This window comes from Mycobacterium europaeum, assembly GCF_002102155.1.
GTDB lineage: Bacteria > Actinomycetota > Actinomycetes > Mycobacteriales > Mycobacteriaceae > Mycobacterium > Mycobacterium europaeum.
In genome coordinates this window covers 230687-286540 of sequence record NZ_LQOU01000010.1, presented here as the reverse complement: position 1 = coordinate 286540, position 55854 = coordinate 230687, and the positions used below count along the sequence as shown (strand labels likewise).

General features: G+C 68.3%; 57 protein-coding genes (2 of these 57 only partly in view). 27 read left to right on the top strand and 30 right to left on the bottom strand.

Features of this window, described 5'->3' with window-relative positions; all coding sequences use genetic code 11:
* From AWC03_RS05385 to AWC03_RS05375, 3 genes are all read right to left on the bottom strand, one after another.
* Positions 1-84: the 5' end (the start) of a class I SAM-dependent methyltransferase gene (locus AWC03_RS05385; protein ID WP_085239463.1), read on the bottom strand. The gene continues 858 nt to the left of window position 1, outside the view; only the first 84 of its 942 coding nucleotides appear in the window; the start codon lies at positions 82-84; its stop codon lies off the left edge, out of view.
* 73 nt (positions 85-157) lie between these two features.
* Positions 158-793 carry a TetR/AcrR family transcriptional regulator gene (locus tag AWC03_RS05380; RefSeq protein ID WP_085239462.1) on the bottom strand — a complete coding sequence of 212 codons (636 nt, stop codon included), beginning with the start codon at positions 791-793 and terminating at the stop codon, positions 158-160.
* A 2-nt stretch (positions 794-795) separates the two neighbouring features.
* A complete protein-coding gene (locus AWC03_RS05375) occupies positions 796-1779 on the bottom strand; it encodes a pirin family protein (RefSeq protein ID WP_085239461.1) in 984 nt (327 codons plus the stop codon).
* Between the two features lie 181 nt (positions 1780-1960).
* Here AWC03_RS05375 and AWC03_RS05370 point away from each other — a divergent pair, with 181 nt between their 5' ends.
* Positions 1961-3964, top strand: a complete 2004-nt coding sequence (locus AWC03_RS05370) for a chloride channel protein (protein WP_085239460.1) — start codon at positions 1961-1963, stop codon at positions 3962-3964.
* On the opposite strand, the gene dps is transcribed toward AWC03_RS05370, so the two are convergent.
* On the bottom strand, positions 3961-4509 hold the full coding sequence (gene dps / locus AWC03_RS05365; RefSeq protein WP_085239459.1) for a DNA starvation/stationary phase protection protein Dps: 549 nt from the start codon (positions 4507-4509) through the stop codon (positions 3961-3963). The two genes, AWC03_RS05370 and dps, sit on opposite strands and share 4 nt — an antisense overlap.
* A 94-nt stretch (positions 4510-4603) precedes the next feature.
* Entirely contained in the window at positions 4604-5515 is a 912-nt protein-coding gene (locus tag AWC03_RS05360) for a DNA-3-methyladenine glycosylase family protein (RefSeq protein WP_085239458.1), read from the bottom strand.
* A 54-nt stretch (positions 5516-5569) separates the two neighbouring features.
* On the opposite strand from AWC03_RS05360, the gene AWC03_RS05355 reads away from it, so the two are divergent.
* Positions 5570-5965: a nuclear transport factor 2 family protein gene (locus AWC03_RS05355; protein ID WP_244275140.1), complete on the top strand. Its 396-nt coding sequence runs from the start codon at positions 5570-5572 to the stop codon at positions 5963-5965.
* On the opposite strand, the gene AWC03_RS05350 is transcribed toward AWC03_RS05355, so the two are convergent.
* The 4 genes from AWC03_RS05350 to AWC03_RS05335 are packed head-to-tail and all read right to left on the bottom strand — an operon-like array spanning position 5962 to position 8826.
* Positions 5962-6342, bottom strand: a complete 381-nt coding sequence (locus AWC03_RS05350; protein WP_085239456.1) for a DUF427 domain-containing protein — start codon at positions 6340-6342, stop codon at positions 5962-5964. The genes AWC03_RS05355 and AWC03_RS05350 overlap by 4 nt on opposite strands.
* A gap of 59 nt (positions 6343-6401) precedes the next feature.
* Complete coding sequence (locus tag AWC03_RS05345; protein WP_085239534.1) at positions 6402-7217, bottom strand: class I SAM-dependent methyltransferase; 816 nt, start codon at positions 7215-7217, stop codon at positions 6402-6404.
* 20 nt (positions 7218-7237) lie between these two features.
* Positions 7238-8275 carry an NAD-dependent epimerase/dehydratase family protein gene (locus AWC03_RS05340; RefSeq protein WP_085239455.1) on the bottom strand — a complete coding sequence of 346 codons (1038 nt, stop codon included), beginning with the start codon at positions 8273-8275 and terminating at the stop codon, positions 7238-7240.
* Positions 8272-8826: a nuclear transport factor 2 family protein gene (locus AWC03_RS05335; protein ID WP_420845645.1), complete on the bottom strand. Its 555-nt coding sequence runs from the start codon at positions 8824-8826 to the stop codon at positions 8272-8274. Before AWC03_RS05335 ends, AWC03_RS05340 begins: the two co-directional genes overlap by 4 nt.
* Positions 8827-8850: 24 nt before the next feature.
* On the opposite strand from AWC03_RS05335, the gene msrA reads away from it, so the two are divergent.
* Together msrA and AWC03_RS05325 are read left to right on the top strand one after the other, a co-directional pair.
* On the top strand, positions 8851-9363 hold the full coding sequence (msrA, locus tag AWC03_RS05330) for a peptide-methionine (S)-S-oxide reductase MsrA (protein WP_085239453.1): 513 nt from the start codon (positions 8851-8853) through the stop codon (positions 9361-9363).
* Positions 9364-9547: 184 nt separating this feature from the next.
* On the top strand, positions 9548-9748 hold the full coding sequence (locus tag AWC03_RS05325) for a thiamine pyrophosphate-binding protein (protein WP_158089950.1): 201 nt from the start codon (positions 9548-9550) through the stop codon (positions 9746-9748).
* A gap of 13 nt (positions 9749-9761) precedes the next feature.
* On the opposite strand, the gene AWC03_RS05320 is transcribed toward AWC03_RS05325, so the two are convergent.
* On the bottom strand, positions 9762-11087 hold the full coding sequence (locus AWC03_RS05320; protein ID WP_085239452.1) for a cytochrome P450: 1326 nt from the start codon (positions 11085-11087) through the stop codon (positions 9762-9764).
* A gap of 134 nt (positions 11088-11221) precedes the next feature.
* On the opposite strand from AWC03_RS05320, the gene AWC03_RS05315 reads away from it, so the two are divergent.
* From AWC03_RS05315 to AWC03_RS05305, 3 genes are read left to right on the top strand one after another with little or no spacing between them, the layout of a single operon-like run.
* Positions 11222-11833: a TetR/AcrR family transcriptional regulator gene (locus tag AWC03_RS05315; RefSeq protein WP_085239451.1), complete on the top strand. Its 612-nt coding sequence runs from the start codon at positions 11222-11224 to the stop codon at positions 11831-11833.
* Between the two features lie 38 nt (positions 11834-11871).
* Positions 11872-12084 carry a TOBE domain-containing protein gene (locus AWC03_RS05310; RefSeq protein ID WP_066949331.1) on the top strand — a complete coding sequence of 71 codons (213 nt, stop codon included), beginning with the start codon at positions 11872-11874 and terminating at the stop codon, positions 12082-12084.
* 3 nt (positions 12085-12087) lie between these two features.
* Positions 12088-13131, top strand: coding sequence for a zinc-binding dehydrogenase (locus AWC03_RS05305; RefSeq protein WP_085239450.1), 1044 nt, complete (start codon positions 12088-12090; stop codon positions 13129-13131).
* Positions 13132-13194: 63 nt separating this feature from the next.
* On the opposite strand, the gene AWC03_RS05300 is transcribed toward AWC03_RS05305, so the two are convergent.
* The gene (locus AWC03_RS05300) at positions 13195-14085 is read right to left on the bottom strand and encodes an alpha/beta fold hydrolase (RefSeq protein ID WP_085239449.1); all 891 of its coding nucleotides are present in this window, start codon (positions 14083-14085) and stop codon (positions 13195-13197) included.
* A 29-nt stretch (positions 14086-14114) separates the two neighbouring features.
* Positions 14115-15350 (bottom strand): sulfotransferase family protein, encoded by a 1236-nt coding sequence (locus AWC03_RS05295; RefSeq protein ID WP_085239448.1) that lies wholly within the window; start codon positions 15348-15350, stop codon positions 14115-14117.
* Between the two features lie 28 nt (positions 15351-15378).
* Between AWC03_RS05295 and AWC03_RS05290 the strand changes: the two genes are divergently transcribed.
* On the top strand, positions 15379-15966 hold the full coding sequence (locus tag AWC03_RS05290) for a TetR/AcrR family transcriptional regulator (protein ID WP_085239447.1): 588 nt from the start codon (positions 15379-15381) through the stop codon (positions 15964-15966).
* Entirely contained in the window at positions 15963-17084 is a 1122-nt protein-coding gene (locus AWC03_RS05285; protein WP_085239446.1) for a DUF1214 domain-containing protein, read from the top strand. The genes AWC03_RS05290 and AWC03_RS05285 overlap by 4 nt, the downstream gene beginning before the upstream one ends.
* A gap of 69 nt (positions 17085-17153) precedes the next feature.
* Here AWC03_RS05285 and AWC03_RS05280 read toward each other — a convergent pair whose 3' ends face one another.
* From AWC03_RS05280 to AWC03_RS05265, 4 genes are read right to left on the bottom strand one after another with little or no spacing between them, the layout of a single operon-like run.
* The gene (locus tag AWC03_RS05280; protein ID WP_085239445.1) at positions 17154-18194 is read right to left on the bottom strand and encodes an LLM class flavin-dependent oxidoreductase; all 1041 of its coding nucleotides are present in this window, start codon (positions 18192-18194) and stop codon (positions 17154-17156) included.
* Complete coding sequence (locus tag AWC03_RS05275; protein WP_208859325.1) at positions 18194-18718, bottom strand: SRPBCC family protein; 525 nt, start codon at positions 18716-18718, stop codon at positions 18194-18196. The genes AWC03_RS05280 and AWC03_RS05275 overlap by 1 nt, the downstream gene beginning before the upstream one ends.
* A gap of 45 nt (positions 18719-18763) precedes the next feature.
* Positions 18764-19870 carry a fatty acid desaturase family protein gene (locus tag AWC03_RS05270; RefSeq protein ID WP_085239444.1) on the bottom strand — a complete coding sequence of 369 codons (1107 nt, stop codon included), beginning with the start codon at positions 19868-19870 and terminating at the stop codon, positions 18764-18766.
* 24 nt (positions 19871-19894) lie between these two features.
* Complete coding sequence (locus AWC03_RS05265) at positions 19895-20989, bottom strand: ferredoxin reductase (RefSeq protein ID WP_085239443.1); 1095 nt, start codon at positions 20987-20989, stop codon at positions 19895-19897.
* Between the two features lie 97 nt (positions 20990-21086).
* Between AWC03_RS05265 and AWC03_RS05260 the strand changes: the two genes are divergently transcribed.
* On the top strand, positions 21087-21734 hold the full coding sequence (locus tag AWC03_RS05260; RefSeq protein ID WP_211279209.1) for a TetR family transcriptional regulator: 648 nt from the start codon (positions 21087-21089) through the stop codon (positions 21732-21734).
* A gap of 49 nt (positions 21735-21783) precedes the next feature.
* Here AWC03_RS05260 and AWC03_RS05255 read toward each other — a convergent pair whose 3' ends face one another.
* Together AWC03_RS05255 and AWC03_RS05250 are read right to left on the bottom strand one after the other, a co-directional pair.
* Positions 21784-22179, bottom strand: coding sequence for a hypothetical protein (locus AWC03_RS05255; RefSeq protein ID WP_085239441.1), 396 nt, complete (start codon positions 22177-22179; stop codon positions 21784-21786).
* 47 nt (positions 22180-22226) lie between these two features.
* Positions 22227-22832 carry a GNAT family N-acetyltransferase gene (locus AWC03_RS05250; protein ID WP_085239440.1) on the bottom strand — a complete coding sequence of 202 codons (606 nt, stop codon included), beginning with the start codon at positions 22830-22832 and terminating at the stop codon, positions 22227-22229.
* A gap of 73 nt (positions 22833-22905) precedes the next feature.
* On the opposite strand from AWC03_RS05250, the gene AWC03_RS05245 reads away from it, so the two are divergent.
* Together AWC03_RS05245 and AWC03_RS05240 are read left to right on the top strand one after the other, a co-directional pair.
* Positions 22906-24003 carry a F420-dependent hydroxymycolic acid dehydrogenase gene (locus AWC03_RS05245; protein WP_085239439.1) on the top strand — a complete coding sequence of 366 codons (1098 nt, stop codon included), beginning with the start codon at positions 22906-22908 and terminating at the stop codon, positions 24001-24003.
* Positions 24004-24238: 235 nt separating this feature from the next.
* Positions 24239-24817: a hemerythrin domain-containing protein gene (locus AWC03_RS05240; protein ID WP_085239438.1), complete on the top strand. Its 579-nt coding sequence runs from the start codon at positions 24239-24241 to the stop codon at positions 24815-24817.
* Positions 24818-24868: 51 nt separating this feature from the next.
* Here AWC03_RS05240 and AWC03_RS05235 read toward each other — a convergent pair whose 3' ends face one another.
* Positions 24869-25765, bottom strand: a complete 897-nt coding sequence (locus AWC03_RS05235) for a manganese catalase family protein (protein WP_085239437.1) — start codon at positions 25763-25765, stop codon at positions 24869-24871.
* Between the two features lie 169 nt (positions 25766-25934).
* On the opposite strand from AWC03_RS05235, the gene AWC03_RS05230 reads away from it, so the two are divergent.
* Positions 25935-26633 carry a GAF and ANTAR domain-containing protein gene (locus AWC03_RS05230; protein WP_085239436.1) on the top strand — a complete coding sequence of 233 codons (699 nt, stop codon included), beginning with the start codon at positions 25935-25937 and terminating at the stop codon, positions 26631-26633.
* Positions 26634-26715: 82 nt separating this feature from the next.
* A complete protein-coding gene (locus AWC03_RS05225; protein ID WP_085239532.1) occupies positions 26716-28011 on the top strand; it encodes an acyl-CoA dehydrogenase family protein in 1296 nt (431 codons plus the stop codon).
* A gap of 94 nt (positions 28012-28105) precedes the next feature.
* Here AWC03_RS05225 and AWC03_RS05220 read toward each other — a convergent pair whose 3' ends face one another.
* Positions 28106-28561: a MaoC family dehydratase gene (locus tag AWC03_RS05220; RefSeq protein WP_085239435.1), complete on the bottom strand. Its 456-nt coding sequence runs from the start codon at positions 28559-28561 to the stop codon at positions 28106-28108.
* Positions 28562-28839: 278 nt separating this feature from the next.
* Between AWC03_RS05220 and AWC03_RS27405 the strand changes: the two genes are divergently transcribed.
* Positions 28840-29013: a hypothetical protein gene (locus tag AWC03_RS27405; protein WP_167542661.1), complete on the top strand. Its 174-nt coding sequence runs from the start codon at positions 28840-28842 to the stop codon at positions 29011-29013.
* A gap of 28 nt (positions 29014-29041) precedes the next feature.
* On the opposite strand, the gene AWC03_RS05215 is transcribed toward AWC03_RS27405, so the two are convergent.
* The 4 genes from AWC03_RS05215 to AWC03_RS05200 all read right to left on the bottom strand — a co-directional run bounded on the left by AWC03_RS05215 (position 29042) and on the right by AWC03_RS05200 (position 31257).
* Positions 29042-29710 carry a GAP family protein gene (locus AWC03_RS05215; RefSeq protein ID WP_158089949.1) on the bottom strand — a complete coding sequence of 223 codons (669 nt, stop codon included), beginning with the start codon at positions 29708-29710 and terminating at the stop codon, positions 29042-29044.
* A 119-nt stretch (positions 29711-29829) separates the two neighbouring features.
* The gene (locus tag AWC03_RS05210; RefSeq protein ID WP_085239433.1) at positions 29830-30249 is read right to left on the bottom strand and encodes a DUF302 domain-containing protein; all 420 of its coding nucleotides are present in this window, start codon (positions 30247-30249) and stop codon (positions 29830-29832) included.
* 42 nt (positions 30250-30291) lie between these two features.
* A complete protein-coding gene (locus tag AWC03_RS05205; protein WP_085239432.1) occupies positions 30292-30906 on the bottom strand; it encodes a mycothiol-dependent nitroreductase Rv2466c family protein in 615 nt (204 codons plus the stop codon).
* Positions 30907-30936: 30 nt separating this feature from the next.
* The gene (locus tag AWC03_RS05200) at positions 30937-31257 is read right to left on the bottom strand and encodes a metal-sensitive transcriptional regulator (RefSeq protein ID WP_085239431.1); all 321 of its coding nucleotides are present in this window, start codon (positions 31255-31257) and stop codon (positions 30937-30939) included.
* 235 nt (positions 31258-31492) lie between these two features.
* Here AWC03_RS05200 and AWC03_RS05195 point away from each other — a divergent pair, with 235 nt between their 5' ends.
* The 7 genes from AWC03_RS05195 (at position 31493) to ag85C (ending at position 38794) form a co-directional block, all read left to right on the top strand.
* Positions 31493-31924, top strand: coding sequence for an MmpS family transport accessory protein (locus AWC03_RS05195; RefSeq protein WP_085239430.1), 432 nt, complete (start codon positions 31493-31495; stop codon positions 31922-31924).
* Positions 31921-34839, top strand: a complete 2919-nt coding sequence (locus AWC03_RS05190; protein WP_085239429.1) for an MMPL/RND family transporter — start codon at positions 31921-31923, stop codon at positions 34837-34839. Before AWC03_RS05195 ends, AWC03_RS05190 begins: the two co-directional genes overlap by 4 nt.
* Positions 34840-34859: 20 nt before the next feature.
* Complete coding sequence (locus tag AWC03_RS05185) at positions 34860-35357, top strand: metallophosphoesterase family protein (RefSeq protein ID WP_085239428.1); 498 nt, start codon at positions 34860-34862, stop codon at positions 35355-35357.
* A gap of 57 nt (positions 35358-35414) precedes the next feature.
* The gene (locus tag AWC03_RS05180; RefSeq protein ID WP_085239427.1) at positions 35415-35876 is read left to right on the top strand and encodes a MarR family winged helix-turn-helix transcriptional regulator; all 462 of its coding nucleotides are present in this window, start codon (positions 35415-35417) and stop codon (positions 35874-35876) included.
* Entirely contained in the window at positions 35873-36703 is an 831-nt protein-coding gene (locus AWC03_RS05175) for an ATP-binding cassette domain-containing protein (RefSeq protein ID WP_085239426.1), read from the top strand. The genes AWC03_RS05180 and AWC03_RS05175 overlap by 4 nt, the downstream gene beginning before the upstream one ends.
* 7 nt (positions 36704-36710) lie before the next feature.
* Positions 36711-37511 carry an ABC transporter permease gene (locus tag AWC03_RS05170; RefSeq protein ID WP_142278330.1) on the top strand — a complete coding sequence of 267 codons (801 nt, stop codon included), beginning with the start codon at positions 36711-36713 and terminating at the stop codon, positions 37509-37511.
* A 233-nt stretch (positions 37512-37744) separates the two neighbouring features.
* On the top strand, positions 37745-38794 hold the full coding sequence (gene ag85C / locus AWC03_RS05165; RefSeq protein ID WP_085239424.1) for a diacylglycerol acyltransferase/mycolyltransferase Ag85C: 1050 nt from the start codon (positions 37745-37747) through the stop codon (positions 38792-38794).
* 34 nt (positions 38795-38828) lie between these two features.
* Here ag85C and AWC03_RS05160 read toward each other — a convergent pair whose 3' ends face one another.
* From AWC03_RS05160 to AWC03_RS05145, 4 genes are all read right to left on the bottom strand, one after another.
* Positions 38829-39545, bottom strand: coding sequence for a YoaK family protein (locus tag AWC03_RS05160; RefSeq protein ID WP_085239423.1), 717 nt, complete (start codon positions 39543-39545; stop codon positions 38829-38831).
* Positions 39546-39610: 65 nt separating this feature from the next.
* The gene (locus AWC03_RS05155) at positions 39611-40960 is read right to left on the bottom strand and encodes a maltokinase N-terminal cap-like domain-containing protein (RefSeq protein WP_085239422.1); all 1350 of its coding nucleotides are present in this window, start codon (positions 40958-40960) and stop codon (positions 39611-39613) included.
* A gap of 46 nt (positions 40961-41006) precedes the next feature.
* Positions 41007-42779, bottom strand: a complete 1773-nt coding sequence (gene treS / locus AWC03_RS05150) for a maltose alpha-D-glucosyltransferase (protein ID WP_085239531.1) — start codon at positions 42777-42779, stop codon at positions 41007-41009.
* Positions 42780-42900: 121 nt separating this feature from the next.
* The gene (locus tag AWC03_RS05145; protein WP_085239421.1) at positions 42901-43950 is read right to left on the bottom strand and encodes a S1C family serine protease; all 1050 of its coding nucleotides are present in this window, start codon (positions 43948-43950) and stop codon (positions 42901-42903) included.
* A 175-nt stretch (positions 43951-44125) separates the two neighbouring features.
* Here AWC03_RS05145 and AWC03_RS05140 point away from each other — a divergent pair, with 175 nt between their 5' ends.
* Positions 44126-44542: a TIGR03668 family PPOX class F420-dependent oxidoreductase gene (locus tag AWC03_RS05140; RefSeq protein ID WP_085239420.1), complete on the top strand. Its 417-nt coding sequence runs from the start codon at positions 44126-44128 to the stop codon at positions 44540-44542.
* Positions 44543-44707: 165 nt separating this feature from the next.
* The gene (locus tag AWC03_RS05135) at positions 44708-46873 is read left to right on the top strand and encodes an elongation factor G-like protein EF-G2 (RefSeq protein ID WP_085239419.1); all 2166 of its coding nucleotides are present in this window, start codon (positions 44708-44710) and stop codon (positions 46871-46873) included.
* A gap of 3 nt (positions 46874-46876) precedes the next feature.
* Here the strand turns inward: AWC03_RS05135 and AWC03_RS05130 are convergent, their stop codons facing one another.
* Entirely contained in the window at positions 46877-48466 is a 1590-nt protein-coding gene (locus AWC03_RS05130) for a FadD7 family fatty acid--CoA ligase (protein ID WP_085239418.1), read from the bottom strand.
* A gap of 255 nt (positions 48467-48721) precedes the next feature.
* Here AWC03_RS05130 and oxc point away from each other — a divergent pair, with 255 nt between their 5' ends.
* Positions 48722-50434: an oxalyl-CoA decarboxylase gene (gene oxc, locus AWC03_RS05125; protein ID WP_142278324.1), complete on the top strand. Its 1713-nt coding sequence runs from the start codon at positions 48722-48724 to the stop codon at positions 50432-50434.
* On the opposite strand, the gene AWC03_RS05120 is transcribed toward oxc, so the two are convergent.
* Positions 50418-51350: a LysR family transcriptional regulator gene (locus AWC03_RS05120; RefSeq protein WP_085239530.1), complete on the bottom strand. Its 933-nt coding sequence runs from the start codon at positions 51348-51350 to the stop codon at positions 50418-50420. The two genes, oxc and AWC03_RS05120, sit on opposite strands and share 17 nt — an antisense overlap.
* Positions 51351-51553: 203 nt before the next feature.
* On the opposite strand from AWC03_RS05120, the gene AWC03_RS05115 reads away from it, so the two are divergent.
* On the top strand, positions 51554-52309 hold the full coding sequence (locus AWC03_RS05115) for a L,D-transpeptidase (RefSeq protein ID WP_085239416.1): 756 nt from the start codon (positions 51554-51556) through the stop codon (positions 52307-52309).
* Positions 52310-52442: 133 nt separating this feature from the next.
* Positions 52443-55854 carry the 5' portion of a carboxylic acid reductase gene (gene car, locus AWC03_RS05110; RefSeq protein WP_085239415.1) on the top strand. It continues 170 nt past the right edge of the window, so 3412 of the gene's 3582 nt are visible here — the first part of the coding sequence; it begins with the start codon at positions 52443-52445; its stop codon lies beyond the right edge, outside the window.

Below are 55854 nucleotides of genomic sequence, written 5' to 3'. Positions count from 1 at the left end.
GGTGGCACCGACGAGTTCGGTGATGGTCCAGCTGTCGCCGGCTGATCTCAAAGAAGGCGGTAACGACGCGTCCAGGTCAGTCATGACCCGACCATGCTACCGGAATAAGTTAGTTAGCCTATACGCTTTGTGGGCAAGTTCACTGCGGGCGCAACGGCTAAGCGTCGGGCACGCGGAAAGCGCCTTCGAGCAGTCGGCGCATCATTCCGGTGATGGCCAACAGGGCGTCGGGGGTCTGGACGAAGCCGGCATACAGGCCCACCCCGCACATCAGCACGACCAGTGCCTCGACTAGCGCAGACGCCTCGAGGTCGGCGGGGATCTCGCCCCGCCCGATCGCAGCATCGACGGCCCGGACCAGAAATTCCCGGACGATCCGGACGGAATCGTTTTCGGTCGTGTTCCATTCGGGGTGCCGTTGCGACTCGAGCACTCCGGTGATTATCAGCGCCGATCCGGCGGGAGTGTCGGAATTGGCGCGCACCGCAACGGAAATGAACGCGGCGAGCTGCGCCGGCAGCGTGGTTTCGCGTTCGGCCTCTCTGATCCCGGCGCCGATGACGGCCTCGTTGGTTTGCTGGAGCACCTCTCCGTACAAGACCCGCTTGCTGGAGAAGTAGTGGTTGATGGCCGGGCGTGTCAGGTCGGCGCGGGCCGCGATCGCCTGGAATGTCGCGCCGTCGTAGCCGCGTTCGCTGAACACCAGGCGAGCGGCCCGCATGATCCGCTGTCGCGTCTCGTCGGCCTTTGCGGCAGGGGGACGCCCCGGCCGGCGTCCCACCCCTGAAGGCATCGTTAAAGTGTGCCACCGCCATGGTGCGGCATCAGGGCATTTGGCGGAATGCTGCCGAACTTCCCGGCCTGGTAGTCCTGCAACGCCTCGACCAATTCCGCCCGTGAATTCATCACGAAAGGCCCGTAGTGAAATACCGGCTCGCGAATGGGTTGGCCACCCAGCAGCAACACATCCATGGCCGTGAAGCGCGCCGATTCCGGTGCGCGGTCGGCGCCCACGGTGATCCGATCTCCGGGCCCGAGCACCGCCAATTGGCCCCCGCGAATCGGGCGAGCGAGGGGCCCCACGTGTCCGCTGCCCGAAAGCACGTAAATCAGCGCGTTGAAATCCCGCCGCCACGGCAGGTTCAGGCGGGCGCCGTTTTCGATCGTGGCGTGCGCGAGGGTGATCGGGGTGTGGGTGATGCCGGGCCCGCGGTGACCGTCGATGTCGCCGGCGATGATGCGGACCAGCGTCCCGCCGTCGTCGGAGGCGATCAGCGCCGTGTCGCCCCCTTCGATGGCCTGGTACCGGGGCGGCGTGAACTTGTCCTGCTTGGGCAGGTTCACCCACAACTGGATCCCGTGGAAGAGGCCCCCGCTGTCGACCAGTTCGGCGGGCGGCGTCTCGATGTGCAGGATGCCCGAACCGGCGGTCATCCACTGCGTCGCGCCGTCGGTGACCAGGCCGCCGCCGCCGTGCGAGTCCTGGTGGGCGAACTTGCCGTCGATCATGTAGGTGACGGTCTCGAACCCGCGGTGCGGGTGCCAGTCCGTACCCCTCGGCTCGCCCGGTTCGTAGTCCACCTCGCCCATCTGGTCCATGTGCACGAAGGGGTCGAGGGCGGCGGCGCTGACCCCGGCGAAGGCGCGGACGACCGGAAAGCCCTCCCCCTCGTAGCCACGGGGCCCGGTGGTGATCGACCGGACCGGCCGTTCGGTGTCGGCCGGCGCGGCGGCTCCGACGCGCGGCAACGTCAGCGTGTTTGCGGTAATGGCGGGCATCTGACCTCCGTAATGAGAACTGCCCGTATAACCGGACCGCGGTCCGATTATTCCCCGGACGCACCCACCGGCCGCCGGATAATTGCGTAGTGCAATATTTGCTCTGGTAGATGGTCGTCGCGTCCGGCCGTCTCGACTCGGTCAACGAGCAAAGTGAGGCCTTCGGGGGAAGGATGCGTGGATGGGGCAAAAACCGACGGCCACCGATCCTGTCCGCGCGGCGAGGCCCGTGGCCGATGCGGTCGGCCGACTCGCGGGGTGGCTGCGGGCGAACCGGCTCGGCCTGTTCTGCGTTGCGCTCGTGGTCGGGCTCGGCGCCGGGCTGGGCGCGGTGGCCTTCCGGTACCTGATCTACGGCTTCACCTGGCTGGCGACCGGGCACGACGAATTCGGCCAGGACGGCTGGGTGGGCAGCGACCATTTGCCCTGGGTCGGAATCGGTTTCTTCGTGATCATCCCGGTCGTCGGCGGTTTGCTGTACGGACCGCTCATCTCGCGGTTCGCCAAGGAGGCCCGCGGCCACGGCGTCCCGGAGGTCATGATCGCGGTCGCGGAGAACGGCGGTCGCATCCGTCCGCAGGTGACGGTGGTGAAGGCGCTGGCCTCCGCGCTGTGCATCGGTACGGGCGGGTCCGTCGGCCGTGAGGGGCCGATCGTACAGATCGGGGCGGCGCTGGCATCCGGCTTCGGCCAGTGGGTGCGCATGCCGGAGAACCGGCTGCGGGTGCTGGTGGCCTGCGGCGCCGCCGGCGGCATCTCGGCCACCTTCAACGCACCGATCACCGGGGTGTTCTTCGCCGTCGAGCTGATCCTGCGCGAACTGTCCGTGGAGGCGGTCTTCACGATCATGCTGTCCTCGATGGTCGCCGACGTGGTCGCCCGCGTCTTTTTCGGCTCGGCGCCCTTCCTGACCAAGCTGCCCGCCGGCATCGAGCTGAACCACATCGCCAACTACCTGCTGGTGGCGCTGCTCGCGGCCATCGCCGGGCTCATCGGGATCGTGTTCAAGAACGTCCTCTACAAGACCGAGGACCTTTGCGACCGGGCGTGGGGCAAGCGCCCCGATTGGGCGCGGCCTGCGGTCGGCGGGATCGTGCTGGGCCTGCTGCTGCTCGCGGTGCCGCAGCTCTACGGCGTCGGCTACCCGGTGATGTACGCCGCGTTCGCCGGCCATTACGCGCTGTGGTTCTTGGTGCTCCTCGCCGCCGGGAAGATGCTGGCGTGCGGCCTGACCATCGGCATCGGCGGATCGGGCGGCGTGTTCGCTCCCTCGCTGTTCGTCGGGGCCACCTCGGGCATGGCCTTCGGGCTGTTCGTCCAACACACGATCGGCACGGCCGTCGGGCACCCCGCCCTCTACGCCATCGTCGGGATGGGCGCCGTGTTCGCCTCGGCCGCGCGCGCCCCGCTCACGGCGCTGGCGAGCACCGTCGAAATGACCGGGGATTTCACCCTCACGCTGCCGGTCATGTTGGCCGTCGCCGTCGGCACGACGGTGTCGCGCGGGCTCTCCTACGGCACCATCTACACGACCAAGTTGTTGCGCCGGGGCATCGACATCGACCGCCCCACCCCCAGCAACGCGTTCGCCGACCTCACCGCGGCCGACGCCATGCACCGGTTCACCGTTCCGGTGGACCTGACCCGTCCGCTCGGCCACACCAACGGCGACCTGACGGGCCTGCTCGGTCCCGTCACGCGCATCCGAGAGCCGCAGGCGCTGTTCGCCAATGACAGCCTCGCTCAGGCCTTGCGCCAGCTCGTGCTCTACGGCCGCGACGGGCTTCCCGTCATCGACACCGAGGTCCGGTCCGTTCAGGGCTGGTTGACCAATCAGAACGTGCTGCGCGCGCTCAGCGCCTACTTCGCCGCCGCCCAGCCCGGTGTCGAGGCCGGCCGCCAGGCCGCCGAGTGGGCCGAACCGCAATCCACGCTCCCCGAACATGACCCGCACAGCCAGCTCGACGGCTACCGCATCGTCGAGCACACCCTGGCCAGCGACTCGGCCGCGGTCGGCCGAACCCTCGGCGACCTCGAGTGGCCGGACGGCCACTTCGCCGTCTCCGTGCTGCACAACCGGCGACTCGTCGATGCCGACGCCACCCTACGGCTCGCCGAGGGCGACCGGGTCAACGTTCTCACGCCCAAAGACGGCGCGCGGCAAGCGGATTCGGCGCCCAGCTAGGAAGCGCCGCGCGCGCTGCTGGCGGCGTCGCGCTCGGTGGTCGAGCCCTCGTGGGTCAGCTTTCCGCCCGCGCTCTCCAGGTGGGCGCGGACGAACCACTGGAACTTCTCCAGGTTTCCGGCCTGATCGATCAACAGGTCCTGGGTGACCGGGTCGAGCTCCTCGGTCTCCTCGATGTACTTGCGGATGTCCTCGATGACACCGGTGTAGACCAGGTCCAGCGCGGCCAGGTGGGCCTGGACGGTGTCGCGACCGACCGAATAGTCGTCCCAGGTGCGGTCTTTGATGATCGCACCCGGGGTGCCCTGCGGTGAACCGCCCAGAGCCGCGATGCGTTCGGCGACGTCATCGGCGAAGCCACGGACCGCCTCGACCTGCGGGTCGATCATTTCGTGCACACCAATGAAGTTCGGCCCCACCACATTCCAGTGGACGTGCTTGAGCGTCAGGTGAAGATCGTTGTAGGTGCTCAGTTGCTTTTGCAGCAGTTCGGTCAGCCGGGCTCCCTGTTTGTCGGTGAGGCCCGGGATGGTGAACTGTGTCATCGATTTCCTCCGTTTCGCACACGGTCACGTCTTCGCACAGGGTTACCCGATGGCCGGTGCCGAAAACGCCGCCGCGGCGAGGCCATGACCACGTTTAGAGCTCGCTGATGTGCTGCACCGGCAGTCGGGGCCCGCGCCGCGGCTCGTATGCCAGCCCGCTGGCCTCGAGCAAGCGGACCACGCGGTGGCGGTGCGGCCGCATCGGCTCGAGCAGTTCGACCATGCCCGCGTCATCGACCGGGCGGCCCACCAGCGTCCAGCCGATCATCTTGGGGATGTGGTAGTCGCCCACCGACAGCGCGTCGGCATCCCCGAACGCCCGCTGCGCCGTCTCCGCGGCGGTCCACTCCCCCACCCCCGGCAACGACATCAATGCCTCCCGGGCCCGCGCGGCCGGACGGGATGTCAGCCGCTCCAGCGAGTCGGCCCGCCGCGCGCACGTCACCAGCGTCTGCGCCCGCCTCGGGTCGACATTGGCGCGATGGAATTCCCAGGACGGGATGCGTCGCCACACTTCGGCGGGTGGCGGCACCCGCATCCGCGCCGGCGCCGGTCCGGGGGCCGGCGAGCCGTACTTGGACACCAGCAGGCGCCACGACCGGAACGCGTCGGCACCGGGCACCCGCTGCTCGATGATCGCCGGGATCATGGCCTCCAGCACCAGCCCGGTGCGGCCCAGCCGCAGGTGCGGGACCCGGCGGTGCGCCTCGGCGACGACCGGGTCACGCGGCACGAAATCCGAGGCGTCGTCGTGCAGGCCCAGCAGGGCCGGCAGCCGTTCGACGAACTCCGGGGCCCCGCCGCCCCACGCCACGCACCGGGCGGCATTGACGGCCGCCCGGCTGATCCGGGCGGTGACGGGGCCGGTCGGCAACAGGCTGGTCCGCCAGATGGCGCCGTCACCGGATGCCTGGAAACAGGGATCCCCGAAACCGCGCCGCAGCGGCGCCAACGTGTGCCCGAAGCTGACCGCCCCGGGAAACGTGACAGTGCGCGCGATCTCCACCGACCGACTTTCCGATTGACCGTTAACGATGTGCCAAGTCAATATTGCGATGTGATGACGCCGTTCGATGACCCGCAGGGCGAACTGGCCTGGATGTTCCTCCAAAGTACGAGCGACGGGGGCGACCTCGACGAAGGCTTCGCGCTGCTCAGTGACGACTTCACCTACTGGTCACTCGTTACGCGCACTTCCTGCGACAAGGAGACCTTCCGGCGAACCGTCGAGCGGCGCAAGGCCGAACTCGAGCTGACCATCGACCTGGTGCGCTGTGTCAACGAGGGAGAAACCGTGGTGGTCGAGGCCCAGGCGAACGGCACCACCACCGGCGGCGTCGAATACGACAGCCCGTTCGTCTGCATCTTCGACACCCGCGACGGGTTGATCGTCTCGATGCGCCTGTACAGCGACACCCGGGCGCACGAGGCCGCTTTCCCCGGATGGATCTGCTAGGACGCCGAGACGCTGATCTCCGCCTTGTTGGGGTAGAAGGCGACGTGCCCCGCGATCGCCGCGACCGCCGGATAGGGCCGCTCGTAGGTCCAGATCACGTCCTCGACGGTGTCGCCGGCCGAACTGGTCACGCTGTAATAGCTGGCCTCCCCCTTGAACGGGCAGTAGGTGCTGGTGTCCGTGCGGGTCAGCCGGTCCTGCACCACGTCGCTCATCGGAATGTATTGCGCCGCGGGCAAAGAGGCCTCGCGCAATTCGAGGGCGGCCGTCGTCTCGGCGACCAGCTCACCGTTGACCCGGACCTGTACCCGTCCCCGGGTCGGCTCGATGGTGATCGGGTGGCCGGCGTTGGGCTCTTTGATTTCGGGATGGCTCATGGTCTCCTCCTAGACGCCGATAGCGGGTGCAACACGTGCCGAGGGCCGACACTTCCCGATCAGGGCGGTCCGAACGCGTAGCGGTGATACTGGGCCATATTGGCCATGGCTGGAACCAGCGACATGGCCCTGCCCATCACGTGGTAGGCGCGCGGAAGTCGCTCGAAGGTGTCTGATTCAAACCACCGCACCCAGGAAAGCAGCCGAGTGCCGGGCACCGCCGCCAGTATCTCGCCGGGGCCGTCGATGCCCCAGCTCAACTTTGATCCTGACCGGCGCACCACCGCGTTCATCCACTGCGACTTGATACCCATCCGGTTGAACGCGTCGAATTGCAGCTCGCCGCGGTCGAAGCGATCAACGACCCGTCGCAGCAGCGCGATGCCGTCCTGTTCGCACAGATACATGGTCAGGCCTTCGGCGATCATCAGCGCGGGCCGGTCATTGGGTATCCGCGTCAGCCAGGCCGGATCGGTTACCGACGCCGCGACGACGTGGCAGTGCTCGGCGGCGGGATAGAGCCGGGTGCGCAGCTCGGCGACGTCGGGGTAGTCGATGTCGTACCACTCCACCAGCGGGCCCGGTTGGAGCCGGAAGTATCGGCCGTCCAGACCGCAACCCATATGCAGGACAACGGCGCTCGGATGTGCGTCAAGGAATTGGCGTGCCCAGATGTCCAAGTGCGCGGTGCGGGTCGTCACCGACGCTGATTTGCGCGCGGTGATGGTGGTCTTCGCCCAGTCGTAGTCGATACGTCCGACGGCCTCCTTGGCGTAACGGTCGCCCAGGATCGGGTTCGGCAAGTCGGCGTCCAGCGCCTTGGCGTACAGCGTCGCCAGCATCGTCTCGGGCGGCCCGTGCAGGTCGACGCGTATCCGGTCCATCGGCCGGGCGCCTAGTCGGGCTGCGCGGCCGGAGCGTTCTTCCGCGGGGTCCGCATCGCGGCCCAGAACCGGGCCGCCTCGCGGATCGATTCCTCGACCGGGCGTGGCTGCCAACCCAATTCGCGCTTGGCCTTGCTGCTGTCGACGTCGGATTCGGCGCGCATCATCCGCACCGAAGCCAGGCTGAGCTCGGAGTCCTTGCCGGTGAGCCGCGCCTTGAAGGTGCCCGCCGCGGCCAGGGCGTAGAGCATCGGGACCGAAATCGCGCGTTGCGGCGGCGGCACCCCGGCCTCGTCGGCCGCGATCCGTACGACGTCGTTCAGCGCGATCATCCGCTCGGAGACCAGGTATCGCTCACCGATGCGCCCGCGCTCGGCGGCCAGGATCATGGCCCGCGCAGCGTCGTCGACGCCGACGACTTCCAGCTGAATGCCGTTCATCAGAAAGGGCAGCTTGCCGAAGACCGCCCCGGCGATGAAGGCACCGTGCGGCGTGCCACCCCAGTCACCGCTGCCGTAGGTCGTCGACACGCACATCGCGACGGCGGGCAGGCCGGCGTCGGCCACGTACCGCATCACCAGGTTCTCGGCCTGCACCCTGGACTGCACATAGGGCGTCAACCCCCGCGGGCTGATCACGTCGTCTTCGGTGGCCACGTGCCCGTGCCGGCGGCCCACCGTCGCGTAGGTGCTGGTGAAGATGAACCGGCGCAGGTCCGGTTGGTTGACGGCGACATCGAGAACGTTGCGCAGGCCGTCGACGTTGGTGCGGAACAGCGGCGCCGGATCGCGCAGCCACGCGCGGGTGTCGACCACGCAGTAGTAGACGTCGTCGACGCCGTCCATCGCCTCGCGCAAGGTGGCGTCGTCGAACACGTCGCCATGAAACCGGGTCAGCTCGAGGTCGTCGATGGAGCGGGTGTTGGCGTTGGGCCGCACCATGGCGCGCACCGCGAAACCGTCGGCCACGAGCTGGCGGGTGACGTGCGAGCCCAGAAAGCCGTTGGCGCCTATAACCAGCTTGGGGCCGAGTTTGGGTTTGACGCTCACTGGAATCCTCCGTTTTCCTGCATCCACCGAGCGGCGTCGTCGTCGAGCGTGCCCAACGCCTGGGCCTTCCGGCACCACTTCATGCCGGCGCGCAGGAAACGCAGCGGGTTGTAGATGTCTTCTTCACGGCTCCACTGGCCGTCCCCGGCATAAGTGATGATCGTGATGTTGGTTGCGCTGATGACGCTGCCGTCGCCCGGGTCGCGCATCGGGTTGTCGAGTTCGAGGATGACCCGCGCGGTCGACTCGTCGACGACGGACCACAACGTGGGGAACGCGACCATGTGGCTGCCCGGAAAGGTCGTCATCGTTTGCTTGATCCACTCGCGCACCTCGTCGCGGCCCCGCATGGTGCCGGCAGCATGCTCGACGTACTCGACGTCCGGTGTGTACTGCTCGACCCAGGCGTCCCAGTCGCGCGTCTCGGCGGCCCGGGCGACCGTTTCCTCGAATTTCTCGAAGGCGGCGGCCAGTTCGCTACGGGAGAACGAACGGGTGGTCACTTTGCGGCACCGTTGCGGCTCATCGGCGGAGTGTAGCCTGGGCGGCATTGCGGCCGGTTAGGAGGACGAGCAATGGCAACCCAAAAAGCGATACTTGCCGGCGGGTGTTTCTGGGGCATGCAAGAACTCATCCGCAAGCAGCCGGGCGTGGTTTCGACCCGGGTCGGTTACACCGGCGGCGACGTCCCGAACGCCACCTACCGCAATCACGGCACGCACGCCGAGGCGATCGAGATCGTCTTCGACCCGGCCATCACCGACTACCGCACCATGCTGGAGTTCTTCTTCCAGATCCACGATCCGACAACGAAGGACCGCCAGGGCAACGACCGCGGCCCCAGTTACCGGTCGGCCATCTTCTACCTCGACGAGGAGCAGAAGCGCGTCGCGCTGGACACCATCGCCGACGTCGAGGCCTCCGGGCTGTGGCCCGGCAAGGTGGTGACCGAGGTCAGCCCCGCCGGCGACTTCTGGGAGGCCGAGCCCGAGCACCAGGACTACCTGCAGCGCTACCCGAACGGGTACACCTGCCACTACATTCGCCCGGGCTGGAAACTGCCGCGCCGGGCCACCGCGGACCAGTAGGCGGCTCCCACTCCCGGCGCCGGTGTGCGCGGCCACCGAGATGGACATGCGATGGTGTGGCCCGCAACATCGACAGACGGGCCCTTCGAGGACGAGAATTCAACGGACAGGACGCGAAGCGCCCCAACGGCGGTGTGTGCTCCGCGCGCGCGTGAAAATCCACCGCTGAAGGAGCTTCGTGCCCATGCCGTCTCAACCCACCGTCTGGGATGTCACGTACGACCTGCTGCGCACGTTGGGCATGACGACGGTGTTCGGCAATCCCGGCTCAACGGAACAGACATTCCTCAAAAACTTCCCCGACGACTTCACCTACGTCCTGGGCCTCCAGGAGGCGTCGGTGTGCATCGCCCTGGAAACCACCCGCCGCAACGCCGGCGACTGAACCACCCGGCCCGTCAGCGCCGGTGCACCACCACCCGGCCGCCGTCCTTCGGTGTGTAGGCGACGCCCCGGCCGTGCCACCGCTCCCCCGGAGCGGTGGTGGTCTCGATAGTGAAGTGGCGCAACACCGTTCGCAACACGACATCCATCTCCATGTTGGCGAACGCGGCCCCCACGCAGCGGCGGGTGCCACCGCCGAACGGAATCCACGCGAAGGCGGACGGCTTGCTCCCGACGTACCGCTGCGGATCGAAGCGCCCCGGATCCGGGAACACGTCGGGGTTTTCGTGGATTTGCGCGATGCTCACCAGCAGGGAATCGCCGCGTGGAATGACCCACTCCCCGAGCCGATAGCGCGCCGGGTAGACGCGCCGGGCGGCGAAGTCGATGACCGTGCGGGCGCGCTGCACTTCCAGGATGGTCGCCAAGCGCAGCTCCTGACCGTCGTCGTCGGCCTCCTCGACCAGTGCCGCCAGCACATCCGGGTGTCGCGTCAGCCGCTCGAACGCCCACGCCAGCGTGGAGGCCGTGGTTTCGTGCCCGGCGGCCAGCAGCGTGAGCAGTTCGTCGCCGATGTCCTTGCGCGACATGACCGAACCGTCGTCGTAAGTGCTGCGCAGCATCAGCGCCAGCACGTCGGTGCGTTCCTCGAAATTCGGATCGGCCCGCTCCGCTTCGATCAGCCTGTCGATGACGATGTCGTACTGGCGGCGCCACTCGTCCAGCCGCCCCCACGGGGTGTAGCGGCCGTAACTGCGTTTCGGCTTGGGCATGGTCGCCATCCGCGAGCCCAGCGTGACCCACGGCGGGATGAGGCGGCGCAGCTCGTCGAGTTCGGCGCCCTCGGCCCCGAACACGGCGCGCAGGATCGCGTTGAGCGTGATGCGCATCATCGACGGCAGCGTCGGGAAGGACTCGCCCTCAGGCCACCCTGCCGTCTCGCGCAGGGTCTCTTCCTCGATGATCGCCTCGTACTTCTTCATGCTCTTGCCGTGGAACGGGGGCGCCAGCAGCCGCCGGCGGCGGCGATGGTCCTCCCCGTCGAGCGCGAACACGGAGCCGGAGCCGAACAGCCGGCTCAGGTTGGGCTGGATGTTGCCGAGCTCGTCCGGGCTGGTGGTGAAGATCTGCTTGGCCAATTGCGGGTCTCCGACCACCACGACCGGGCCGTAGATCGGCAGGTTCAGCGTGAATACGTCGCCGTGCCTGCGCGCCAGCCACTGAATCATCGCCCGCCGCGACACCGCAAAACCCAGGCCCTGCAAGAACTTCGGCAGCCGGGTCGCCGGGGGCAACCTGACTGCGGCAGTGGCCGGCGGGGCGGTGACGACTTCGCTCATGGTGGGCTGCTCCCCATCTTCACCCCGGGGCACCGGGGGTGGTACCGCGGTGTACCAGAACCTTTCGGACATACGGTACTCTGTGGTACCACAGCCTGACAAGGGTGCCGTACCGATCGAAAGGGGCGCCGGCCGTGACATCACCGACGACGGCAGCGGTCGACGACGCGGTTGTCGGCGACCCGTTCCGGGTCCGGCTGCTCGACGGCCTGGCCACCTCGATCGCCGAGCGCGGGTACCGGGCCAGCACCGTTGCCGATGTCGTCCGTAACGCCCGCACCTCCAAGCGCACCTTCTACGACCAGTTCGCGAGCAAGGAGGAGTGCTTCCTGGAGCTGCTGGGCTCCGACATCGAAAGGCTGGGCGAGTGCATCGTGGCGGCGGTCGACCCCGAGGCCGACTGGCATCAGCAGATTCGTCAGGCGGTCGAGGCCTACGTCGGTTACATCGAGTCCCGCCCCGCCATCACGCTGAGCTGGATCCGGGAACTCCCGTCGCTCGGCGCCGCCGCCCGCCCGGTGCAGCGGCGCGGGCTGCAGTTGCTGTCCAGCCTGCTGATCGACCTCAGCGCCAGCCCGGGCTTCCAGCGGGCCGCGCTGCCGCCGCTGACCGCCCCCTTGTCGGTCATCCTGCTCGGCGGTTTGCGCGAACTCACCGCCCTCGCCGTCGAAGACGGAAAACCGGTGCGGGGAATCGTCGAGCCGGCCGTCGACGCCTCCATAGCCCTGCTCGGCCCGCGACACTAGTCTCATTGCAGACCCCTCAACCAAACGGAGGACTCACGATGCGGCTGTCGACCCGAAACCAGCTCAAAGGGACCATCACCGAGGTCGACCTCGGTACCGTGATGGCGATCGTGAAGGTCAAGCTCGACGGCGGCGATCAGGTCGTCACGTCGTCGGTGACCAAGGACGCCGCAACCGATCTCGGACTCAAGGTCGGCCAACCGGCGACCGTGTTCATCAAGTCCACGGAAGTCACCATCGGCGTCGACTAGCCCATGGCGACGACCATGCGCGCCGAGCGCTTCTACGCCGACACCAAACGGGTTGCGCTCGAAGATGTTCCAATACCGGAGCCCGGCCCGGGTGAGGTCCTGGTCAAGGTCGCCTTCTGCGGCATCTGCCACTCCGACCTGAGCCTGATCAACGGCACCTTCCCGGCTCAGCGGCCGGTGGTGACCCAGGGCCACGAAGCGTCGGGCACCATCGCCAAACTGGGCCCGGAGGTGACCGGCTGGGCCGAGGGCGACCGCGTCGTGGTCGCCGCCGGCCGGCCGTGCCAGACCTGCCCGAACTGCCGGCGCGGTGACGTCTTGAACTGCCTGCGGATCCAGCTGATGGCGTTCGCCTACGACGGTGCCTGGGCCGACTACACCGTGGCGCAGGCCGCGGGCCTGACGCGGGTGCCCGACAACGTGCCGCTCGAGCAGGCCGCGATCCTCGCCGACGCGGTGTCCACGCCATTCGGCGCCGTCGTCCGCACGGGGAAGGTGGTGGTCGGCGAGTCGGTCGGCGTCTGGGGCGTCGGCGGCCTCGGCACACACATCGTCCAGCTCGCGCGGTTGGTGGGCGCCGTCCCGATCGTCGCCGTCGACATCAACCCCGCCGTCCTGGAGCGGGCGCTGGCCGTCGGGGCGGACTACGCGTTCGACTCCCGCGACGACGGGCTGCGGGACAAGATCGCGGAGATCACCGGCGGGCGCCTGCTGGATGTGGCCTTCGACGCCGTCGGCCTCAAGGCGACGTTCGAGCAGGGGCTCGATTGCCTCACCCCGGGCGGCCGGCTGGTGGGCGTCGGGATGAGCGCCGAGGCGCCGACCGTGGGGCCCACTTCCTTGTTCGGCCTGACCCGCAAGCAGGTGCTGGGCCACCTGGGCTATCAGAACGTCGACATCGAAACCCTGGCGAAGCTGGTTTCGGCCGGGCGCCTTGACCTTTCACGGTCGATCAGCCAGATCGTCGCCCTGGAAGACGTGGCCCACGGCATCGAGATGCTCGAGCGGCAGGAAGGCGACCCCATTCGCATCCTGGTGCGGCCCTGAGGTCGCCCACGCTCCACGACACATAACCAGTTGCGACGACGCGCCGAAAAAGCGTGCAGCGGTTTATGTTTCGTCGCGCAGGAAGGCCCGAGCGCGATCCAGCACCAGCTCGGGGCGCTGGTCGACGATCCAGTGGCCGACGCCGTCGACCAGCTCCACCTTGAAATCGCTGATGTGGTCGGCATAGCCGTCGGTCAGGTCGGGCGTGATGACCGGGTCTTCGGTGCCGGTCAGCCAGCGGACGGGTACCTCGACGCGGGCGTCGTCGTACTCGCCGCGCATCCAGCGCAGCATCTCCCCGGTCTGGAAGCTGCGATACCACCGGGAACCGGCTTCGGCATGGCCGGGCTGACGCATGCACTCGAGGTACATGGCGACGTCGTCGTCGGGCAGCGTGAAGCCGCCGCCCACCCATGACCCCAACAGGCGGACGAACCGCGAGTTGGGTGCGCTGATCACCCGGGGGCCGATGACCGGCAGGGAGATCGGGATCTGGTACCAGAACCGCCAGACGTTGCGGACCGTCGACAGGCCCCGCTTCACCCAGGGCGCCACGGTGTTCACCCCGAAAAACCCGCTCACCTTTTCCGGGTGGCGCAGCATCATGATGAACGCGACCGGCCCGCCCCAGTCGTGGGCGACGAGCTTGACCGTCTGCACGTTCAACCGATCCAGGACGGCCGCCAGATCGTCGGCCATCTCGGCCTTGGTGTAGCTCGAGCGCGGCGCCGAGCTCCAGCCCGCGCCGCGCAGGTCGGGGCACAGCACGCGGTAGCCGTCGGCGGCCAGCGGGCCGATCAGGTTGTGCCATTCCCACCAGTTCTGGGGGAAGCCGTGCACCAGCATCACCGCCGGCCCGTCGGCCGGACCCGCGTCCGCGACGTGGATCGTCACACCGCTTCCCACATCCACGTACCTGTGTTCGACGCCGTCCAGCTCGGGCATGGTCACCATGCTTTGAGAAGGTAGCGGCCCGGCGTGGGTTAGGCCAGAAACCGTTCGACGTAGGGCGCGAAGCGGCGGCGCAGATCGGCCTCGTCCAACCCGAACATCTCGCAGGACGTCACGACGTTGCCCAGCCGGCCGCGGCGGTGGCCGGTCAGGTAGTCGTCGATCGCCGTTCGAACCTCATCGGTGAACGGCTCGTCGGCCAGGGCGTACACCCGCTGGGCCACCCCGAGCTCGTCGGCCATGAAGTCGTCGAAGCGGATGTCGATCGCGCGTTCCGGCCCGATGGTGTCGCGGTCGCGGACGAGGGCGGACAGCATGTCGTCCAGGCGGTCGATCCACGAGGCCGCAATGTCCTCCACCGGCACGGGCGTCCGGTGCATGCGGGCGGAGTAGGTGATCATTGCGATCATCGACAGCGCCACCGGCACCGGGTCGCGGTGGGTGAACACGACGATGCTGCCGGGGAAGACGCGATCCAGCACCGGCACCTGCTCGAGGTGTTGGGGCGACTTGAGCAGCCAGCGCCGCCCGCCCCGCAGGAACTGCATGGCCTTGAGTTGCCGGGCGAGGTACTGATAGTGCGGCGTCTGGTCGTGCGTCCGGTAGTACTCGCGCCAGCCCGGCACCTCGGCCAGCGTCTCGAACAGCATGGTCGAGAAGTCGTTGGCGAGCAGCTGGATCTCTTCGTGCACGTGGTCGGTGGTCATCTCGTGCATCAGCGGGAAGTGGGGCATCACCGTGTTGATCACCCCGACCGCGACGTCCATGCGCGCCCGCCGCGGGTCGGGCTCGACACCGGCCTCGGCCGGCACGGGGAACGGTTCGGCGCTTTCCCAATACGGCATGGTGCGGAAGGTGGGCGGCGCCGCCAGCAGGTTGTGCAGGTGGGTGGTGCCGGTGCGGGGCAAGCCGGCGATCACCACCGGCGGTTGCAGCTCGATGTCGTCGATCTCGGGGTGCCGCCGCAACAGGTCGGTCAGCAGGAGCCGGTTCTTGAGCAACTGCAGCAGCTGGCCGTAGAAGTTCACCACCCCGGCCCCGTGCAGCCCGTCGATGTCGCGCAGCGCGGCGAGGTAGACGTCGAGCCGCTCGCGGTAGTCCGACGGGCCGAAGTCGTCGAGGCCGGTGTCGGCGGTGGCCCGGGCGTGTAGCGCGTCGGCGTCGAGCGGGCAGTCGGGCGCCAGCGAGGCCATCATGTCGAGGATCTGCTGGGCCTCGGCGCCGAATCGGGGCCGGGCGAGGTCGTCGAGGAGAACGGCGTCGGTCACGGCGACTTATGTTACTTTCGGTTTCGTAATGGTAGTGGATTTTGGCCGACCCCGTGACCCGCGCATCGACGGAGCGGTGCTGAGTGCCACCGTCGAACTGCTCGCCGAGACCGGCTATGCCGGGCTGTTGGTCTCCGCGATCGCCGACCGCGCCGGCACCAGCAAGCCCGCGATCTACCGGCGCTGGCCGAGCAAGGCACACCTCGTCCACGAGGCGGTGTTCCCCATCGGTGCCGCGACCGAGCTGCCCGACACCGGGTCCCTGCCCGAGGATCTGCGCGAGATGGTCCGTCGCTCAATGGTTTTCCTGACTACACCGGCCGCCCGGGCGGCCTTGCCGGGCCTGGTGGCCGAGATGGCCGCCGACCCGTCCCTGCATGCGGCGCTGCTGGAGCGGTTCGCCGGCGTCATCGGCGGCGGCCTCGCCGAGTTGCTGGCGCGGGCCGCGGACCGCGGCGAGGTCCGGCCCGACGTGACCGCCACAGAACTGACCGAGGCCATCGCCGGCATCACGCTGATGGGCTTGCTCACCCGCGTCACCGAGCTCGACTCCGAGACCGGGCAGGCCTGGATCGACCGCACCACCACGTTGCTCCTGAAGGGAATCCGCGCATGACGCACGAAACGACCGCCGCGTGGCAGGACCTGCTGGGGACCCTCGGCGCCCTGGACCGGTCCTTCACGGAGGGCGACCGGGCGGTCACCGACGACCGGCACGTCGCCGACGGCTACCGCATGCTGGCCAGCACGCTCGGCGTGGCCTTCGACGCCTACCTGTTCACCGAACCCGGCCGGCCCCAGTTCGTCGCGGTGAACACGCCGTTCCGCCGCGACCGGCGCTGGGGCGGTGACAACACCGACGCCTACTACTTCGTCTGCCCGGTCGACCCGGAGCGCCGCTACCGCATCAGCGGCAACAAGGGTGACAGCGTGTATTTCTCGGTCACCGCCTACAACGAGCCGTCACCGGGCGCGTGGTCCGACCGGGTGGTCGCGATCGTCCGGGACAGCGATCTGGACGTCCTCGATATTGATGCCGACGGCAACTTCGCCTTCGAATTCGGCCCCACGCCCGACGCCGCCGTGCTGATGACCCGCGACTACCAGGCCGACCCGCTGACCGGGCGCCCCGTCACCTGGCGGATCGAGGCGCTCGACGCGCCGGACCCCATCCGGCACGGCGACGCCGAGACAGCGGCACGCCTGCGCGCCGTCGCGACCTGGTTGCGCACCATGTTCGCGATCGTGCCGCTCGCGGTCGGCACCCGGGTCGACGACGATCACTCCCTCGGGCACGAAACGGCGCACGCGGCAAACGAATTCGCCGACCCCTATCAGGTCCCCGACGCGAACTTCGGCTGGTCGGCGCGCGACGCCTGCTACGCGTACGGCAGCTTCGTGCTCGACGACGACGAAGCGCTGGTGATCACGCACCGCCCGCCCGCCTGCCGGTTCTGGAACCTGGTGGTGTGGAACCAGTTCATGGCCACGTTCGGCGCCGCCGAGGGCCCCGACGTCCGCTGCTCGATCAACGGGCACAGCGCCGCGCTCAACGCCGACGGCTCGGTGACGATCGTGTTGTCCCGCGCGATGACCGGCCATCCGAATTCGCTGACCACGCTGGGTTATCCGCGCGGGAACCTCGCCTTCCGGTGGTTTTTGGCCGACGGGGTGCCGGCGCGGCCGGAGGTGAAGCTGGTGAAGGCTTCGCTGGCGCCGACCGCCACCACCTGACCCGGCGAGCGTGGGCCCCGGGTAGGCGAATCGCCCCGAATTCGTCCATCGCCCCCCCACGCTCGAGAGTCAGGTTTCGCGGACCAACTCGATGGCCCGGCCGAGCGTGCGCAGCTTCGCCTCCAGCGTGTCGCCGGCCGGATACATCCGCACGGTGTTCACGCCCGCGTCCCGCCACACCGCAAGCCGGGCGCGCACCAGTTCCTCGGTGCCGATCAGGGTGGTGGCCAGCACCATGTCGTCGGTGACCAACGCGGCCGCGCCGTCGCGGTCACCGCGCTGCCAGCGCTCGCGGACCTCGGCGGCGACGTCGGCCCAGCCCTGCCGGCTGTAGGCCCGGTTGTAAAAGTTGGTGCTCGCGGACCCCATCCCGCCAAGGCTGAAGGCGAGCTCTTTCCTGCGGCCGGCGACCATGCCACGCAGTTCCTCCTCGTCGGCGGCGAAGGCGACCTCGGCCCCCTGGCAGACGTCGATGTCGGCGCGCCTGCGGCCGGCGGCGGCCAGGCCGTCGTCCAGGTGCGAGAAGTAGGCGTCGCCCGCGCCCTCCGGGACGAAGCTGGTACCCAGCCAGCCGTCGGCGACCCGCCCGGTCAACCGCAGCATCGCCGGGGACAGCGCGGCCAGGTAGACGGGGATGGGATGCTCGGGCCGGGTCGACAATCGCATCGGCACGCCCTCACCCCCGGGCAGCGGGATGTGAAAATGCCTGCCGGAGTAGGAGACTTTCCCCCCGGTGCACACCTGCCGCACGATGTCGACGGTTTCGGCGATGCGGCCCAGGGGCCGGCCGAACGATACGCCGTGCAGCCCCTCGATCACCTGGGGGCCGGACGCGCCCAGGCCGAGCAGGAACCGCCCGCCCGACAGGTTGGACAGGGTGATCGCCGTCTGGGCGACCATGACGGGCGAGCGGACGCCGACCTGCAGCACGCCCGAGCCGAGCAGGATCCGCTCGGTGCGCGCCGCGAGGTAGCCCAGCGCCGACGGCGCGTCGGAGCCCCAGGCCTCGGCGACCCAGCACACGTCGAGGCCCAGCTTCTCCGCCTCGACGACGAACGTCGCGGTGTCACGACCGGCGCTGGAGAATTCGACCGTCGTGGCGGTGCGCATCAGCGCACCCCGTGCTCGGCCAGCCTCTTGATCGCCGCGAGGGTCTTGCCCATCGCGCCCTCGAACTCGCGCATCCGCACGAAGACGATCTTCTGTTCCTTGTCGGGCATCGACTCGATGGCCACCGACAGCCCCGAGCGCCCCGGCCCCATCTGCATCCAGTAGCTCAGCGCCGTGCCGCCGTCGCGGGGTGTCAGGCGGAACCGCCACATCGCCGCGGGATTGGCGGGATCGCCCACGGCCCAGGCGAATTCGCGGGGCTCGTCGCACGCGACGATCTGCGAGGTGGCGCTCCATTGCCCGAACGCGTCGTGTCGGTTGTGTCCGATGAACCGGGCGCCCACGCACGGGGCGTCGGCGCCCTCGGCCCACTCCACGGCTTGCAGCTCATTGCTCAGCGTCGGCATCAGTTTGATGTCGGAAACCAGGCTCCACACCCGGGCGGGTTCCGCGTCGATCCACGTCGATGCCTCCACCGTCGGTTTGTCTGCGTAGCGCGCGCCGGTCCATTCCACGACGCCCATTGTCCCCCGCGCGCAAGACCCGGGCGCGGGGGACGTGGGCCGCCGTCAGGCGGCGGCGGGCACCGGACCGGGCGCCCGGTCGTTCGTCACCCTGCGCAGGACCGAGTCCGGGAAGGTGAGCCGGACGATCTTGCGGACGACGGTGCCGAACTGGCGCAGCAGGGGGCCGCGGTTGTAGGGGATGCCGTAGCGCTGGCAGATCTCTTGGACCTCCGGCGCGATCTCGGCGTAGCGACGGGCCGGCATGTCCGGGAACAGGTGGTGCTCGATCTGGTGCGACAGGTTGCCGGAGAGCAGGTGGAAGAGCTTGCCGCCGGTGAGGTTCGCCGAACCGAGAACCTGGCGGAAATACCACATGCCGCGCGACTCGTCCCTGGTCTCCTCGACGGTGAATTCCTGGGTACCGTCGGGGAAGTGGCCGCAGAAGATGATCATGTACGACCACACGTTGCGCATCAGGTTGGCGGTGAGGTTGCCGGTGAAGACGAACGGCGCGAACGGCCCGGCCAGCAGCGGGAAGGCGACGTAGTCCTTGAGCGTCTGCCGGCGCGTCTTGCGCCAGATCTCGCGCAGCACCTCGCGTTTGTCGGCGAGCTCGATCTCGCCGGAGCGGATGCGCTCGGTTTCCAGCTCGTGCAGCGCGACGCCGTACTGGAACAGCACCATCAGCAGGAAGGCGTAGACCGGGTTGCCGAGGAAGTAGAGCGTCCAGCGCTGGTCCTCGCTCATCCGCAGGATGCCGTAGCCGATGTCGCGGTCCATGCCCACGATGTTGGTGTGGGTGTGGTGCATGTAGTTGTGCGAGTGGCGCCACTGATCGGCCGGGCATGCGGTGTCCCACTCGAAGGAGCGGCCGGAGATGTTCGGGTCGCGCATCCAGTCGTACTGACCGTGCATGATGTTGTGGCCGATCTCCATGTTGTCAAGGATTTTCGACAACCCGAGCATCGTGGTTCCCAGCAGCCAGGCGGGCGGCAGGTACAGCAGCGCCCGGCCGCCGACCTCCAGCGCGCGCTGGGTTTTGATGACGCGGCGGATGTAGTCGGCATCCTCCGCGCCCAGGTCGGCCATCACGCGTTCCCTGATGGCGTCCAGCTCGCGGCCGAATGCGTCGGCCTGTTCGGGGGTGAGGTGAATCGTGTTCTGTGTCATGGCTTTCCTTCAAGAAACTTGTCGCTAGAGGGATAACTCGACGTCGCCGACCGGCACGGAGACGCAGATCTGCACGTCCTCGTCGGGACCGGTCGAGACCGCCCCGGTGATCAGGTTGCGCACCGTCCCGGCGGTTTTCCGCCGGGTACAGGTGTGGCAGATGCCCATCCGGCAGCCGTTCTCCGGTGTCAGGCCCGCCGACTCCGCCTGTTCCAGCAGCGAGCGCCCGTCGTCGACGACATCGACCCCGCTGTCGGAGAAGGTGACCCGCCCGCCCGAGGGATTGGCCGGCGCCTCGAACGACGGCGGCACGAAGCTCTCGGTGCAGACGTTGTCGCAGTGATTTCGCACGGCGTCGACCAAGGGCGTTGGCCCGCAGACGAACACCGCGTCCGGGGATGGCATCGCGGCGGCCAGGTGTGCGGCGCCGAATCGACCGGCGAGGTCGCCGCCGTCGGATCGGGTGTAGCCGTGCAGCACGCGGACGCCGGGCAGCGCGGCGAGCTCGTCGCGGTAGCACGCCTCGGCCGCCGTGCGGGCGTAATGGATGAACGCGATCTCGCCCGGGTGGCCCTCGGCGACCAGGGTGCGCAGCATCGCCATCACCGGCGTGATGCCGCTTCCACCGGAAACGAAGAGGATTCGGCGCGGCCTGTGCTGCGGCAGCGTGAAGTCGCCGCCGACCCCGGCCAAGCCGACCACCATGCCGCGGTGGGCGTGCTCGTACAGGTAGGTCGAGACCAGCCCGCCGTCGTGCCTGCCGATCGTGAGCTCGAGCCGGGCCGCGCCCTCGGCGTTGGCCGGCGAATAGCAGCGGGTGTGCCGGCGGCCGTCGATCTCGACGGTGAGGTTGACGTATTGGCCGGCCCTGACGGTCCAGGCGGACGTGAAGCGCTCGTTCGGGGCGAGGACGAGGGTGACGCTGCGGGCGGTGGTCCGGCGGACGTCGATCACCTTGGCGCGGGCCTCGCCCAGCGTCCAGGTCGGCGCCACCAGCTCGGTGTACCGGTCGACGCCGTGTGGACCGGTGAGCAGGTCGAGAAGGTCTGAACCCAAGACGCGCTTCCGAAACGTGCGAGCGAGGGCCCGACCAGAACTCTGAGCGGTTTGAGTGAACATATGTACACCGTGCGGCCGCACCACCCGGTCAGTCAAGGGTTTACTGCAGCTCTGTGGTAGGGTTCACATAGTGAACAGCCGTACTCCTAGCTCACGGGTGCGCGGTTCTGGTCGCGAGCACGTGCGCGAAAGCCGGTCGCGCGAGGAGCGCAAAGAGGCGACCCGTCGCGCCATCATCGCCGCGGCGCTCAAGCTGCTGCAGGACCGCAGCTTTTCCAGCCTGAGCCTGCGCGAGGTGACCCGTGAGGTCGGGATCGTCCCGGCGGCGTTCTACCGTCACTTCGAGTCGATGGAGGCCCTCGGGCTGGTCCTGATCGACGAGTCGTTCCGGAGCCTGCGCGACACCCTCCGCGAGGCCCGCGCCGACAAGCTCGACCCGAATCGGGTGATCGAATCGTCCGTCGAGATCCTGGTCGCCAGTGTCGCGCAGCGGCGGGAACATTGGCGATTCATCGCACGCGAACGCAACAGCGGGCTGAGCGTGCTGCGCTATGCCATCCGCACCGAGATCCGGCTGATCACGTCCGAGTTGGCGACCGACCTGGCGCGCTTTCCGCGGCTACACGAATGGAGCACCGAGGACCTCAACGTGCTGGCGACCCTGTTCGTCAACGCGATGATCGTCATCGCGGAGGCCATAGAGGACGCGCAGAGCACCGAGGCTCTGGAAGACATCCGGCGGATCGCCGTCAAGCAACTGCGGATGATCGCGATCGGCATCGCCGGCTGGAAGAGCAGCCCCTAGCGCCCGTTCGCGTGTCCGGCCGGCAGTGAACAGTCGAACACTGGTTGCCTCACTCCGTCGTCTGCGTGAAGTCCGGCGCCCCGTTCTCGTCGACGACCTCGTAGAGCGACCGGCCGTCTTCGGGCGCGCCGTCGATCTGACCGCGATGCGCGCGCCCGGGAGGGCCGTCGGGGGTCGCGCCCGCCGCGTCGTCGCCAGAGACGTCAGGCTCCTCTTCGGCCAGCCGGGCATCCAGGGATTCACCCTCGCGCGCTTCCCGTGCGGTCATGCCGAACCGGTTCGCTTCGCTCCAGCCCTCGGGCGGGTCGACGACGATGTCACCGTCGTCGTTGTGGACCTCGTCGGAATCGGTGCCTTCACTCGCGTTCAGGGTGTCACCGGGTCCGCCTTCCTCGGGAAAGTCAGCGGGGTCCACCACCTCGTCGGCTTGCGGGTTTTCGCTCATGCGGGAACGGTTGCCCGCCGGGTAGGGGGGCTAAACGCCGGTGACCGCTAGCGCGGCGTCCGCCACATCGCCCACATCGTCGGGCCACCGTCGGGCACGACGATCTCGCGGGTCACCGTGAAGCCGAAACGTTCGTAGTACGGCACGTTTTCCGGCTTGCTCGACTCGAGATAGGCGGGACAGTACTCGGCGTCGCAGCGGTCCAGCCGCGACCGCATCAGCGCCTGACCGAAGCCCCGCCCGCGGACCGAGGGGTCGCTGCCGATCACGGCGAGATACCAGTGCGGCTCTTCGGGATGCGTGCGCTTCATCAACTCCTGCAGCCCACGCGCCCTGCCCGAACGCAGGCCGAACACCCGCAGGAAAGTGGGGATCATCGCGAGTTCACCCAGGAGCGTCTCCCGCCACTGATCGGGTGGATCCCACAGCGCCGCCGCGCCGATGCCGCCGCCGTCACAGGCCACCTCGACACCGCCGCACCCCAGGTGGTGGTGGCGCGTCATGGTCGCGAACAACCGGTGCAGGTGCGCGGCCCGCGCCCTCGGGTCGGGCAGCAGCCAGGTGGTCACCGGGTCGTCGTGGAAGGCCCGGCCCAGCGTGCGTGACAACTCGCGGAGATCGGCCTTGCGCGCCGAGCGTGTCTGGGGGCTCACCCGAGTCAGGCTAGCGGGTGGCCCACCGTCGCATCAGGGGTGTGATCGCCGCGGCGACGGGTACGTTAGACCCGTGACCGGCGTCTCGCGTCGCGCATTCGGGCGGATGGCCGCCGGTGCGGGCGCGCTCGGCACCGCCGGACTTTCCGCCGGCTGCGGGCGCCCCGGCACCGACCACGCCACGCCCGCGGCCCCACCGCCGACCGCGGCCAAGGCGGTGGGTGTGGTGCTCTCCCACGAGCAGTTCCGCACCGACCAACTGGTGGCCCAAGCCCGGGCCGCCGAACAGGCCGGCTTTCAGCATGTCTGGGCCAGCGACCACATCCAGCCGTGGCAGGACAACGAGGGTCATTCGATGTTCCCGTGGCTGACCCTGGCACTGGTGGGCAACGCCACCAGCAGCATCGCCTTCGGCACGGGCGTGACCTGCCCCACGTACCGGTACCACCCGACGGTGGTGGCACAGGCCTTCGCCTCGCTGGCGGTCCTGTATCCCGGACGCGTCTTCCTCGGGGTCGGGACGGGGGAACGGCTCAACGAACAGGCGGCCACCAACGCGTTCGGCAAGTACACCGAGCGCCACGACCGGCTGGTCGAGGCGATCATCCTGATCCGCCAGTTGTGGAGCGGATCACGAACCTCGTTCGCCGGGCGCTACTTTCAGACCAACGCGTTGAAGCTCTACGACACGCCGCCGACACCGCCGCCCATCTTCGTCGCGGCCAGCGGACCGAAGAGCGCGACAATGGCCGGCCAATACGGCGACGGATGGATCGGTCAGGCCCGAGATGTCACGAACTCCACGCTGCTGGCCGCATTCGACGCCGGCGCCCGCGCGGCCGGCCGCGATCCCGGCAGCATGGGCAAGCGCGCCGAGATGTTCGCAGTAGTCGGCGACAGCGCGGAGGCGACCGCCGCCGCCGACCTGTGGCGCTTCACCGCCGGCGCGGTCGACCAGCCCAACCCGGTCGAAATCCAGCGCGCCGCACAGGTCAACCCCATCGACAAGGTGCTGGCCAACTGGACCGTCGGCACCGACCCCGCGCCGCACATCAAGGCGGTGCAAGCGATCCTGGATGCCGGCGCGGTGCCGTTCATGCATTTCCCCCAGGCAAACCCGCTCACGGCCATCGAGTTCTACCGCACCAACGTGCTGCCCAAATTGCACTGATCGCCGGCGGAAATCGCCGCTTTCTCGATACGCGCACCGCGGCAAGGCATCTGGCGGGCATGGGTGGACATCACCGCCCGAAGCGTCATGACGCTACCCGCAAAGAGGCTGACGGAAACAACTGATGTTTTGCCACAACCCGATGCGCGCCGCCGGCACGGGGAGCCGTTTCAGCATCGCGGGTCCGGGTATCCGCAGGCCACTTCGAGTGACAAGCCCGACCGGAAGGCAAGGCATGGACGCAATCACTTTTCTTCGCCACGATCACAAGAGCGTGCTCGGTCTGTTCGAGACGCTCGACGGGGCGCCGTCGGGTTCGGGCGCCGAGGCCAGCGGCCTGGAAACCGTGGTGAACAACCTCATCATCGCCGAATCACAGCACGAAGCCATTGAGGAGCAGTTCTTTTGGCCGGCGGTGCGTGACGCGATCGGTGACGGCATCGTCGACAAAGCGCTCGAACAGGAGCAGGCCGGTAAGCGACTGTTGCAACGGCTCGAGGACGGCAAGCCGGGCGAGCCGGACTACCACGAAGCGTTGCAGGAGTTCGTCAAGGCCGGTCGCGAACACATCGCCTACGAGCAGGACGTGGTGTGGCCGCAGGTCGAGCTCGCGATCAGCCGGGACGACTTGGAGAAGATCGGCGAAAAGCTGGAACAGGCAAAGAAAATCGCTCCGACCCGGCCCCACCCGGCCACCCCGCCCAACCCGGCGGTGCTCAAGACGATGGGGATGGGAGCGGCGGTCGTCGACCACGTGCGCGACGCACTCACCGGCCGCGAGAAGGACAACCCACCGGATCCGCAGGTCAAGTGAAAACCGCGAAGGCCGGGCGCTGGGACCACAGCGCCCGGCCCTCGTCGTGAATCAGCTTGTGGGAACGCGCTGTTCGTGGGTGAACGGCTTCTCGGCCTTGATGGCCGGCGAGCCCTGCGGGTTGTCCTGTGCGCCCTTGTTCTGCCGAGTGTCACCGCCCAGCCACTGCTGTTCGGGCTTCTCGACGTACTCCCACTCCATACCCTCCGGCCACGGGCCCTGGCCCTGGTTCCACGGGCCGCGGATCGATTCGCCGCCGCCGTTGGACATGTTGAACGCGACGTTCTGGAAGCGCGGGTCGGCGGCCAGCTGCCCCGGAGGGAAGTTCACCGGAAGCTCGTTGAGCGCCGCGGTGAACTGCTGGTAGTGCGCCACCTCGCGGGTCATCAAGAAGTTCAGGGTGTCTTGCACGCCCGGGTCGTCGGTGAACTGCTTGAGGTATTCGTAGACGATCTTCGCCCGCGACTCGGCGGCGAGGTTGCTCCGCAGATCCACCGTGGGGTCGCCGTTGGCGTTGACGTAGGAACCCATCCATGGCACCCCTTGCGAGTTGCTCACATCGGGGCTGCCGCCGTTCAGCGCCATATACAGCGGATTGACCGCGACTTGATGGACGATCTGGTCACGACCGTCGGCGCTGGCCACCGCGGGCATCCAGTCGCACTTCTCGTTGGCCATCTTCAGGTTGTCGTTGAGGCCGTCCAGCAACATCGTGATCATCGAGCCGACCATCTCGAGGTGGCTGAGTTCCTCGGTGGCGATGTCCATGAACAGGTCGTACATCTTCGGGTTCTTGTCGCGTAGGACGAAGGCCTGGGTGAAGTACTGCATGGCGGCCTTGAGTTCACCGTTGGCGCCACCGAACTGCTCTTGTAGCAGCGTCGCAAACCGTGGATCGGGCTCGCTGACGCGGACCTCGAATTGAAGATCTTTGTTATGGATGAACACTGGGCCTCCCCGGGGGGTTGAGATAGATCTGGTCGACGGCGGGTACCCGTGGTCGATGCGAACAAACGTTGCCGGCGGCGACCTGCCACCGGCATTCGCAACACCAGCAACCGATCCTCGGCACCGGGCGGACACACCCATGCCGGGCGGTCATGGAGAATCCGGTCCTATGGAGTCCGCAGACCCGACCTCGACCCACCAACTGGCCCTGCGCATGGCCGAACTGGCCCGGGACATCGCCACGCCGCGCTCCCTCGGTCAGGTGCTCGCCGACGTGACCACCGCCGCAGTGGAGCTGATCCCGGCGGCGGACATCGCCGGGGTGCTGTTGATCAAGGGCGGCGGTGAGTTCGAATCGGTCGCGGACACCGACAGCCTGGCTGCGCAGCTCGACAGGTTGCAGCACGAGTTCGGCGAGGGCCCCTGCCACGACGCCGCGCTGAAACAGACGATCGTGCGGACCGACGACCTCCGCAACGAGCCACGCTGGCCGCAATACGCCCCCGCGGCGGTGGAACACGGTGTGCTGAGCAGTCTTTCGTTCAAGCTGTACACCGCTGAACGCACCGCCGGCGCGCTGAACCTGTTCAGCTTCCGGGCCGACCCGTGGGACACCGAAGCCGAGACCATCGGCGCGGTCTTCGCCGCGCATGCCGCATCGGCAATCATGGCCGGACGGCACGGGCAGCAGATGCAGTCCGCCCTGTCGACGCGGGACCGCATCGGCCAGGCCAAGGGCATCATCATGGAGCGCTACGGCGTCGACGAACTGCGCGCGTTCGACCTGCTGCGCCGGCTCTCCCAGGAGAGCCAGCTCAAGGTCGTCGACATCGCCCAGCGCGTCATCGACACCCGCGGCGACGGCTGATCCGCCGCCGCCGCCATCTACGATGGGATGGCCTTCATCGACGAAGCCGGCGCGACGCGGTGCCGGGGAACGGGTGGCCACCGTGTGGGATTTCGAAACGGATCCGGAATATCAGGCGAAGCTCGACTGGGTGGAAAAGTTCATGGTCGACGAACTCGAGCCGCTCGATCTGGTCGCGCTAGACCCGTATGACAAGAAGAACGCCGAGATGATGGCGATCCTGCGGCCCTTGCAGCAGCAGGTGAAGGACCAGGGGCTGTGGGCGGCGCACCTGCGCCCCGAGCTCGGCGGACAGGGCTTCGGTCAGGTCAAGCTCGCGCTGCTGAACGAGATCCTCGGCCGGTCCCGCTGGGCGCCGTCGGTGTTCGGCTGCCAGGCGCCGGATTCCGGCAACGCCGAGATCCTGGCGATGTTCGGCACCGACGAGCAGAAGGCCCGCTACCTGCAACCGCTGCTGGACGGCGAGATCACCTCGTGCTATTCGATGACCGAACCGCAGGGCGGTTCCGACCCCGGGCAATTCGTCACCGCCGCCACCCGCGACGGCGACGACTGGGTGATCAACGGCGAGAAGTGGTTCTCCACCAACGCCAAGCACGCCTCGTTCTTCATCGTGATGGCCGTGACCAACCCCGAGTCGCGCACCTACGACAAGATGTCCCTGTTCATCGTTCCGGCCGAGACACCCGGCATCGAGATCGTCCGCAACGTCGGCGTGGGCGCAGAGTCCAGCAAACGCGCCAGCCACGGCTATGTCCGCTACACCGACGTCCGCGTCCCGGCCGACCACGTGCTGGGCGGCGAGGGCCAGGCGTTCATGATCGCGCAGACCCGGCTCGGCGGTGGCCGCATCCACCACGCGATGCGCACAATCGCCTTGGCGCGCAGCGCGTTCGACATGATGTGCGAGCGCGCCGTGTCACGTCAGACGCGGCACGGGCGGCTGTCGGACTTCCAGATGACCCAGGAGAAGATCGCCGACAGCTGGATCCAGATCGAACAGTTCCGGCTACTGGTGTTGCGCACCGCGTGGCTGATCGACAAGCACCACGACTACCAGAAGGTGCGCCGCGACATCGCGGCGGTCAAGGTCGCCATGCCCCAGGTGCTGCACGACGTCGTCCAGCGGGCCATGCACCTGCACGGCGCGCTCGGCGTCTCCGACGAGATGCCGTTCGTCAAGATGATGGTGGCCGCCGAGTCGCTGGGGATCGCCGACGGCGCCACCGAATTGCACAAGATGACGGTGGCCCGCCGCACCTTGCGCGAATACCAGCCCGTGACAACACCTTTCCCCTCCGCACACATCCCCACCCGGCGCGCGGAGGCGCAGGCCCGGCTCGCCGAGCGGCTCGAGCATTCCGTCGCGGAGTTCTGACCCCGGGAGCCCGGGCTGCCGTAAAGCGTCACCGCGGTTTATGTCTGGCGGTGGCGCCGGCGGTGCGGTGCCGCCGGCCGAACGGGCGGCCAGGTCAGGTGATGTAGCGGACGATGCTCTCGGCCACACAGGCCGGCTTGGGTGAGCCTTCGATTTCGACGGTGGTCGACATGGTCGCCTGCACGGCGCCGTTCCCGACATCGTCGACGCCGACCAGGGAAGTCTGCGCGCGCACCCTGGAGCCGACCGGCACGGGCGCGGGAAAGCGAACCTTGTTGAGGCCGTAGTTGATTGCCAGCTTGATGCCGTTGACGGTGTAGATCTGGTGCTGCAGGCGGGGCAGCAGCGCCAGGGTCATGAAACCGTGGGCGATCGTCCCACCGAACGGACCGGCGGCCGCGCGTTCGGGGTCGACGTGGATCCACTGGTGATCGCCGGTCGCGTCGGCGAACAGGTTGACGTCTTGCTGGGTGATCGTCACCCAGTCGCTGTGCCCGATCGTCTCGCCGGCGGCGGCCGCGAGGTCGGCTACAGATTCGAAGGTGCGCATCGACGTTCCTCCTTGACTCCGGGTGGTAACCATAGCGCTGCAGCCATGCCGGCCCGCCAGCCGGCCCACCCCGTTTGCCCGGGCACCGCGCGGGTAGTCGCGGCCGGGAAAGCAGCGCCGCCTCCGGGGAAAGGGCCCGGCGATCAATAGAGCGACCGGTCGCATGACGCCCGGTCCGCGCGGCATCCAGCGCGCCGCCGACACCCGGGGGCGGGTTTGGCGTTGCACGCCTGGGGAACCCGTCACAGGGTCAGGAGCCGCACCGAAGGGAAGCACACATGGCAGATCCGAAGGGCCACAAGACAGAGTCCGACGTCGAACCGGAGGCTCACGAGTCTCGCTCACGCACCGCGGCCGGAGAGGCCGACGGCTCATACGTCGGGGCGGCCGGCGCGGACGATTCCTTCGATGCCGGGGAAACGGGCGCCGAAGCGCGCAGTCAACGCGGCTGACTGACGCCGCGGCTCCCGCCGGCCAGTCTCAGGAGAGCCCGTACAGCAGCACGGCGAAGCCGACCAGCACGGCGGCCGCGGCCGCGAGTGCGCGGCGCTGGTGCTGCATCCAGTGCCTGATCCGCTCCAGCTGAGGGTCGATTCGTGAACCGACGACGAGGTAGGCCAGGACTGGGGCGGCGACAGTCGAACTCGCCAGCGCCGCATAGTAAGCCACCGCCAGCACCGAGCTGACCGGGGTCATGCGGACGGTGGCGATCTCCGTCCCGACGGCCGCGCTGGCGGCCAGCACCTTCGGGTTCGCCAGCATGGGTAACATCCCGATCGCGGCCGCGGCCGACGGAGTGATCGTGCCCACGCTGTTTTCCCACCCGGGCCCGGCCTCTCCGTGGGCGCGTCGCCACCACAGCCAGGCACCGAACGACATCAGCACCACGCCGGCACCCATGACCACCCAGTCGGCCCACGCCGGTGCGGGCCCCAGCAGATCGTCGAACACGCGCGGGAACTGCATGAACCCCGCCGCGAGGACGGTCAGCGACACCAGCCTGCCCGTCAAGTACGCGACACTCGACGAGTACGGCCGGTCGTTGTGAACGAGCAGTACCAACGCCACCACGATGGGTATGGGCGAAAGTGCCACCACGAGGGCCGGTGCGGTCAGCTTCGCCAACACCAGGCCCGAAACTACCGACACACCAATACCTTTCAGACGTCCACCAGCGTCACGTCGGAACGTCGGCAGACCTCGGTGATCACGACACGCTGCCGGGCCCGCGGTAGTCACGGGCCCGGCTCAACCCCGATGGGCCGGCGTCAGGGCGTCGGAGACGGTTGCTTCAGCGCGCCGATCGCGGCTTCCAGCTTGGCGGTGGCCTGGTCCGCAACGTCCTGCAGGGCGCCTTGCTCACCGGTCACCTTGACCATCAATTGGGGATCCATCGCCTCGACGAGAACCGCGTCACCCGAGCTCTCGGGGTCGGTCCGCACCACGACGTTGCATGGCAGCAACTGGCCGATCTGGCGGTGAATCCCGAGGGCGCGATGCGCCAACGTCGGATTGCAGGCACCCAGGATGACGTAGTCCTCCATGTCCTCACCGAGCTTCTTCTTCAGCGTGGCCTTCACGTCGATGGTGGTCAGCACACCGAAACCCTGCTCGGCCAGAGCTTCCGTCGTCCGATTCACCGCGTCCTCGAACGAGGTGTGCAGCGTGGCGGTCAACCCTGATGTCATTTCTTCCTCCTCTTTCCAGGTTTTCTCGATGGCGCGTGCGCCTCAGGCCGCGGCGCGCGGCCGTTGCAGCTGGGCGAACTGGGGAACCGCGGCCAACGTCGCGATCGCGTCGAACAATGCGACCGAGTCCTTCTCGTCGGGTACCGCGGTGAGGACCGGCCCGAAGAACGCATGCCCGTCGATCTGCAGAATCGGGCTGCCGCCGGTTTCGCCGAGAGCATCCTGTGCCGCCTGGTGCCCTCGGCGGACGGACTCGTCCAGGGACTCGTCGGACACCGCCTCGGCGGTGGTGTCGCGCACCCCCACCGTGGTCAACAGGTGGGCGACGAGGCCGTCGTCGAGGGGCTCCGAGCGGTCGATGTATCGCTCACCGAAGGCGAAGTAGGCGGCAACCCACCCGTCGTCACCCTTCTCCCGCGCTATAGCGGCCATCAACCGGCCGACTTTGCGGGAGTCGCGCATCCGCGCCTGCTGCGGGGGCGGGAGTTCCCGTCCCTCGTTGAGCACCGCCAGGCTCATCAGCTGCCAATCCACCGACATGCCGGTCTTCTCGGCGACGGCGCGGATCCAGCGTGCGGTGTTCCAGGAGAACGGACACACCGGGTCGAGCCACAGCGTGACCGTCGATCCAGCTCGACCACTGTCGGCAGGCTCCATTGCTCATCCCCTTGTCGTAGCGGCCGGTCGTCAGGCCAGGCTGAGGAACAGCTTTTCCAACTCGTCGATCGACAGGCCGGCCCCGTCAGAGGGACTACCCTCCGGCCGGGTGATGCAGTCGCGCAGACCCGAGGCAATGATCTTGAATCCGGCGCGATCCAGCGCCCGCGACACCGCGGCCAACTGGGTGACGACATCTTTACAACTGCGGCCCTGCTCGATCATCGCGATGACGCCGCCGAGTTGGCCGTGGGCCCGGCGCAACCGGGCGAGGACCGCATCCATGTCGGCGGGGTCGTGGTCGGCGAGGTCGGCCTTGACCGGCCAACCGCCCTGAAATACTTCTTCCATGACTCCTTCATACCATACCCCGGGGGGCATCTGAGCCGAAATGGCAATACCCCTGGGGGTATGGTACTACTAGAACCGCGGGTGAAGCAGGAACTCGCGGGTATCCCGTCGCGCGTTGACGCGGGGCGTGTGCCTGCTGACCCTAAACTGCGGGCCGAATGGCCCTATTGGCTTCGATGATGCGGGCTGAGACTCCGTACCAGGAGAACCAGGTCACGAGGGAAAGGAAACGTCAGTGTCCACGTTTCTCAGACGGGCGTGGGTACCGCTCGTGGTCGTGGTGGCGGTTGCCCTTGGCGGCGTGGCCGTTGATCGGCTTCGCGGCGTTTTCGGCTCGGAAGAGATCTTCACCGCCACCGGCAGCAGCGCCGCGCCTCTGGAGCCCTCGCATATCAAGCAGGTCATATACGAGATCTACGGGCCCAGCGACACGACAGGAAGCGTGAGTTACTTGGACAAGAACGCACAGCCGGCGAAGGCCGACTTCACCAGCCTGCCCTGGACCTTCACGATCACCACGACCGTGCCTGCCGTGATCGCCAACGTGGTGGCGCAGGGTGATAGCAACCGACTCGGCTGCCGCATCACCGTCAACGGTGTGGTCAAGGACGAGCAGTCCTCGACCGGGCGTCACGCCCAGACTTCCTGCCTGGTGAAGGCCGCATGAACACCGACACCGAGACCCGTCCGAGGTTCATGCGGTTCGTCCGCACCTTCGCGTGGCCGATCATCATCGGCTGGCTGCTGCTCACCGTTGCGCTGAACGTGCTCGTGCCGCCGATCGAATCGGTCGCACGCAAGCACGCGGTGACCATGTCCCCGCAGGATGCGCCGGCGATGATCGCCGCCAAACGGATGGGCGCGACGTTCCACGAGTCGGACTCCGACAGCATCGCGATGGTCGTCCTGGAAAGCGACAAGCAACTCGGCGACGAGGCGCACCGCTATTACGACGGCCTGGTGAAAAAGCTGGAGAACGACCCCAAACACGTGCAGCACGTCCAGAACGTGTGGGGGGACCCGCTCACCGCCGCCGGCGTTCAGAGCAAGGACGGCAAAGCCGCCTACGTCCAACTCAACCTGGCCGGCAACCAGGGCAGCACCCTGGGCAACGAATCCGTCGACGCGGTGCGCAAGATCGTCGACAAATCAGACCCCCCCAAGGGGCTCAAGGTTTATGTCACCGGCCCGGCACCGCTGACGACGGACATGAACGAGGCCGCCGATAAGAGCATGTTCAAGATGATGGGCGTCACGGGCGTGGTCATCATGATCATGCTGTTCATCGCCTATCGGTCCGTCAGCACGGTGCTGCTCGTTCTGGTGATGGTCGGCTTCGAAATGGGGACGGCCAGAGGACTTGTCGCGCTCCTCGGGAATTACGAGCTGTTGGGCTTCTCGACCTTCGTCGTTGCCATGTTGTCCTCGTTGGCGATCGCGGCCGGGACCGACTACGCGATCTTCCTGATCGGGCGCTACCAGGAGGCGCGTCAGGCGGGGCAGGACCGGGAAACGGCCTACTACACCATGTTCCGCGGAACCTCGCACATCATCCTGGGCTCGGGGTTGACGATCGCGGGGGCCACCTTCTGCCTGCACCTGGCGCGGCTGTCGTATTTCAAGGCGCTCGGCATTCCGTCCGCGCTGGGCTTGCTCGTCGTCGTCGCCGGAGCGATGACCGCGGCGCCGGCCGTTGTCGCTGTGGCAACCCGGTTCGGGCTGCTCGACCCCCGCCGGATGATCAAGACCCGTGGGTGGCGGCGCATCGGCACCGCGACGGTGCGCTGGCCCGGCCCGGTGTTCGCGGCCTCCTTGGTCATCGCCATCGTCGGCATCCTCATCATGCCGAGCATGAAGATCAGCTACAACGACCGCTACTACATTCCGCCGGGCGTGCCGTCGAACATCGGATACGCCGCCGCCGAACGCCATTTCAGCGCCGCCACGATGAATCCCGACATCCTCATGATCGAGAGCGATCACGACATGCGGAACAGCGGCGACATGATCATCCTGGACCGGCTCGCCAAGGACATCTTCCGGTCACCGGGAATCGCGATGGTGCAAAGCATCACCCGGCCACTCGGCGGGCCGATCGAGCACACCTCGATACCATTCCAGATCAGTGCCCAATCGATTCCGATCCAAGAGAACCTCCAGTTCATGAGGGACCGCACGGCCGACATGCTCAAGATGAGCGACGACCTCGGCGCCATGATCGGCTCGATGCAGCGGATGCAGGGCCTGCTCGGGCAGATGAGCAGCGCGACGCACCGCATGGTCGGCGACATGCACGACATGCAGGCCACGCTGGACGAAATGCGGGACCATCTAGCCGATTTCGACGACTTCGCGCGACCGCTCCGCAGCTATCTGTACTGGGAACAGCACTGCTACAACATCCCCATCTGCTGGGCGACGAGGTCGGTGTTCGAGGCGATCGACGGTGTGGACAAGTTCAGCGAGAACATGAGCACCCTGATCAAGGACGTGGACAACATCGACGCGATCATCCCGCAGATGGCCGCGCAGTTCCCGCCGATGATCGCCGTCGCCCAATCCATGCAGGGCACTCTGCTCACCATGCACAGCAGCTTCTCCGGGCTGGTCACGCAGATGGCTCAGATGACCGACACGGCCAGCGCGATGGGGCAGGCCTTTGATGCCTCCCGCAGTGGCGACTACTTCTATCTGCCGCCGGAAGCCTTCCAGAATGCCGACTTCCAGCGCGGTCTGAAGCTCTTCCTGTCTCCGGACGGCAAGGCCGCGCGCTTCATCATCACCCATGATGCGGACCCGGCCACCCCGGCGGGCATTTCAGCCGTCATGCCCGAACTGGCCGCCGCGCATCAAGCGGTCAAGGGAACGACCCTGACCGGGGCCAAGTTCTACCTCGCCGGGACGGCGGCGATCTACCGCGACATCCAGTCGGGGTCCCATTACGACCTGCTGATCGTGGGGCTCGCGGCGCTGACGCTGATCTTCGTCGTCATGGTGATCATCACGCGGGCACTGGTGGCGTCCCTGGTGATCGTGGGGACGGTGCTGCTCTCCCTGGGCGCCGCCTTCGGGCTCTCGGTGCTGGTGTGGCAACACCTCTTCGGCCTGGAGTTGAACTGGATCGCCCCGGTGTTCGGGTTGATCATCCTGCTGGCCGTCGGCTCGGACTACAACCTGTTGCTGGTGTCGCGGTTCCAGGAGGAGATCGGAGCCGGCCTCAAGACCGGCATCATCCGGTCGATGGGTGAGACCGGTGGGGTCGTCACCACGGCGGGCCTCGTCTTCGCCTTCACCATGATGTCGATGGTCGCCAGCGATCTGCGCTCGATCGGCCAGGCCGGCAGCACCATCGGTCTGGGCCTGCTGTTCGACACGTTGATCGTGCGGTCGTTGATGACGCCGTCGATCGCCGCGCTGCTCGGGCGGTGGTTCTGGTGGCCGATACGAGTGCGCCCGCGACCCGCCAGCTCCATGCTGCGGCCCTTCGGTCCGCGCCGCCTGGTTCGCTCCCTCCTGCTCGGGGAGGAGACGGACGCGCACGCCCCCAGGCGCGAACAGACCGTGGCCTCGACGCCGGGCTGACGACCGCCGGCGGAGGGCCTGTGCGGCTACTGCTGATTTCCGACACCCACGTCCCCAACCGCGCCCGCGACCTGCCCGCAGGGGTGTGGGATGAGGTGGACGCGGCCGACGTCGTCGTGCACGCCGGCGATTGGGTGACGACCGAGCTGCTCGACGAGCTCGACAGCAGGTCGGCTCGGCTGGTGGCCTGCTGGGGAAACAACGACGGTCCCGCATTGCGCTCGCGCCTGCCGGAACGCGCGGAGGTCACCCTGGCGGGCGTGCGCATCACGGTCGTGCACGAGACCGGCGCCGCGGCCGGGCGCGAGGCGCGGATGTCGCGGCTGTACCCCGACACCCGCGTCCTGGTGTTCGGGCACAGCCACATCCCGTGGGACACCACCACCGAAACCGGCCTGCGCCTGCTCAATCCGGGCTCACCGACCGATCGCCGCCGACAGCCGTTCTGCACCTACATGACCGCCTCCGTCGACGCGGGAGCCGTCACCGACGTCGTCCTGCATCGACTTCCGAAGTAGCCGATACATAACCGGCGCACAGCTTGGCCACATAAATAGCTCGGTTACAGAGATATCCTGGGAAGGGTGCAATCGAGTACCGATGTGGTCACCGAGGTATTTCGCGTCGTCGGCCGGTTTCGCCGGCAACTGCGGCGGTCCGCCGGCCGCGGCTTCGACTCGTCGCGCCTGACCGAGTCGCAGTCCGAGCTGTTGTGGCTGGTGGGCCGGCAGCCCGGCATCTCGGTGAACGCCGCCGCCACCGAGCTCGGACTGGCTCCCAACACCGCCTCGACCCTGGTCTCCAAGCTGGTGTCCGGGGGGTTGCTCATTCGGACCGTCGGCGACACCGACCGCAGGGTCGGCCGGTTACACCTCGCCGAGCCCGCCCAGCAGATGATCGACGCGTCCCGGGCCGCGCGGCGGGAGGCGTTGGACAAAGCACTCGCCGAGCTCGACGACGATCAAATCGATTCTTTGACAAGAGGATTGGAGGTCATAGAGATGATGACCAAGACACTGCAGGCGCGACAGCCATGAGCGGATCACTGCCGATGGCGATCGACAGCAGGCACCTGAGCTATCGCTATGGCCGGTTCACCGCCGTCAACGACGTCACGTTGCAGGTCCGCCCCGGCGAAACGATGGGTCTGTTGGGCCCCAACGGCGCCGGGAAGACGACCATGGTCCGGATGCTCACCACGCTTGCGCCGGTGCAGCAGGGCGAATTGCGCATCTTCGGGCTGGACGCGCGCCGCCACACCACCGACATTCGCAGCAACATCGGCTATGTCCCGCAACAACTCTCGATCGAGCCCGCATTGACCGGCCGCCAGAACGTCGAGTGGTTCGCGCGGCTCTACGGCGTGCCCCGGGCCGAGCGGTCAGATCGGGTCCGGCAGGCGCTGACCGCCATGGACCTGCTCGAGGTGGCCGATCGGCTGGCCGCGGCCTATTCCGGTGGCATGGTCCGCCGCCTCGAGGTGGCACAGGCGCTGGTGAACCGCCCGTCGCTGCTGGTGCTCGATGAACCGACGGTCGGGCTGGACCCGATTGCGCGGGACGGGGTCTGGACACAGGTGCGAAAGATGCAGGCGCAGTTCGGGATGACCGTGCTGCTGACCACCCACTACATGGAGGAGGCCGACGCGCTGTGCGATCGCGTCGCGCTCATGCACCACGGCGAGTTGCGCGCGGTGGGCACACCGGCCGAGCTGAAATCCACCGTGTCGACGCGGGCGACCCTCGAGGACGTGTTCCGCCACTATGCCGCCTCCGGCCTGCAGGACGAACCGGCCGGGTCCGAGTCGGCGGGCTCGTTTCACGAAATCCGTTCCGCCAGAAAGGTTGCCCGCCGTGTCGGTTGACAACGTCATGCCGGGAAACCTGGTGCGCGCGCCGCGCGGATGGCAGCGGGTCGGCGCCGTGTTCAGCCGGATCGGCGCGTTCGCGATCGTCGAGATGCAGAAGCTGCAACACGACCGGACCGAGCTGGTCACCCGGATGGTGCAGCCGGCGCTGTGGCTGCTGATCTTCGGGACGACCTTCAGCCACTTGCAAGTCATCCACACCGGGTCGGTGTCATACCTGGCCTTCCTGGCGCCGGGGATCATCGCCCAGTCGGCGCTGTTCATCTCGATTTTCTATGGGATACAGATCATTTGGGACCGAGACGCCGGCGTATTGGCCAAGCTGATGGTGACACCGGCGCCGGCATCGGCGCTGATCACCGGCAAGGCGTTCGCGGCCGGTGTGCGCTCGGTCGCCCAGGTCGTCGGCGTCATGGCGTTGGCATACCTGATGAATGTCGGGCTGACGGTCAACCCGCTGCGGATCGTGGCGGCGATGGCCGTCGTCATGCTCGGCGCCGGGTTCTTCGCGTGCCTGTCGATGACGCTGGCCGGGCTGGTCCGCAGCCGCGATCGCCTGATGGGGATCGGCCAGGCGATCACGATGCCGCTGTTCTTCGCCTCCAACGCGCTGTACCCGGTGGACGTGATGCCCGCCTGGCTGCACGTGCTGAGCAGGGTCAACCCGCTCAGTTACCAGGTCGACGCCCTGCGCGGACTGCTCATCGGCACGCCCTTCAACCCGATGGACATCGTCGTGCTGGCGGTGGCCGCCGTGCTCGGAATCGCGGCCGCCTCAACGCTATTGCGCCGGCTCGTCACCTAGGCGCAGCGCGCCGATAGCCGTCGCGCGGGCGATTGGGAAGCCCGTCGCGCGGTTTCGGTAGCCGATCGTGACCCGAGCGTGACGATTGCTCGCCGACTCCGAATCGTTAGCCAACCGCGATCTGAACCTGCGGCCGCGACAGGCGATTTCCGTCGTCTCCGCGTGTTTCACTGCCCAGCGAACGGATTCGACCGCCGCACGCGGCAGATGAAAGTTGGGATGGGTAGAGAGCTATGAAGTTCTTCGGACAGTTGCGGAAGTTGCGTGGCGCCGCGGCGACTATGCCGCGCCAACTGGCGGTCGCGGCCATGGGGGCTGCCCTGATGTCCGGCCTCGTCACCGCGGCCGGCGTCTCGGCCACCGCGGGGGCGTTCTCGAAGCCGGGGCTCCCGGTGGAGTACCTGGAGGTGCCGTCACCGTCGATGGGCCGCAACATCAAGGTGCAGTTCGAGGGCGGCGGACCGCACGCGGTGTACCTGCTCGACGGGTTGCGCGCCCAGGATGACTACAACGGCTGGGACATCAACACCCCCGCCTTCGAGGAGTTCTACCAGTCCGGCCTGTCGGTCGTGATGCCGGTCGGCGGCCAGTCCAGCTTCTACAGCAACTGGTACCAGCCGTCGTCGGGCAACGGTCAGAACTACACCTACAAGTGGGAGACCTTCCTGACCCAGGAAATGCCGCTGTGGTTGCAGGCCAACAAGCAGGTTTCACCGACCGGCAACGCCGCGGTGGGCCTGTCGATGTCCGGCGGCTCGGCGCTGATCCTGGCCGCCTACTACCCGCAGCAGTTCCCCTACGCCGCCTCGCTGTCGGGCTTCCTGAACCCGTCCGAGGGCTGGTGGCCGACGCTGATTGGGCTCGCGATGAACGACTCGGGCGGCTACAACGCCAACAGCATGTGGGGCCCGTCGACCGACCCGGCGTGGAAGCGCAACGACCCGATGGTCCAGATTCCGCGATTGGTCGCCAACAACACCCGGATCTGGGTCTACTGCGGCAACGGCACGCCGAGCGACCTCGGCGGCGACAACATGCCGGCCAAGTTCCTGGAGGGCCTCACGCTGCGCACCAACCAGCAGTTCCAGAACAGCTACGTCGCCGCGGGGGGTCGTAACGGGACGTTCAACTTCCCGGCGAACGGCACGCACTCGTGGCCCTACTGGAACCAGCAGTTGGTCGCGATGAAGCCCGACATCCAGCAGGTGCTGCTGGCCAGCAACACCACCGCCCAGCCGGCCCAGCCGGCATCACCGGCCGCACCGGCGCAGCCGGCTGCCTGAACCCGCCGAACCAGCATCGGCAGCAGCGCACCGGTCAGCGCTGCTGCCGATGCTTTCTGTCGTTCCGTTCCATCAACAGGGCGCGCCGGTCCTGGTGGAAGTAGGTGTACCCGGTCGTCACCGCACATACGGACGTGGCCATCACCAGCATCCAGGTCCCGTTGACGACCACGCTGATGAAGCCGCCCACCGCCGCGCCCACCATAAAGCTGGCCAACAGCAGAAAGTAACCGAGCCAGTCCGAGACGTTTCCGCCACCAGCGATGTGGCGCTCGATGCCCTGGCCCATCTTGACGGTCGTGCCGGTCACATAGCTCAACGGCACCGAAACCTCGCCGTTCTTGACAAAAGAGGTGTTCAACGCCCCGGTACCAAACGCCAGCAGCATCATCGGCGCGAAATCGACGAGATTCTGCGCCCATCCCACGTCGAAGACGTCGATCACGGTGGCGGCCGCCAAACTGAAGGTGGTCAGCACCGTCGGGCCGTGCGGATGGTCCACCCAGAAAAAGCGCCGGCACAGTGACGCAACGACCACCCCGGCGACGAACGCCGCAATGAGCAGCCCGGCACTTAAGGCCAGCCACCCTTCCCCGGTGAAATACCCGAGCACGGCGCGTTGGGCGTTACCGGTGATGAAAACCACGAAGTAGCCCGCGGAGTGGGTGAAGGAGATCGCGCCCACCACACCGGCCAGCGCCGCCAGCACCCACGACAACCGCGCTTCGCTATTGAAGGTTTCGCTTGCCACGCTGACATGCTGTCAGACGCCCGCCGCCCTCGCAGGGCGACGCATAGCGATTTCCTACCCGGCGACTACGAGGCGGTGAGCCGGGCGATGGACCGCAACGGAATCGCCAACCAGTGCGGCCGGTGCCGCGCCTCATAGCCGGCCTCGTACACGGCCTTGTCCAGTTCGTAAGCGGCCAGCACGTCAGCCGAATCGCGCGGGTCGACCCCCGACGCGGCGGCGTACCCCTCGCAGAACGCGGTCCGGTTGCGCTCGACCCACTCGCGGGCGCGCGCGGCCAGTTGCTTGTCGTCCGCCTGGTCCACCAGTGGTCCGTACGCGGCGTATTCGAACGAGCGCAGCACGCCGGCCACGTCGCGCAGCGGTGAATCCGGTGCCCGGCGCTCATCGAGCGGCTGGCCCGGCTCGCCCTCGAAGTCGATCAGCAGCCAGCTTTCGGGGGTGCGCAGCACCTGGCCGAGGTGCAGGTCGCCGTGCACCCGCTGGACGGTGATCGCCTGATCGGCCAGCTTGGAGAACCGCTCCTCGATGGTCGCCGCGTACTCCCGCAGCTCGGGCACCTTCGCCACGGTCGACGACAGCCGCGCGAGCACGGTGTCGACCGGGAAGGCCGACTCCGCGGTGCCGAGCGACTCGGCCAGGGTGGCGTGCACGGAGGCCACGGCCTCGCCCAGCCGGCAGGACTCGCCGGCGAAGTCGCCGCCGACCTCGTGGGCGTACAAGTCGCCCTCCGCGAACAGGTCCCGCACGCTGGCGGTGGCCATCGCCCACCCTTCGGCGGCGTTGGACGCGAACTCGGTCACCATGCCGAGCGGCCACGCCGCGTCGGCCGTGCCGTCGGGGGCAGCCATCTCGTAGGTGCCCAGCAGCCGGGCCACGTGCGGGTTGCCGGCGCGGCCCAGCACCCGGTTCAGTTCGACGTCGGGGTTGATGCCGCTGCTGACGCGGCGAAACGCCTTGAATATCGCGGCCCGGTCGAAGATGACGCTGGTATTGCTCTGCTCGGCGTCGGACACGTGCGGCAACGCCTGAAGGGGCAGCTCGACGCCGGGCTCCTTGACGAACCTCACCTCGGTGCCCGACGCGGTACGCACGGCCGACGAGTCGATCAGCGACAGCAGAAACTGGGGTGCGTCCGTGTCGTACAGGCCGTCGAAACCGGTGCGGTCGCCGGCGGCGCCGATGGTGGCCACCGAGCTGTACTCGGAGACCGGCCCGGCATCCCATCGCACGATCACCTGGTAGCGCTCCGACGAGCCGTCGGCGTACTGGGCGTCGACCAGGACCAGGTCCAGGTCGTCGCGGAACGGGACGACGACGGCCGCCTCCGCGGAGGTGAGCTCCCGGTTTCGTCCGGCGTACCACCGTTGTTGTGGAAGCCAGTCGGACCAGGGCAGCTTGGCCGGCTCGGTCATCGGTACCCCCACCCCATCACTTCGCTCTGCATCGTCGCCAGCGCGCTCATGCGTCCTCCTCACATGCGGTCAGCTGGAACCAGTAGAAACCGTGGCCGGGCAATGTCAGCAGGTAGGGCAGGTGCCCGATCCGGGGAAATTCGACATGCCCGGTCAGTTCCACCGGTGTGCAACCGCTCCAGTGCTGCAGATTCAGTTCGATCGGCTGTGGGAACCGCGACAGATTGTTGACGCACAGCACCGTGTCCCCGCCCCCGGGCGCCTGGCGCACGAACGCCAGCACCGACGGGTTGGAGCCCCCCAACTCCTCGAACGTGCCGATCGCGAAGGCCTCGTGGCGGCGCCGCACGGCCAGCATCATGCGGGTGAAGTTGAGCAGCGACGTGGAGGTGTCGCGCTGGGCCTCCACGTTGACCGCCTGATAGCCGTAGACGGAGTCCTGGCTGGCCGGCAGGTACAGCCGGCCGGGGTTGGCCTTGGAGAAGCCGGCGTTGCGGTCCGGCGTCCACTGCATCGGGGTGCGCACGCCGTCGCGGTCACCCAGCCAGATGACGTCGCCCATGCCGATCTCGTCGCCGTAGTAGAGCACCGGCGAGCCGGGCAGCGACAGCAGCAGCGCGGTGAACAGCTCGATCTGGTTGCGGTCGTTGTCCAGCAGCGGCGCCAGGCGGCGCCGGATTCCCACGTTCGCCTTCATCCGCGGGTCCTTGGCGTACTCGGAGTACATGTAGTCGCGCTCTTCGTCGGTGACCATCTCGAGCGTCAACTCGTCGTGGTTGCGCAGGAAGATGCCCCATTGCGCCATGTCGGGGATCTCCGGCGTTTGCGCCAGGATCTCCGAGATCGGAATGCGCGACTCACGGCGAACCGCCATGAAGATGCGCGGCATCAGCGGGAAGTGGAACGCCATGTGGCACTCGTCGCCGCCGGTGGTGGGGTCGCCGAAGTACTCGACGACGTCGGCCGGCCACTGATTGGCCTCCGCCAGCAACACCCGGCCGGGGAACTCGTCGTCGACGACCTTGCGGACGCGTTTGAGGAAGGAGTGCGTCTCGGGCAGGTTCTCGCAGTTGGTGCCCTCCCGCTCGAACAGGTAGGGCACCGCGTCCAGCCGGAAGCCGTCGATGCCCAGGCCCAGCCAGAAGCGGATGACGTCGATCATGGCTTCCTGCACGGCCGGGTTGTCGTAGTTCAGGTCCGGCTGGTGGGAGAAGAAGCGGTGCCAGTAGAACTGGCGGCGCACCGGGTCGAAGGTCCAGTTGGACTCCTCGGTGTCGACGAAGATGATCCGGGCGTCGGTGTAGCGCTCGCTGGTATCGCTCCACACGTAGAAGTCGCCGTACGGGCCGTCGGGGTCGTGCCGCGACTCCTGGAACCAGGGGTGCGATTCCGACGTGTGGTTCATCACCAGGTCGGTGATGACCCGGATACCCCGCTCGTGCGCGGCGTTGAGCAACGCCACGAAATCCTCGACGGTGCCGAACTCGGGCAGCACCTTGTAGAAATCCCGGATGTCGTAGCCGCCATCGCGCAGCGGCGAATCGTAGAAAGGGGGCAGCCAGATGCAGTCGATGCCCAGCCATTGCAGGTAGTCCAGGCGCCCCAGAAGTCCGCGCAGATCACCCGAACCGTCGGCGTTGGCGTCGAAGAACGCCCGGACCAGCACCTCGTAGAACACGGCGTGCTTGAACCACGTCGGGTCGGTGGGCAGCGCGGCGGCGTTGTCGAAGTCGTCGGACTCGGGGTGCTCGACGACACCGTCCTGAACGTGACTACCCCCTGCGGGATGGTGCTCGACAGCTTCTCTTGCGTCGTTCATCAAATCCACGATGCCACGTGTACCCGAGGCGCGACATTCGGAATCACGCCCACCGACATGCGACGAAACTCGCTTGGCACCAACCGAATTGACCACCAAGCGCGCATCATCGGCGCGGGTATCAGGCCGGCGGCCCGTCGCCCAGCGTCACGTTGGTGGTGCGGTCGCCCCCGCCGGCGGAGCGGTAGTGCACCGCGATGTTGTCGCCGGGGTGGTGCGGGACGAGGACCTCCGTCATCGACGTGGCCCCGTTGATCGGGACGGTGTCGACCCCGGTGATGATGTCACCGGGCGAGATCCCGGCCCCCGCGGCGGGGCCGCCGGTCACCACGCGTTCGACACGCGCGCCGTTGCCGTTGCTGTCGGTGACGCCCAGGCCGAGGAACGCGGTCGGGCCGATGTGCACGGTGTTCGAGCCGGCGCCCGCCCTGATCTGCCCGGCCACGCCCATCGCGTGGCCGATCGGGATGGCGAAGCCCTGTCCCCCGCCCGACATCTTGTAGTTGTCGGTGGCGGCGGTGTTCACGCCGACCACCTGCCCGTCGCCGTTGACCATCGGTCCGCCCGAGTCGCCGGGCCTGATCGGCGTGTCGGCCTGGATCAGGCCGCCGAGCGACTCGTTGGCGCCGGTCAGGGTGTCGGTCGCCGAGACACTCTGGTTGAGCGCGATGACCTTGCCCGCGACGGCGCTGGGCGTTCCGCCCTGGCCGCCGGCGTTGCCCATCGCCACGACGGGCTGGCCCACCGCGACGCCGCCGCCGATGGCCGCGGTCGGGAGCCCGGCGGCGCCGCGCAGTTGCAGCACCGCGATGTCCTGGGTGCGGTCATAACCGACCACGTCGACGGCATACGTCTGGCCGTTGCCGACGTCGAAGGCGCTGATGTCCGTCGCGCCGGAGATGACGTGGTTGTTGGTCAGCACGACGCCGTTGGGGTCGATCACGATGCCGGTCCCGGCGCCCACCGCGTTGTTGTAGCCGAACTTGGTGTTGATGTTGACCACCTGCGGCCCGACCTGGCCGACCAGTGCCGCCGCATCGACCGGCGCCTGCGGCCGGGTGATCGGCGAGGCGCCCGCCGGTGCGATGCCCAAGCCGAGGCCCAACCCGACCACGGCCAGCATGCTCACCAACCATGACCACCACACCGAGCGGTGGTGCGCTTTGCTCATCCCGTCACCCTTCCTGCGTCGCGGAAAACACCGAACTGTCCCGGCCTTGGGGTCTGGGCGGCACAATCGTGTGTATATAACCGTAATGCAGGTAGCTATTCACGGCAGTGGCAAGGTTCTCATCAGCCACGATGGCCTCCCGTCCACCCCGATGACCGGCGCCTAGGCTGACACGGTGGTCGGATTCGACGCCAAGGCCAGCTTCGCTGAATCGCCGGTGGCCCGGCTGGCCACGATCACCCCGGCCGGCCTGCCCCACCTGGTTCCGGTGGTGTTCGCCGTCGCCGGGGACTCCCCCGACCTGGTGTACACCGCCGTCGACGCGAAACCCAAGACGACGCGGCGGCTGCGGCGGCTGGCGAACATCGCGCACGATCCCCACGTGAGCCTGCTCGTCGACCACTACGCCGACGACTGGACGCGGCTGTGGTGGGTACGGGCCGACGGCGCGGCCACCGTCCACACCGAGGGGCCGGCGATGGAGTCCGCCTACCGGCTCCTGCGGGCCAAATACCCGCAGTATCAATCCGTTTCGCTGGACGGACCGGTGATCGCCGTCGCCGTGCGCCGCTGGTCCAGCTGGCACGCCTGACGGCAACGCCCGCCATTGCGCCGGGCCGACGCAATTGTGGCCGGACCGTGGCCTTGTGTTGGGCCGCGGTTGGGGGAAAAGTTGCTTACGGACCCTGTGAGCTAGGACACACCGCACCGGGCGCGCCCCTCCGGTGATGCGGCCGGGGAGAACTGGAGGAACGTCATGGCGGACAAGGCGAGTGCGTCCCAGGGCGCGGCGGCCGCTCCCACCGCGAAGGGGCCCGGCGATGTGCGCAACGTCGTTCTGGTCGGTCCCTCGGGTGGCGGCAAGACCACCCTGGTCGAGGCGCTGTTGGTCGCCGGAGGGGTGCTGACCCGGGCGGGCTCGGTGACCGACGGCAGCACGGTCTGCGACTACGACGACGCCGAGATCCGCCAGCAGCGCTCCGTCGGTGTTGCCGTCGCCTCGCTGGCGCACGACGGCGTCAAGATCAACCTGGTCGACACCCCCGGGTACGCCGATTTCGTCGGCGAGTTGCGGGCCGGCCTGCGCGCCGCCGACTGCGCGCTGTTCGTGATCGCGGCCAACGAGGGCGTCGACGAACCCACCAAATCGCTCTGGCAGGAATGCGATCAGGTCGGCATGCCCCGCGCCGTGGTGATCACCAAGCTCGACCACACCCGCGCCAACTACGCCGAGGCCCTGGCGGCCGCGCAGAACGCCTTCGGCGACAAGGTGTTACCGCTTTACCTGCCGACCGGCATGCCGGCCTGCGAAGGCCTGATCGGCCTGCTGTCGCAGACGCGTTACCAATACGCCGGCGGCAGGCGAACCGCCCAGCCACCCGATCCGTCCGACGCCGCCCGGATCGAGGAAGCCCGCGGCACCCTGATCGAGGGCATCATCGAGGAATCCGAGGACGAGTCGCTGATGGATCGCTACCTCGGCGGTGAGTCCATCGACGAGGCGGCGCTCATCGAGGACCTGGAGCGGGCCGTGGCCCGGGCGTCGTTCTTCCCGGTCATCCCGGTGTGCAGCAGTACCGGTGTCGGCACCCTGGAGTTGCTGGAGGTCGCCACCCGGGGGTTCCCGTCGCCGATGGAACACCCGCTCCCCGAGGTGTTCACCCCGCAGGGCGCCCCCCACGCGACGCTGACCTGCGATCCCGACGCTCCCCTGCTCGCGGAGGTGGTGAAGACGACGTCGGACCCTTACGTCGGAAGGCTCAGCCTGGTCCGGGTGTTCTCCGGGACCATCAGGCCCGACACGACGGTTCATGTGTCGGGCCATTTTGCGTCGTTCTTCGGCTCCGTCAACGGCTCCAATTCCCATGGCGGCACGCACCCCGACCACGACGAAGACGAACGCGTCGGCGCCCTGTCGTTTCCGCTCGGCAAGCAGCAGCGCCCCGCGGCGGCCGTGGTGGCCGGCGATATCTGCGCGATCGGCAAGCTGAGCCGCGCCGAGACCGGCGACACGCTCTCGGACAAGGCGGAGCCGCTCGTGCTCAAACCGTGGACGATGCCCGAGCCGCTGCTGCCGGTCGCGATCCAGGCGCACGCCAAGACCGACGAGGACAAGCTGTCGGTGGGGCTGGGCCGGCTGGCCGCCGAGGACCCGACGCTGCGGATCGAGCAGAACCCCGAGACCCACCAGATCGTGTTGTGGTGCATGGGGGAAGCACACGCCGGTGTCGTCCTGGACGCGCTGGCCAACCGGTACGGCGTCACCGTGGACACCGTGGAGCTGCGGGTCCCGCTGCGCGAGACCTTCGGCGGCAAGGCGAAAGGCCACGGCCGGCACGTCAAACAATCCGGCGGGCACGGCCAGTACGCGGTGTGCGACATCGAGGTGGAACCGCTGCCGGAGGGCGCCGGATTCGAGTTCCTCGACAAGGTGGTCGGCGGGGCGGTGCCCCGGCAGTTCATCCCGAGTGTGGAGAAGGGTGTGCGCGCGCAGATGGAGAAGGGCGTGCATGCCGGCTACCCGGTGGTCGACATCCGGGTCACGCTGCTCGACGGCAAGGCGCACAGCGTCGACTCCTCCGATTTCGCGTTCCAGATGGCCGGGGCCCTGGCGCTGCGCGAGGCGGCCGCGGCGACGAAGGTGAGCCTGCTCGAGCCCATCGACGAGATCTCGGTGCTGGTGCCCGACGACTTCGTGGGCGCGGTGATGAGCGACCTGTCGGGTCGCCGCGGCCGGGTGCTCGGTACCGAGACCGCGGGCGAGCGCACGCTGGTCAGGGCCGAGGTGCCCCAGGTGGAGTTGACGCGCTACGCGATCGACCTGCGCTCGCTGGCCCACGGCGCCTCGTCGTTCACCCGGACCTTCGCCCGCTACGAACCCATGCCGGAGGCCGCGGCGACCCGGGTGAAGGCCACCGGCTGAACGTCAGGCCCCGCCCCCGAAGCGCTGGGCGACGGCGCGGCGGTCCAGCGAGCCCTTGGCGGTGTGGGGCAGCTCCGCGGCCTGCTCGAAGCTGGTCGGCACCTCGAAGGGGGCCAGGCGGTCGCGGGCGAACGACGCGAGTTCGTCCGGGGTCGGCGCGACGGATCCCCGGGGGACGATCACCGCGGCCACCGTCTCGCCGTACAGCGTGTCGGGCATCCCGAAGACGGCGACCTCCAGGACGTCGGGATGGCTGCCCAGCACGCCCTCGACGCGTTCGGGCGAGATCTTCTCCCCGCCCCGGTTGATGAGTTCCTTGATCCGGCCGCGGATGACCAGCTCACCGGCCGCCGACAGGGTGCCCAGGTCGCCCGTGCGCAGCCACCCGTCGGTGAAATTGGCGGCGGTGATCGCCGGTTCGCCGAGGTAGCCCCGGACCACGGTGGGCCCGTGCAGCCACACCTCGCCGACCTCACCGGGCGGCACGGGCCGGCCGTCGGTCCCGACGATCCGGATCTCCGGCCCGGTCGAGCGACCGACGAGACCGGGTGTGGCCGCGGGGTTCTCGGTGTGGCCGATTTCGGTCGTCGCCACCTGATGCGTGGCCTCGGTCATGCCGAAGGCGCACACCACCGGGGCCGAGAAGGTGTCCTGCAGGGCCTGCGCGGTTTCCGCGGTGAGCGGGGCGCTGCAACTGCGGATGAAGCGCAACGCGGCGTTGCCCGGCTGGTCGGTCCTGGCCCGCTCCAACAGGATCTGGTGAATCGTCGGGACCGCCGTGTACCAGGTGGCGCGGACGGCGTCGATGTCGTCCCAGAAGGTGTGCGCCGAGAACCGTCCGCGGGCCGGCAGCAGCACCGTGCCCCCGGACACCAGGGTCGCCAGCAGCGCGGCCAGCAGCCCGTGACCGTGGTAGAGCGGCATCACCGCCACGGTGGCGTCCCGGGGGCCGAGCCCGTATCCGGCGCTGATGGCGTGCACCGAGCCGGCGATGTTGCCGCGGGTCCACGGGACCATCTTCGGCACCCCGGTGGTTCCGCCGGTGAACATGATCATGGCGTCGTCCTCGCGGAGGCCCTCCGGCGTCGAAAACTGTTGCGCAGCGCCCGCGGTCGTGTCCAGGCTGACGGTCGGGGCACCACCACCGGTCGTCACCGCGAGTGGCCACCACGGCAGGTGCTGTCCCTCGTCGTCGCCCGGTGCGGCGCCGTCGATGAGGACCGCCCTGGCGCCCACGGCCTCGCTGCGTGCGCGCTGTTCGCCGACCGGCAGCGCCGGATCCAGCGGGACGGCGACCAGGTCGGCCCGTGAAGCGGCCAGCAGCCCGACGACGAACTCCGCGTTGCTTCCGGAGCGCAGCGCGACGCGGTCGCCCGGGCGCAGCCCGGCCCGGGCCAGCTGCCCCGCCAGGTCGTCGGCGAGCCAGAGCAGGTCGCGGTAGCTGACCGGCACCCGATCGGCGGTGACGACCAGCGCGGGGGTGTCCGGGGACCGGCCCCCCGCCTCCTCGACCAGATCGGCGATGCGTGCGCCCGCGGTGCGGGCCGAGCCCACGCCGCCGCCGATGATCTCTTCAGGCCTCGTCGTCCTCATCGCCGCGCTCCCTTTCGTCATTGTCTCGACAACATCCTGCTCGAACCATGCCCGGTGGCGTTGCCGCTCGTCCAATAGTGGTTCGCTCACGACCGATAACCGTTGGCTATCGACGCCGCCGGGCCGCCGCTGCCAGCGCCGATAGACGGCGTGAATCGCTGCATAGCGGTTCGGTCTTGGACAACCGGCGGGTGGCCGCGTCAGAGTATGGGCCGAGCCTTTACTTCAGCGGAAACACACACGAGGAGTCGCCCCATGACCGGGTCCACGCGTTTGATCGACGGCTTCCATCTGGTGGTGGACGCGCTCAAGGCCAACGACGTCGACACCATCTACGGGATCGTCGGCATCCCGATCACCGACCTGGCCCGCGTCGCGCAGGCGTCCGGAATCCGCTACATCGGCTTCCGCCAGGAGACCTCGGCCGGCAATGCCGCGGCCGCCGCCGGATTCCTGACCCGCCGGCCGGGCGTGTGCCTGACGACGTCCGGGCCCGGGTTCCTCAACGGGTTGCCCGCGCTGGCCAACGCCACCGTGAACTGCTTCCCGATGATCCAGATCTCGGGGTCCAGCAACCGGGCGCTGGTCGATCTGCAGCGCGGCGACTATCAGGACATCGACCAGCTCAACGCCGCACGGCCGTTCGCGAAGGCGGCCTATCGGATCGGCCGGGTCGAGGACATCGGGCGCGGCGTCGCGCGTGCCGTGCGCACCGCGATCTCCGGCCGTCCCGGCGGCGTCTACCTCGACATCCCCGGTGACGTGTTGGGGCAAGCGCTGGACGCCGCGGCGGCCGCGGACACAATCTGGCGGATCGTCGACCCGGCACCCCGGCAGCTGCCGGCGCCCGAGGCGGTCGAACGCGCGCTGCAGATGCTGGCCCAGGCGCGGCGACCGTTGATCGTGCTCGGCAAGGGCGCCGCATACGCCCAGGCCGACACCGTGATTCGCGAGTTCGTCGAGGCCACCGGGATTCCGTTCCTGCCGATGTCGATGGCCAAGGGGCTGCTGCCCGACTCCCACCCGCAGTCCGCGGCGGCCGCGCGGTCCCTGGCGATCGCCCGGGCGGACGTGGTCCTGCTCGTCGGCGCCCGGCTGAACTGGCTGCTGGACCACGGGGATTCGCCGCAGTGGTCCGCCGACGCCAAGTTCGTGCAGGTCGACATCGCGCCCTCGGAATTCGACAGCAATCAGCCGATCGCCGCGCCCCTGGTCGGCGACATCGGCTCGGTGATGTCGGCGCTGCGCGACGCAGTGGGCGCCCAGCCCATCAGGGTGCCCACGGAATGGACCGCGGAGCTGGCCGAGCGCGCGGCCCGCAACGACGCCAAGATGCGCGAGCGCCTGGCCGAGGACGCTCATCCCATGCGGTTCTACAACGCGCTCGCGGCGGTTCGGGCGGTGCTGCAGGAGAACCCGGACGTGTACGTGGTCAACGAGGGAGCCAACGCGCTTGACCTGGCCCGCAACGTGATCGGCATGGAGGTGCCGCGGCACCGGCTGGACACGGGAACCTGGGGTGTCATGGGCATCGGCATGGGTTACGCCATCGCCGCCGCCGTCGAAACGGGCCGGCCCGTCGTCGCGATCGAGGGTGACAGCGCATTCGGCTTCAGCGGCATGGAAGTCGAGACGATCTGCCGCTACCGGCTTCCGGTGACCGTGGTCATTCTCAACAACGGCGGCGTCTACCGGGGGGACGAATCCTCCAACGGAGCGGACCCGGCTCCCACCGTGCTGAACGCCCGGGCGCACCACGAGCTGATCGCGGAGGCCTTCGGCGGCAAGGGATATCACGTCACCACCCCTGCGGAACTGTGCTCGGCGCTGGCGGAGGCGATCGACTCCCGGAGCCCGTCGATCATCGACTGCGAGCTCGACCCCGCGGCGGGAGTGGAGAGCGGGCATCTGGCGAACCTGAACCCGACCAGCGCGGCCGCGACCGGAAAGGTCAGCGCCGGTGCGTGATTCGCGACAGCTGCACGTCGAAGAACTCGTTCAGCGACAACCCCTCGGCGGAGGCCGCCAGCGCGCGGGCGATCGGTGAACCCGGGCCGGCGGAATTGGTGGCCAGGACGATGTCGGCCTTGAGCACCGGATCAACCATTTCCACCGCGCGGACCTCCGGACCCAGCGGCGACGTCCACAACCAGGTGTGCGGCACGATGCACGCCCAACTCCCCGCGGCGACCTGAGCGAGTAACGAGGCGACGGAGTCGGTTTCGACCTGCGGGGCAACTTCGATGGCGTGGTCGGCGAAGGCTTTGTCGATGATCTGGCGATCCCGCATGTCAGGGGTGAGCAGCGCCAGCGGCAATTGCGCGGCCTCCGGCCAGGTCATCGTCGGCGCGGCGGACCCCAACATGTCCGCGGGCGACAACAGCACGTAGTGCTCCTGGTACAGCGGCACGAGGTTCATGTCATGGGCCTCGTCGGGCGCCACGTGCACGATCGCGGCATCCAGTTCGAATTCGCGGAGGCGCCGGTACAGTTCGGTGCCCGCCAGCCGGGACGAGATGTGCACCTTCGCCAACGGGTGCGCCGAGCAGAACGCCGAGAGCACCAGGGAGGCCGTCGTGGACGCGGTGGGCACGGTGCCGAGGCGCAGCATGCCGGTGATGCCCGATCGCACCGCGTGCACCTCGGCCTTGAAGGCGTCGTGCTCGGCGAGAATCCGCCTGGCCCACACCACCAACCGCTCCCCTTCGGGTGTGAGGCCCTCGAAGCTGTGCCCGCGATTGATCAGCGTGACGTTCAATTCGCGCTCCAGCTTGGCGATCGCCGCGGACAACGCGGGTTGGGACACGAAGCACTTCTCGGCGGCGCGGGCGAAGTGGCGCTCCTGCGCGACCGCAACGAAATACTCCAATTGTCGGAAGAGCACCCGCACCTCCTCGGCCCACAAAGTTTCGCTGAGGCTAGCGTCTCGCCGGCACGCCAGCCAGTCCGGCGAGCCGATCCACCACCGACCCATTCCCGGGCCGTCGCCCTCACCGGCGAACCGGCAAACGTTTGCTGAAAAGGGCGTGCGGGAACAGCCGGTAGAATACCGTCGTGGTAATCGCACCATCTCGAAGGGCGGGCGCTATGCGTCGAGGTGTTCGTTATCTATTTGTTATGGTCGCGATCACGGCGATGGTGCTCATCGGATCGACCGGTCGCAGCCACGCTTCCGTCCCGGCGCCGCAACCCGCCCCCTCGGTCGCCTCGGTTTTGCCGGCTGACGGCGCGGTGGTGGGCGTCGCACATCCGGTCGTGGTGACGTTCACCGCGCCGGTCGGCGATCGCGCCGCCGCCGAGCGGTCCATCCACGTCGCCTCGCCGAGCAACACGCCCGGACACTTCGAGTGGGTCGAGAACAACGTTGTGCAGTGGGCGCCCAACCGGTACTGGCCCGCCCACACCCACGTCTCGGTCGGCGTTCAGGCCCTGACGACGGGCTTCGACACCGGAGACGCGTTACTGGGCGTCGCCAGCATCTCCGCGCACACCTTCACCGTCAGCCGTAACGGCGAGGTGCTGCGCACCATGCCGGCCTCGATGGGCAAGCCCAGCCGGCCCACGCCGATCGGCAATTTCACGGCCCTGGAGAAGCAGCGCACCGTCGTCATGGACTCGCGGACCATCGGCATCCCGCTCAGCTCGCCCGAGGGATACAAGATCACCGCCCAATACGCCGTGCGCGTCACCTGGAGCGGCGTCTACGTGCACTCGGCGCCCTGGTCGGTCGACTCCCAGGGCTACGCCAACGTGAGTCATGGGTGCATCAACCTGAGTCCCGACAACGCCGCCTGGTACTTCAACCAGGTGAACGTCGGCGATCCCATTCAAGTCGTCGCCTGATTGCGGACCCGCGCCGCTCACACCCGCCGCGGCGCGGTCGAGCCCCGTGTGACGACGGTCACAACGCTTGAACGGAAGACCGGCCCGCGGCGGTGAGTTCTCGGTAGACGAGGATCCGAACGGGAGGCTGGCGATGACCGGTGATGCGAAGCAAGAGTCAGCCGTTGCGGATTCGAGCGGTTCGGCGCGGCAACACGTGGCCGACCGCATCCGTCACCTCGACGCCGTCGACGAACAGTTCCGCACCACCAAGCCGGACGCCTCGGTCCAACAGACGGCGCGTGAGCCGGGGCTTCGCCTGCCAGAGATCCTGCGAACCTTCGTCGAGGGCTACGCCGACCGTGCGGCACTGGGCTGGCGGGCACGTTCGCTGGTCACCGACTCCGCGACCGGCCGCACCACCGCGCAGTTGCTTCCCCGGTTCGACACCCTGACCTACCGCGAGCTCTGGGCGAACGTCGGGGCGATTGCCAGCGCCTGGCGCGGCGACGCCACGAATCCGGTGGCCCCTGGAGATTTCGTCGCCACAGTCGGTTTCGCCAGCGCCGAGTACCTGACGCTCGACCTGGTCTGCGGGTATCTCGGGCTGGTGGCGGTGCCGCTGCAGCACAACGCGGCGGCGTCCCGGTTGCGGCCGATCGTGACCGAGGTCGAGCCGCGGGTGCTCGCGGCGGGCGCCGGTTACCTCGACCTCGCCGTCGAGGCGGCGCTGGGCAGCGCGTCGTTGCGGCGCTTGGTGGTTTTCGACTACTCCCCGCGCATCGACGATCAGCGTGAGGCTGTGGAGCGCGCGCGGGCGACGCTGTCCGCCGCGGGGATGACGGTGACGGTCGAGACGTTCGACGAGCTGATCGGGCGCGGCCGCACCCTGCCGCTCGAGCCGGCCTACACCGGCGGCACCGACGAACGCCTGGCCATGATCATGTACACGTCGGGCAGCACCGGACTGCCCAAGGGCGCCATGTACACCGAGCGCATGCTGTGCAAGCTGTGGACCAACGAGCTGATGCCCGAGTTCGCGGACACGCCCGTGCTGAACGTCAACTTCATGCCGCTCAATCACCTCGGCGGCCGGATACCGCTGTCGACCGCGTTCCAGGCGGGCGGCACCAGCTACTTCGTTCCCGAGAGCGACCTGTCGACGCTGTTCGACGACTGGAACCTGGTGCGCCCCACCGAGATGGGGCTGGTGCCGCGGGTGGCGGAGATGCTCTACCAGCGTTATCAGAGCGCGGTGGACCGGCGCGTCTCCCGGGGCGTCGACCCGGAATCCGCCGCGGCCGAGGCGCGCACCGAGCTGCGCGAGCAGGTATTGGGTGGGCGCATCGTCACCGCCTTCTGCGGCACGGCGCCCCTGGCCGCCGAGATGCGAAGCTTCGTCGAGACCTGCCTGGGCGTACACGTGCTCGACGGCTACGGCTTGACCGAGGTGGGGATGGTGACCAAGGACGGCAGGATCGCCCGCCCCCCGGTTTTGGACTACAAGCTCGTGGACGTCCCGGAACTCGGTTACTTCCTTACCGACAAACCCTTCCCGCGCGGCGAGCTGCTGGTCAAGTCGCTGACCGCCACGCCCGGATACTTCAAACGCCCGGACGTCACCGCCAATGCCTTCGACGCGCAGGGCTATTACCGGACCGGGGACGTGATGGCCGAACTGGAGCCGGACCGGCTCGCCTACGTCGACCGCCGCAACAACGTATTGAAGCTCGCGCAGGGTGAATTCGTGGCCGTCGCGCGCCTGGAGGCGGTGTTCAGCAGCGCGGCGCTGATCCGCCAGATCTTCGTCTACGGCAACAGCGAACGACCCTACCTGCTGGCCGTCATCGTGCCGACCGCCGACGCGCTGGAGAGGTTCGCCGGCGATCCCGGGGGGCTCAGGGCGGCCCTGGGCGAATCCCTGCGCCAGTCAGGCAAACTCGCCGAGCTCCAGTCCTACGAGGTGCCGGTCGACTTCCTCGTCGAGGCCGATCCGTTCAGCGAGGACAACGGGCTGCTGTCCGGGGTGGGCAAGCTGCTGCGACCCAAGCTCAAGGAGCACTACGGCGAACGGCTCGAGCGGTTGTACGCGGACCTGGCGGCCAACCGGGCCACCGAGCTGCGGGCGCTGCGCGACGGGGCGGCCGACCGCCCGGTGATCGACACGCTGGTGAGCGCCGCCGAAGCTCTGCTCGGCCTGGCGGGCGGGCCGCCGGACCCCGGCGCGTTGTTCATCGAACTCGGCGGAGATTCCCTGTCGGCCCTGACCTTCTCCAATCTGCTGCAGGACATCTTCGACGTCGAGGTCCCGGTGGGCATGATCACCGGCCCGGCCACCACCCTCAGCCAGCTCGCGGAATACGTTGCCGCCGAGCGTCGTTCGGGGTCGCGGCGGCCGACGTTCGCGACGGTGCACGGGCGCGACGCCACCGAGGTCCGCGCGGCCGACCTCACCCTGGACAAATTCATCGACGCGAAAACTCTTGCCGCGGCGGCCGGGCTGCCCTGCGCCACCGGCACGTCGCACACCGTCCTGCTGACCGGCGCCAACGGCTACCTCGGCCGATTCCTGTGCCTGGAATGGCTGGAGCGGCTCGCCGAGACGGGCGGAAAGCTCGTCTGCATCGTCCGCGGCGCGGACGCCGCGGCGGCCGCCGAGCGGCTGGAGGGCGTCTACCGCAGCGGCGACCCGCGGCTGCTCGAGCGGTTCCGCGAGCTGGCGGCCGACCATCTCGAGGTGATCGCGGGCGACATCGGCGAGCCGAACCTGGGGCTGGACCCGGCAACATGGGACTCGCTGGCCCGCGGCGTGGACCTGATCGTCCACCCGGCGGCGCTGGTCAACCACGTCCTGCCCTACGACCAATTGTTCGGTCCCAATGTCGTTGGCACCGCCGAGATTATCCGCCTGGCTATCACCGAACGCGTCAAGCCGGTGAACTATCTGTCCACCGTGGCGGTGGCCATGTCGGTGGCCGAGTTCGCCGAGGACGGCGACATCCGCGCCATCAGCGCGGTTCGGCCGATCGACAACGGCTACGCCAACGGGTACGCCAACAGCAAGTGGGCCGGCGAGGTGCTCCTGCGGGAGGCACATGACCTGTGCGGGCTGCCCGTCGCCGTCTTCCGGTCCGACATGATCCTCGCCCACAGCCGCTACGCCGGCCAGCTCAACGTCCCGGATGCGTTCACCCGCTTGATCTTCAGCTTGCTGGTCACCGGCATCGCGCCGGCGTCCTTCTACGAGGCCACCGACACCGGCGGCCGCGCCGTCGCCCATTACGACGGGCTGCCCGCCGACTTCGTGGCCGAAGCGGTGACCGCGCTCGGCGAGCAGATCGCAACCGTCGCCGACGATGCGGCGGCCACCGGGACGTTTCGCTCCTATGACGTGATGAACCCGCACGACGACGGCATCTCCCTGGACGTGTTCGTGGATTGGCTGGTCGCCGACGGCCACGACATCCGGCGCATCGAGGATTACGACGAGTGGCTCGGACGGTTCGGCACGGCGCTGCGGGCGCTGCCGGACCGGCAGCGCCAACTCTCGGCGCTGCCGTTGCTGG

Excerpts from the sequence above, each read along its gene's own strand:
- treS (WP_085239531.1), bottom strand. The coding sequence starts at position 42,779 with ATGAACGACGCAAGAGAAGCTGTCGAGCACCATCCCGCAGGGGGTAGT.
- AWC03_RS05280 (WP_085239445.1), bottom strand. The coding sequence starts at position 18,194 with ATGCGCACCGCCACGACGGTCGAATTCTCCAGCGCCGGTCGTGACACC.
- AWC03_RS05370 (WP_085239460.1), top strand. The coding sequence starts at position 1,961 with ATGGGGCAAAAACCGACGGCCACCGATCCTGTCCGCGCGGCGAGGCCC.
- AWC03_RS05190 (WP_085239429.1), top strand. The coding sequence starts at position 31,921 with ATGAACACCGACACCGAGACCCGTCCGAGGTTCATGCGGTTCGTCCGC.
- AWC03_RS05350 (WP_085239456.1), bottom strand. The coding sequence starts at position 6,342 with ATGAGCCATCCCGAAATCAAAGAGCCCAACGCCGGCCACCCGATCACC.
- AWC03_RS05255 (WP_085239441.1), bottom strand. The coding sequence starts at position 22,179 with ATGAGCGAAAACCCGCAAGCCGACGAGGTGGTGGACCCCGCTGACTTT.
- AWC03_RS05240 (WP_085239438.1), top strand. The coding sequence starts at position 24,239 with ATGGACGCAATCACTTTTCTTCGCCACGATCACAAGAGCGTGCTCGGT.
- AWC03_RS05320 (WP_085239452.1), bottom strand. The coding sequence starts at position 11,087 with ATGAGCGAAGTCGTCACCGCCCCGCCGGCCACTGCCGCAGTCAGGTTG.
- AWC03_RS05230 (WP_085239436.1), top strand. The coding sequence starts at position 25,935 with ATGGAGTCCGCAGACCCGACCTCGACCCACCAACTGGCCCTGCGCATG.
- AWC03_RS05305 (WP_085239450.1), top strand. The coding sequence starts at position 12,088 with ATGGCGACGACCATGCGCGCCGAGCGCTTCTACGCCGACACCAAACGG.
- AWC03_RS05375 (WP_085239461.1), bottom strand. The coding sequence starts at position 1,779 with ATGCCCGCCATTACCGCAAACACGCTGACGTTGCCGCGCGTCGGAGCC.
- AWC03_RS27405 (WP_167542661.1), top strand. The coding sequence starts at position 28,840 with ATGGCAGATCCGAAGGGCCACAAGACAGAGTCCGACGTCGAACCGGAG.
- oxc (WP_142278324.1), top strand. The coding sequence starts at position 48,722 with ATGACCGGGTCCACGCGTTTGATCGACGGCTTCCATCTGGTGGTGGAC.
- msrA (WP_085239453.1), top strand. The coding sequence starts at position 8,851 with ATGGCAACCCAAAAAGCGATACTTGCCGGCGGGTGTTTCTGGGGCATG.
- AWC03_RS05270 (WP_085239444.1), bottom strand. The coding sequence starts at position 19,870 with ATGACACAGAACACGATTCACCTCACCCCCGAACAGGCCGACGCATTC.
- AWC03_RS05205 (WP_085239432.1), bottom strand. The coding sequence starts at position 30,906 with ATGGAGCCTGCCGACAGTGGTCGAGCTGGATCGACGGTCACGCTGTGG.
- AWC03_RS05325 (WP_158089950.1), top strand. The coding sequence starts at position 9,548 with ATGCCGTCTCAACCCACCGTCTGGGATGTCACGTACGACCTGCTGCGC.
- AWC03_RS05300 (WP_085239449.1), bottom strand. The coding sequence starts at position 14,085 with ATGGTGACCATGCCCGAGCTGGACGGCGTCGAACACAGGTACGTGGAT.
- ag85C (WP_085239424.1), top strand. The coding sequence starts at position 37,745 with ATGAAGTTCTTCGGACAGTTGCGGAAGTTGCGTGGCGCCGCGGCGACT.
- AWC03_RS05285 (WP_085239446.1), top strand. The coding sequence starts at position 15,963 with ATGACGCACGAAACGACCGCCGCGTGGCAGGACCTGCTGGGGACCCTC.
- AWC03_RS05155 (WP_085239422.1), bottom strand. The coding sequence starts at position 40,960 with ATGACCGAGCCGGCCAAGCTGCCCTGGTCCGACTGGCTTCCACAACAA.
- AWC03_RS05200 (WP_085239431.1), bottom strand. The coding sequence starts at position 31,257 with ATGGAAGAAGTATTTCAGGGCGGTTGGCCGGTCAAGGCCGACCTCGCC.
- AWC03_RS05115 (WP_085239416.1), top strand. The coding sequence starts at position 51,554 with ATGCGTCGAGGTGTTCGTTATCTATTTGTTATGGTCGCGATCACGGCG.
- AWC03_RS05355 (WP_244275140.1), top strand. The coding sequence starts at position 5,570 with ATGACGCCGTTCGATGACCCGCAGGGCGAACTGGCCTGGATGTTCCTC.
- AWC03_RS05135 (WP_085239419.1), top strand. The coding sequence starts at position 44,708 with ATGGCGGACAAGGCGAGTGCGTCCCAGGGCGCGGCGGCCGCTCCCACC.
- AWC03_RS05265 (WP_085239443.1), bottom strand. The coding sequence starts at position 20,989 with ATGTTCACTCAAACCGCTCAGAGTTCTGGTCGGGCCCTCGCTCGCACG.
- AWC03_RS05310 (WP_066949331.1), top strand. The coding sequence starts at position 11,872 with ATGCGGCTGTCGACCCGAAACCAGCTCAAAGGGACCATCACCGAGGTC.
- AWC03_RS05210 (WP_085239433.1), bottom strand. The coding sequence starts at position 30,249 with ATGACATCAGGGTTGACCGCCACGCTGCACACCTCGTTCGAGGACGCG.
- AWC03_RS05145 (WP_085239421.1), bottom strand. The coding sequence starts at position 43,950 with ATGAGCAAAGCGCACCACCGCTCGGTGTGGTGGTCATGGTTGGTGAGC.
- AWC03_RS05290 (WP_085239447.1), top strand. The coding sequence starts at position 15,379 with ATGGTAGTGGATTTTGGCCGACCCCGTGACCCGCGCATCGACGGAGCG.
- AWC03_RS05275 (WP_208859325.1), bottom strand. The coding sequence starts at position 18,718 with ATGGGCGTCGTGGAATGGACCGGCGCGCGCTACGCAGACAAACCGACG.
- AWC03_RS05175 (WP_085239426.1), top strand. The coding sequence starts at position 35,873 with ATGAGCGGATCACTGCCGATGGCGATCGACAGCAGGCACCTGAGCTAT.
- AWC03_RS05170 (WP_142278330.1), top strand. The coding sequence starts at position 36,711 with ATGCCGGGAAACCTGGTGCGCGCGCCGCGCGGATGGCAGCGGGTCGGC.
- dps (WP_085239459.1), bottom strand. The coding sequence starts at position 4,509 with ATGACACAGTTCACCATCCCGGGCCTCACCGACAAACAGGGAGCCCGG.
- AWC03_RS05220 (WP_085239435.1), bottom strand. The coding sequence starts at position 28,561 with ATGCGCACCTTCGAATCTGTAGCCGACCTCGCGGCCGCCGCCGGCGAG.
- AWC03_RS05335 (WP_420845645.1), bottom strand. The coding sequence starts at position 8,826 with ATGCCGCCCAGGCTACACTCCGCCGATGAGCCGCAACGGTGCCGCAAA.
- AWC03_RS05380 (WP_085239462.1), bottom strand. The coding sequence starts at position 793 with ATGCCTTCAGGGGTGGGACGCCGGCCGGGGCGTCCCCCTGCCGCAAAG.
- AWC03_RS05130 (WP_085239418.1), bottom strand. The coding sequence starts at position 48,466 with ATGAGGACGACGAGGCCTGAAGAGATCATCGGCGGCGGCGTGGGCTCG.